The organism is Vibrio rotiferianus CAIM 577 = LMG 21460 (genome assembly GCF_002741985.1).
In the GTDB taxonomy this organism is placed as follows: domain Bacteria; phylum Pseudomonadota; class Gammaproteobacteria; order Enterobacterales; family Vibrionaceae; genus Vibrio; species Vibrio rotiferianus.
In genome coordinates this window covers 173,015-230,685 of the sequence record NZ_APHW01000108.1, presented here as the reverse complement: position 1 = coordinate 230,685, position 57,671 = coordinate 173,015, and the positions used below count along the sequence as shown (strand labels likewise).

The following is a 57,671-nucleotide window of genomic DNA, read 5'->3' as shown; positions in this document are numbered from 1 at the left end:
GTGTTATGATCAAACTAGCCAGCCAACTAAGTTCCCGCATGCGTATCTGAAAGGATTGCTCTTTCTAATTTTTGGTGTGGTCTTATTGGAGTTTGAACTGCTACCTAACGGTTATGTCGGTTGGTTCTTTATCGTATTGAGTGTGATTGAAGCGTGCAGCGTTTACTTCAAAAGAACTTGGTGGCTGTGGCGTCAAACCATCAGCTCAAGCCGTGGCAGCAAAGTGGTGTTTGAAGTGAATGCAGACGGAGTGCGCTACAAAAGCGGTAAAATCGATCGCAGCCTTGCTTGGAACAAAATCGACCAACTAGAACAAACCGATTTGGGCTTTATTCTTCATCTTGGTAAACAACGCCAATACATCAGCAAATCTTGCTTAAATGAAGAAGTCATCGCGTTTATGGTAGAGCAGCACGCTACATCAAAAGCGAGCTAACAAGTTTTATCAAACAAAAGGCGAATCACAAGGTTTGCCTTTTTCGATTTTCGGGATAGGTGTTTAAGTGTGAGCGCTAAATCGGACTCAAAATCTGAACCACTACACTCGGTGTTTCCGTTGGGTCATTCCTGCGAGAATAAGCGAGACTAGGAACCTCAGGTAGTGCGCGACCAAATAATGGCTGCAATGATCTCTTAAAAACAGTGATTACCCGGCACTGGTAAAACCTTATGCCGGGAATACGACTTTTATTTTTGAATCTCTTCAGAAATTAACAGCCTGAGGTAACTTCCGTTTTCTGTTTGTTTCTTTTGTTGAGTTTTACTATCTGGTGAATGTTTATGGCGATGCATAAGCTGTTCATCAGAACAACAGGGTAGGCACCAATGATCGCAGCGTATGTCGCCATTATTGCGCAGCCCAGAGAGTTCAAATATCGTAAATGGGAAACGCTGTTCATTAGCAATGACACGGTTATCACAATGGAACCCAAATAGCCGATAATTTCATTATTCATGAATATGGCCTCAATATTATTGGTTAGTCCGTAAACACAGAAGATTAGATATAAACTGAGTATCCGTGTTGCCTAGAAACGCATATTCCCTTGATGGAAACGATATATAGCCTCTAAAGCTACCTCGGTTTCTTTCTCAATTGCTTTTTCAAGCGGAATGTTTCGTTTCCCCCAGAAGTTTTCTCCACGTTTATGGTTTGCAGCTACCCCACAGATGGTCGCTCCTTTCAGTCCTCGGCGGTGACAAACCGTGAAGAGTGCAGACGCTTCCATCTCAATATTTTTCAGATTCAAGTCGATAAGTTTCTGGATCCATTCTGGTGTCTCACCATAGAACGAATCGTCCGTAGAGCTGATTCCCCAATGCACTTTAAAGTCTTCACCGTGAGAAAACTCTTTGGCTACGCGAATTAGCTCCGATGTTACTTCCAGATCGGCGACGGCTGGCAAGTTATCCGGTACATAGAACTTAGATGTCCCTTCATTTTTCATCGCTGCGGTTGTGATGACCAAATCACCAATATCTATGTCATCCTGCAACGCTGCACAGCTCCCAAGACGGATAAAAACTTTAGCGCCGATATTAGCCAGTTCTTCAACGGCAATGGCTGTCGACGGGCAACCCATACCTGTTGAGGTTACCGACACTCTCACACCTTTGTAATAACCCGTGTATGTCTTATGCTCCCGTTTATGGGCAACCAGTTTTGCGTCGTCCATATACTGGGCAATAATATCGGTTCTGAACGGGTCGCCGGGTAATAAAACGTATTCAGCTACGTCTCCTTCTACCATGCCGATATGATATTGTTTAATACCTTTTGTTCTTTCATCTTTATTAACTACAGACATATTTTACCTTTATTTTTAATTGTTTAATCGCGAAAAATTCATGTCAGATAAATAGGGGGTGCTTGTGGTTAACAACCATTTATTCCTATTTGTCGATGTCTAAAAATTATAAGTCTCAATGATGGAAGGGAACCACAGGGTATTACTTGAAATACTTTTTCTGTATGAGAAAAGCATCTTTTGGATATGAGAATAACGTCACGCTTTATGCTTTTGGAAATCAACTTGGTAAGCCGCCCAAGGTAGTACGGCTATTTAATCGATTCTTTAATGAAGTTGATAATGGTCTTCAGGCGTTTGGGAAGGTTCTGAAACTTCGGGTATACCGCGTAAACTGGCATTTGCAAGGTAGGAGTCCAGTCGGTAAGTAAAGGAACCAGTTTTCCACTCTCTATCTCATCGGTTAACAAATAACTGGCAATGTAACCGATACCTCTGCCCGCTAAAACGGCATCACGGACGGCTTCGGCTTTATCTACACGGAAGTTACCGGATACTTCAACCTCAATTTGTTCTGATTCCTTGCTGAAACCCCATTGGTTATAGCGGCGGTTTTTACTGTGGTAAGTAACACAGTTATGCGATTGCAAATCTGCTGGGTGGCTAGGTTTCCCTGCCTCCGCAATATAGTTCGGTGCGGCAAGTAAGATGAACTCGCTATCTTGAATTCGTTGCGCCACATAGCTAGGGTTAATCTCTTTGCAGGTGGTAAACCAGAGATCAATATTCTCTTCCAGCATGTCGATTTTATAGTCTAACAGGCTTACTTCTATGGTGAGTGAAGGGTAGAGTTTTTGAAGTTTATCCAGCGCAGGCAGTATATGAATAGTGCCAAACGAACATGATAGCGCTAAGCGGACGTTGCCTGATAGCTCGTCTCTTGAATCTATCATCATGCTGTTGGCTGTCTGGATAAGGTTTACTATTTTCCCGCAATACTCAGCATACTCTTTCCCTTCTGCTGTTAATGCCATGTTTCTCGTGCTGCGGTTTACCAACTGTACATTTAGATCTTCTTCGAGGGTCGTTATTTGCTTGCTCACATGAGAAACCGACACCCCTAGTTTTTCTGCTGCTTTGGTAAGGCTGCCGGAGGTGGCCAGAGCGTTGAAGAAAACCATCTGGTAAGCTTTGTGTTGTAAGTCGTTGTTCATTTATTAGCCTTGTTAGTGTCACTCTTAGCAGGAGTAGGCCTTAGTTTCGGTTTTTATTGTGTCTCGAAGTATAAATGACAACCTTGTCAGGAAAGCTGATATAACCCATATTTCTGAGTATTACGATTACCTGCTTAACTCATCAGCTTAATAACGAAACCTGCCTGATGCAGAGGTTACTTTATGGGGCTGAGGGAGGGGTTATGTGTGAGCTCTAATTCGAACGCAATGATTGAACCATTACACTCGGTGTCCCAGTTGGGGCATTCCAGCGAGGCTAAGCGAGACTAGGAATCTCAGAAAGCGTGCTGCGGAGTTAGTGTTTAAACTGAAACGAACCGATAATGATGAGTCGATTCTGTTTATGTTCCTAAAGCAATGAAGTAACGATGTACGCTCTAAAGCTAATTTTGGTTCAAAACGTGCGGACCTCAATAGAATCAAGCTTCCTCTGACCCAATAATTGCATCATGAAAGCTAATGACCTGGCAAAAGTTGAGCTCTGCTCCTATCAACCCTGCTGACGGAGTACTAGGACTGGTAAATACATCAAGACTAAATTTACCAAACTCCAACCTAGATAGAATATTTCGATTTTATAAGGGTTTATATTGAACGAATAATGTTCAATAGGAGATGCGCAAATGCAAATAGATGGACACCATTCACTAACTTATGTTGTTGCTAGATACGCTGGAATGGCACATAACGATGCAGAAAAGTTAGCTTACTGTGCTCAATACGTTGATGAAGCAACCAATTCGGATCCAGTTCGGTTTGACAACGGGGCGATGTTTAATCGTATTTCTTCCGCTCATAAAATGCTCGATTATCGAAATGGTAATGAGCTTGCCAACCATCTAGCATGGATACCTTTTCACTTCCTTCCTGGAAATCAAGGTGAGCACTATGACACTATTCCAGAGGGTGGTTTTATTCAGCGTTTGGTTTGTACTCCTGACAGCCCAGTAGCACGGGATATGCTAAAAGCAGTTGCTGCACATAGGAATTCTTCTTTTGGGTTACACATGATGGGTATTGCAATGCATGTTTACGCTGATACGTTTGCTCATCAGGGCTTCGCAGGCGTAAGTCATAAGATTAACGAGGTAGAAGATATAGAATCAAATTCAGATAGTGGTTTATTGGCTAGAGTAAAAGACAATATTTTTAACTGGAGCATCTCTACAATTTCACCATTGGGTCACGGCCCCGCACTTTCTTTCCCTGATCGTCCTTATGCCGAGTGGAGCTATATTAACGGTAATGGCGATAAGATAATAAGAAACAATACCGAGGATTTCATGAGTGCTGCGAATCAAATGTACAAGGCAATTAAATGCTTTATCAATGAAGATCAAAGCATGGATATTGACGCTCAAGATGATTTACCCGATGACAAAAAACTCATTTTGAAGTCCGCATTTCAAAGCATTCAGCATGAAGATGGTGAAGACCGTCATAAGGAATGGCTGAGACTCATTTCTCTTGGAGAGTTTGGTTTTCCTGCTGTAGAGCTAACTTTTGAGGTTATTGGGAAAGATAGCTGGAAAGAAATTGCTAGGGGTAAAGCTATAGCATCACCTCAATCTGCTGATTTAGTTACGTATAAATATAAAGACTCGTTCTTAAATTCAGACTGGAAGCTTTTTCATGATGCACTGAAAACCTACAGGCTAACGATTATCAGGGATGTACTTCCGAAGTACGGCATTTGTGTTGCTTAGCTCTGTCTGGGATGGGGTAGCTGATCTGGCTAGCTCAGATCTGCCCCATTATCATTCAGAATAATGGTTGTTCATATTCTGTTAAAGCGAGTGTGCCTTATCAAAAGTTATCCGAAATATATTAGAGAGTGGGCTATTGAGCAGAATGGATTCTTTGTCACACGCTTAACTCAGAGATTCAAAATCTAATGCTTAGCTATCATAAACTCTGTTAATATAAAGACTTACAGAGACTAACATTAGAGTGATTCATGCTTAAAGAAGTTGTGATTTGGCCTTCAGAAGAGAACAAAGGGCATCAACGTGGAAGCTTTTTTGAAAAGCTCACGAATTCTATTTTTTCAACTCAAAGGTATAAGGTTTCGGGGAACATTCAATTTACAGGGCGTGAGTTTGACCTCCATTGTGAGCATATGGATCGTTCAAACGAGCGTTGTTTGGTGGAATGCAAGGCTAAGCAGAACCTGAGCAGTGATGAAATTAAGAAGTTTGTCTTTGGCGTAACTTTTGACAACTTTGACTACGGTTATTTCTTATACACCAGAGATTTCGAAAGACAGGTTGGCGGTCTGATTAAAGAACTAAAAGAAGATGATAGATATAAGAATATCTACTTTTGGAATGCTGAAAAAGTTATTGAATTACTCGTTGCATCAGGTTCTGTGAAGGAGTTCTCGCTGGGGGATACCCCGCTAGATGTGTCTAAGCTTGTTTTATTGTATAGCTACAAAGGAGTTTATTGGATTCCCATACTGTCTTCAGGGACAGTTCCAACACACTTTTCTATACTTCACGGTAAAGATCTAAACCCTATTACAGAAACCAAGGTTATTGAAGAGATACAGGGTTACATCGAAGATATTGAGTCTCTCGATTTTTATGCGTTTGACTCTAAAGATAAAGCAAATGATGTAAATGCATCAGTTAATTTTGATATTGAGTCTGTCACTGAAATTCAAAGCTCAGATAGCTGGGATGACTATAAACCAGCAGCATTAAAGTTCTTCGTAGGGAGAAAAAGACAAAAAGATAAAATTTTTGGCTTTCTTAACGATGTTAGAACTCGCACGACAGACAAGCGAGTATTCTATATCGATGGGAAATCAGGTTGGGGTAAAAGCTCTCTCATGAGTGATTTGAGAGATAGAAGTAGGAATAAGCATTATAAAAACAAGCTTCTGACAGCGGTGATTGACTCTCGAAGTGCAAACTCAAGTAACTTCTTACCGTTGGCTTATGAATTACTTATTAAGAAAGCGATAGACAGTAAGTTTATCCCTAGTAAGTTTTCAGACGTTAAAGTACCTTCTACATATAACATCATGGGAGATCAACTCTCTCAGCAACTAGTGACTTATCTTGAACAAGAATCTAAAACACTGATTATCGTATTTGATCAGTTTGAAGACGTGTTTAGAAAGGATGGAGTATTCAAGAGCTTTTATAAGTTTTTGCTGGATGTTAATAACGCAAAGTCTAGCATCGTCCTTGGATTTTCTTGGAAGTCAGAAGTTAACATTCCTATCGAAAATGAAGCTTATCATCTTTGGCAGCAGTCAAAAGACCATGCATTCCAAATAACTTTAGATGAATTTGATAGTTCTGAGAGTAAGTCAATTATTAAGCAACTCGAAAAAGATTTGTCAGAAAAATTTGATATAGACTTTGTAAGAAAGATTGTTGACAACTCACAGGGTTACCCGTGGTTAGTAAAAAAACTGTGTATTCATATTAAAAAGAAGGCATTGCAAGGCCTAAGTATTGAAGATCTCTATGATCAGGATTTTCAAGTAGAGAGTCTGTTTACCGCTGACTTAGAAGAGCTAACTAACCCAGATGACGTTTCATCATTGCGTTATATTGCTAAGCGAGCATTTGATGACAATGCTCTAGATATTACAGAGTTAGATGAGGTTGTTAAAAGTGAAACTGTTCAGCGTTTAATTCACAAGCGTTTTGTTATTAAGAGTGGCACTAAGTATAACATTTACTGGGATATATTTAGAGACTATCTCGTTCTAGATGAAATCCCTCCAATCGGTGAAACCTACCTGATAAGACAGCCTGTTAATTCGGTTTGTGAGTCATTTTTGGTATTTAATAACGGTAATCACTTAACTCTCAATGAGTTCATGAATCATAGTGGTAGTGCTGAAGGAGAAGGTAGTGTACTCAATAAGTTGAGAGAACTAAGAAGCCTTGGTCTAGTAAATTACAAAGATAGTGTCTATTCGGTCAAAGTCGATGAGTCTGATATCAACAAAGAATTTTTTAAAGATTATGTACATGACAAGTTACAGAAGCATTCATTCACTCTTGAGTTGAAAAAAATCCAAGGCCGTGAAATCGTCCTGTCAGATCTTTCAAAAATAATAGATAGTAAAATCCAATCTACCAACTTTGCTCCTAAAACGTTAGAAACGTATGGTCAAACCTTTTTAGGATGGCTTGATTTTGCAGATTTATCGCTGCCAAATATTAGCGCATCTATGTTAAGGCGTGCTAAAAACGCAATATCGTATACACCTCAGATGTATCCAAATGATGTAGAAAAGTTCATTGTCACAATTAATAATGACTATCAGTTGGATAAATCCAAGAAAGAGCAGAAGCTTCTTTATGATTGTAAGTCTCTTGGGCTACTTACATACAATACGACGGCAATTAGATTGACTGAAGTTGGCGAAAGCGCTCAATTAGCGGATGCAGCAGGACGTAAGAAGATTATCGCTTCATGTGCTAAAAAGATGGAGAAAATTAATGTAGGGTATGATGTTCTTAAAGGGGACGGAAATATCCAATCACGCAATTTTAAAGACCACATAAATTCAGTGCTGGATGGATTGAACAGTCAGGTATACAGAAGTAAGACTTCGAGGGCGCTTTACCTCTGGGCTAGTTATATTCTCGATGCGGAATCGATAGATACGCATTCTTAGTCTGAACCTCTTGGGTGCACATGGGTTAAGGGGGAGGCCTCCCTTAACCGATAGAAAGGAAAAAACTTTGCTATGCTGTTTGTGCAAACCATTGGGTTGTAGTAGCCAGAGCGGCCTAAATTGTACTAATCTTCACCATCAAATCTGAACACCAAATCAAGCAGAGTTCCATACTTTTAGTTATTCGTGAATTACTAATTTAGCAAAAGCTCTGACAAGGTTTTGTCTAAAGGTGTGCTGACGGGGTATGTAGCACGAAATCTCCCCTTTCCTTCTTTCGACTAACTCAAAAAATACTCCACCAAAGCTTCATCTGACCTACTTTTTCTAATCTAATTATGTGACTAAATTTACTAATCCACTATAAACAAAGATGTGTGGCTTGAATCACACGTTCGGAATATGATAAGGAAACACTAAACGTAAATAAGGCCGCAACATGGCAACCGGCAACTTAAATGTTGATTCAAACTCAATCTAAGATTTTTATGCTTGGTATGTAATAAATTTTTAGTAGTTAACCGTCGATACCAACGCAAATTGGTTTGGCTTATTGATGAGAAGAAAGCTTTGATCTTATCGATTGTCGAAGAATACCCAATCCCTTTACTTGTGTCTGTCAAAACAAGTGCAGGGCACTGCGAAAGTTGTTTACATTGATGAACGGAAACGTTTTCAAACTCATACCTTTGAATTGCAGAGGTGGTCGATACGCCTAATAACCGTACAATTTGGTTTGGATGGTTGCTCTCTAACGATTGGCGAAGTGACGGATAACCGAATTTCAGTGCATCTGATTCCTGAAACCTTAAATTAAAGTTAAACAAGATTATTAAAAATGATTCCAATTGACAAATCAACAGCGAAACGCCTTAAATTAAAAGAGTACTTTACTGGTATTCCATGCAGCAAAGGTCACGTTTCAAAACGATTAACTAGAAATGATGAATGTGTTGAATGTAAGAAATTGTATGCAAAAGAATACAGAAATAAAAACATATCATATACATTTTCTCGTCAAGTTCTAGCTAGACTAGAGGGCAATAATATCATCGAGAGCAAGAAAGAAGAATTAACAATGTCTAATTGCGAGATGATGCTAGGCTATACTAGTCAAGAGTTATCAGATCATATAGAGCGATTATTTGTTGATAATATGTCTTGGGGTAATAGAAAATCATTTCATATCGATCACATAATTCCAGTTGCACAATTCAAAGAAAACAATGTAACTGACATATCAATAATCAATCATCTTAGTAATCTAAAGCCATTATCACCTAAAGATAACTTAGAGAAGAGTGGTGCATTTGTATCTGAATCTGATTTCAAAACATACATGAAGCGATTCAGTGATAACAAAACTCCTTGGGAGAGATATCTAGTCGCACGTGAAAATGGCGAAGTCGAATTAGTAAAAGCTAAAGCAATAACAAAATCAGAAATCATAAAAATTAAAAATAAAGAATATAATGATTCGATGTTTGAATTTTCAGTTGAAAAATACAAACAGAACTTCTTAGAACTACTAGAATGCGGTGTTTCTGATATAGATGGAATTCATAGAACATTCAAAATTTATGGTTCGAGCGAGGGAAAAGCTCGTATTAGTCATTACCTATCTGCGAGATTGATTCGTCGTGATGAAATTCCATATGTTTTAGAATCATTTTTTAGCATTCAACAAAACATGGTTGAAGCAAGAAACAATGATAAAGAGAACACCAAAATACTAGAAGAGAAATATAATTGTACTGGTTTGTATAATTTCATAATGAAATTTGATTGGCGAATAGTCGATAACGCATTAAGACATTATCAGCATGAATACGAATTAGATATGGATACGTTTTGTGATGATGATTTCAGAGTTTTTTCGGATTGGATTGATGTTGATTCAGTAGAAATTGTTGTACCAGAAGATATTGAAATATTTAGCTTATCGCAATATGGTAGAATTGTTTCTCATGACAAATACAAGGAAGTCGAAGAAATCGCTAATATGTTGATTGATGAACATGATGTTGACGAAGATTGCTTTGATTTGGTTTACAATTTAGTAGCTACACGCGGTAAAACTCTTGCAGAGAAACAGATTCTTATCGATTTAGAAATCATAGAAGATGAAAAAGAACTAACAGCATCAGAACAAAGAGTATTAGATATCGCTTCTACGTTAGGGATAGAGAATAAAGAAGAGATTGAAAAGTTGATCAATTCTCAGGGTATAGATAATGCTATGGACATTCTAGAAAGAGCACATGACAACAATCAAATTGTTGATGGAATATACAAGCCAGTTAAATGGTTTTGATGATAGTTGAATTGCATTGGATTAAAGGCTGTAATTTGACAGTCTTTTTCTTTACAAAGAAGCTTGTTTGGTACTCTTATGGTGGGGGAAAAAGTTAAATATTGAAGTTGATCTGAAAATACAAACCATTGTTGATACGCTTGAGCGAGTCCCTGCTGCAAAACATTTAACTTAGTGATCCCTTTGGCTTGGATACAAAGAGCGTTAGTTGTGAAACACAAAAGGAGCATATGATTGCTCCTTTGTTTGAATAGCAACCAACTTGATAGACGTCAGTAAACTAGTTTTGACCAAACAGAACTTATCCAAACTGCTTTATTTAGAGTACCAATTCTAAGCTAAGCAATATCTGTCCATTTTCTATTTAGTGAGCCTCTAATTTGATTAACGCTAGATAGGCTTAGCCCACAAAGGAAAAAGCGAACCTTGTAAGGGTTCGCTTTTGAATTATTAGGAATTAACCAACTTTATTAAGATAACCATCTTCATTAAATCGTTAACCAACTTAATTAGTTATCCTCAACTACAAAAATTATTCTTCGTAGTTATCGATGCTTGGGCACGAGCAGATTAGGTTACGGTCGCCGTATACGTTATCTACGCGGTTTACTGTTGGCCAATACTTCCAAGATTTGGTTGCTTTAGAAGGGAAGCAGCCAAGCTCACGAGAGTATGGGCGCTCCCATTCTTCTTTCGCTAGGTCAACTTGAGTGTGTGGCGCGTTAACAAGTGGGTTGTTATCTAGCGGCCATTCACCATTCTTAACCTTCGCCATCTCTTCACGGATTGCGATCATCGCATCACAGAAGCGGTCTAGCTCTTCTAGGTCTTCCGATTCCGTTGGCTCAACCATTAGCGTGCCCGCTACAGGGAACGACATAGTTGGTGCGTGGAAACCGTAGTCCATTAGACGCTTCGCGATGTCTTCTTCGCTGATGCCTGTTTCTTCTTTTAGTGGACGAATGTCGATAATACATTCGTGCGCTACACGGCCATTAGTACCACGGTAAAGAACAGGGTAGTGAGGACGTAGTGTTTCCATCACGTAGTTCGCGTTCAGAATCGCTACTTTCGTTGCGTCTGTTAGGCCAGCTTCGCCCATCATCGCAATGTAAGCCCAAGAGATAGGCAGGATAGACGCGCTACCCATATCCGCTGCGGATACTGCGAAGTTTTCGCCGTCTGCACCGTTTTCAATGTGACCTGGTAGGAAAGGCGCTAGGTGCGATTTCACACCGATAGGACCCATGCCCGGACCGCCACCACCGTGTGGGATACAGAAGGTTTTGTGTAGGTTTAGGTGAGAAACGTCTGAGCCAATAAAGCCCGGCGTTGTTAGACCAACCTGTGCGTTCATGTTTGCGCCGTCTAGGTAAACCTGACCGCCTGCTGCATGTACCATTTCACACACTTCTTTCACTTGCTCTTCGTATACGCCGTGCGTAGAAGGGTAAGTGATCATGATGCTTGATAGGTTGTCTTTGTGCTTCTCGATTTTCGCTGCTAGGTCAGTGACGTCGATGTTGCCTTCTTCATCACACTTAACCACAACTACTTTCATTGACACCATAGACGCTGTTGCAGGGTTAGTACCGTGCGCAGAGCTTGGGATCAAACATACGTTGCGGTGACCTTCGCCACGGCTCTCGTGGTAGCGTTGAATCGCGATAAGACCTGCGTACTCACCCGATGCACCAGAGTTTGGTTGCAGTGAGAATGCGTCGTAGCCAGTGATTTCACATAGCTTCTCTTTTAGATCTTTTGCTAGTGCTGCGTAACCGGCTGCTTGTTCTGCTGGTGCGAACGGGTGGATTGAACCAAACTCAGGCCAAGTTACTGGAATCATCTCTGCTGCTGCGTTCAGCTTCATCGTACAGCTGCCCAGTGGGATCATGCCGTGCGTTAGCGAGAAGTCTTTGTTCTCTAGCTGTTTTAGGTAACGCATCATCTGTGTTTCGCTGTGGTGCGTGTTAAACACAGGGTGCGTTAGGTATTCCGTTGTACGGCGCAGTGCTTCTGGAATCGCTGCAAACTCGTTGCCTGCGATTTCAGTGGATAGTGCTGCGACTTCTTCTTTCACACCGAATACTGCGAATAGGGTTTCTACGTCTGCCACTGTTGTGGTTTCGTCGAAGCTTACACCTAGCTGAGTACCCAACTTACGTAGGTTGATGTCTGCGGCTAGTGCTTTCGCGTATAGGTCTTCAGTTTGTGCACCAGTATTGATGGTGATGGTGTCGAAGAAACTGTTGTGAGCAAGCTCGAAGCCGCCTTTCGTTAGGCCAGCAGCTAGGATGGCTGTCATGTGGTGCGTACGACGAGCAATCGTGCGTAGACCTTCTGCGCCGTGGTAAACCGCGTAGAAAGACGCCATGTTCGCTAGTAGTGCTTGAGCGGTACAGATGTTTGATGTCGCTTTTTCACGACGGATGTGCTGCTCGCGCGTTTGCATTGCCATGCGCAGTGCTTGGTTGCCATTGGTATCGATAGATACACCGATAACACGACCTGGCATAGTACGCTTGTGCTTGTCACGTGTTGCCATGAAGGCTGCGTGTGGACCGCCGTAACCCATAGGAACACCGAAACGTTGTGCCGAGCCGATTGCAACGTCTGCACCCATTTCACCCGCAGGTTTGAGTAGGCAGAAGCCAATAGGTCAGTTGCTACGGTTACTAGCGTTTTGTTTGCTTGCGCTTTTGCGATGATGTCCGTTAGGTCACGAACTTCACCCGTTGTGCCTGGGTATTGAACTAGTGCGCCGAATACGTCTTGCTCTGGCAGTGATTCTAGAGAACCAACTAGTACTTCAAAGCCGATGAATTTCGCACGAGTTTTTACCACTTCGATGGTTTGTGGGTGAACGTCGTCAGCAACGAAGAATACGTTACTCTTGCTCTTACCCGCACGCTTACAAAGTGTCATCGCTTCTGCCGCTGCCGTTGCTTCATCAAGCAATGACGCGTTCGCGATTTCCATACCAGTAAGATCCATCACCATTTGTTGGTAGTTTAGAAGTGCTTCTAGACGACCTTGTGAGATCTCTGGTTGGTAAGGAGTGTAAGCGGTGTACCAGCCTGGGTTTTCCATCACGTTACGTAGAATTACGTTCGGCGTGAAGGTGTTGTAGTAACCCTGACCGATGAATGTACGTTTAACTTGGTTCTGATCCGCGAATTCACGCATTGCTGCCAGCATGTCTGCTTCGCTTTTTGCTTCTGCCAAGCTCATTGGCTGCTCTAGGCGAATTTGTGCTGGTACGGTTTCGTCGATAAGCGAATCTAGGCTTACAGCGTTGATCGCTTCCAACATTTTCTGTTGATCAGATTTGTTTGGTCCATTGTGGCGAGCAACGAACTCGTTTTGTGTGCTGAGGCTTTGAAGTAATTCAGTCATTGTCCTTTACCTACTCCTTGGTCCGGGTAACGGAAATGGTCATCTGACACATTTAATTATACGTCCGAACCTAGAAAAAAAGCTGTCCACTAATCGTTATGCTAGGGGACAGCTTTCGTCTCATCCTAATTACTCTTCTTCGATAGAGCTTAGGTATTCTTCCGCATCTTTTAAGTCATCCAACTCAGATGGGTTTGAAAGCTTCACTTTCACAATCCAACCACCTTCGTATGGTTCTTCGTTGATTAGCTCTGGGCTGTCTTCTAGTTCTTCATTGATTTCAACTACTTCACCAGTGACTGGTGAGTAGATGTCTGAAGCCGCTTTTACTGACTCAACCAAAGAAAAGCTTTCGCCTGCTTCAACTTCGTCATCTACGTCTGGTAGGTCAACGAATACTACGTCACCTAGCATCTCTTGAGCGTGCTCTGAAATACCGATAGTTACTGTGCCGTCACCGTTGTCACGTACCCACTCGTGGCTATCTGTAAACTTCAGTGTTTTGTCCATTGCTTAATCTCCAAATAACTTGTCAGGATAGTTTCTGATTTAATAAATCTTTCTTACTGGTAAAGAGGGAAGCGACTGCAAAGCTCTTTCACTTGCTTGCGTACGCGTTGTTCTACTTCTGCGTCACCTTCTGGGTTGTTGACCAATCCGTCCAGTACGTCACCAATCCAATTACCGATGAGTTTGAATTCTTCAGCGCCAAAGCCGCGGCTTGTACCCGCAGGCGTTCCTAAACGGATGCCCGATGTAATCATAGGCTTCTCTGTGTCGAATGGGATGCCATTTTTGTTACATGTGATGCCTGCACGCTCTAGAGCTTCTTCTGCTTTGTTACCTTTCAAGCCTTTAGGGCGAAGGTCAACCAGCATTAGGTGCGTGTCAGTACCACCAGTTACGATGTCGCAACCGCGAGTTTGCAATACTTCTGCCATGACTTTTGCGTTGTTGATCACTGAATCAATATAAGTTCTGAATTCAGGACCTAGGGCTTCACCGAATGCCACTGCTTTAGAAGCAATCACGTGCATCAGTGGGCCGCCTTGTAAACCTGGGAATACCGCTGAGTTGATTTTCTTAATGATGTCTTCGTGGTTGGTCAGGATCATACCGCCACGTGGGCCACGCAATGTTTTGTGTGTTGTCGTCGTTACAACGTGCGCGTGTGGAAGCGGGCTAGGGTGCGCGCCTGTTGCGATAAGGCCAGCAATGTGTGCCATGTCGACCATAAGAATCGCGTTTACTTCGTCTGCGATTTCACGGAATTTTGCGAAGTCGATAGTACGTGGAATTGCACTACCACCTGCGATGATCATTTTAGGTTGGTGCTCAATAGCTAGCTCACGAACGTCGTCGTAGTTGATTTCTAGTGTTTCGCGGTCAACGCCGTATTGCACTGCGTTAAACCATTTACCAGAAAGTGCAGGGCGTGCACCGTGTGTTAGGTGGCCACCTGCGTCCAGAGACATACCAAGAATGGTGTCGCCAGGTTGAAGCAGTGCCAGTTTTACTGCGCCGTTTGCCTGAGCGCCTGAGTGTGGTTGAACGTTTGCGTATTCACAATTGAAAAGTTTTTTCGCGCGTTCGATAGCAATAGCTTCCACTGTATCTACGTGCTCACAACCACCATAGTAACGGCGACCTGGGTAACCTTCAGCGTATTTGTTTGTTAGGCATGTGCCTTGAGCTTGCATTACCGCTTTAGAAACGATGTTCTCAGAAGCGATAAGTTCGATTTGTTCGTTTTGGCGAGCGAATTCTGCCTGAATTCCAGCAAAGACAGCGTCATCTGTCGCGGAGAGGTTGGTAGAGAAAAAGTTTTCCAAGCTGTGGTTAGGGTAACTCTTGTTCATGGTAGTTGACCTTCCAAATCTGAAAATGAACCCGCAGTAGAAATAGTTGTTTGATTGCGATGGTGGCTCATTTGTCCTCAAAACAGCTGAACTGCATAGCAGAACAGAGTGACTTTCGACCCGAATAAGTGGGTTAAAACTCCGCTGGATTGTGCTTTCTCCAGTCCAATCTCTAACGGAAATGTGCATCTCTACATCTAACAAGTTGGTAACATACCCCCTGAGGAACGAACAATCAACCAAAAATTTCCTATAGGAAACGAGATTTCTGGTTTTGTTAACAAGAGCACGCTTTAATTAACTCGGTGGACTTTTATCCACTATAGGGTTCATGCACAATGCTAATAGGAAGGAATAAAGAAGTTTTACAGAGGGATTTATGGCAGAAAGTATTTACGATGAATACCCGTCAATGACGTTGGCGAAAGAGCAGCAAGACCAGAATATAGAACCGCTTAAGCTCGGTCAGCGCATTAAAGATATCCGCTCTAAACTTGGTATCACGCTAGAAGAGGCGAGCCAACGTACTGGCCTTGCTCGTTCTACGCTAAGTAAGATCGAGAATGAACAGATCTCTCCAACGTTTCAAGCAATGCAGAAACTGGCACTTGGTCTGCAAATTGATATGCCGCAACTCTTTGAACCACCAAGGAAAAAGGTGGCGACAGGTCGTCGTGATATCACTAAGAAGAAAGAGGGTAAACCACACCCGACTCAAACCTACGAACACGAGCTGCTGGCGACTCAACTTTCCAATAAGAAAATGATGCCTTTTAAGAGCCAAATTCGTGCTCGCAGTTTTGATGAATACAAAGACTGGGTCCGCCATGATGGCGAAGAGTTTCTGCTTATATTATCAGGCGAGGTTATGTTCTATTCGGAGTTCTATGAGCCTGTTGTATTAAGTGAAGGCGACAGTGTTTACTACGATGCGAACATGGGCCATATGTTGACCAGTGTGAGCGAAGAAGATGCGAACATTTTGTGGGTCACTGCCAAATAGTGATAAATAGTTGTAAATTTCCTATAGTGAAAGCAAACGATTGCTATTGGTTTTAAATGCGTTATCATGGCGCTCTATTGATGACATCTCACTCAATAGAGCGCCTTTTTTGTGCGTTTTATTGTGATTAAAATGTTAAAAGTCACACTTTTGAAAGTCGAGCGATGTCTTGTTCGTGCAAAATTGAATCAAGCGTGTTTATTATTGGAAACATTATTCGATGCGAATGCCGACAGCATTCTCGGGTCTATCTAAATGGAGACGAAAATGACTCAAGAACTTCTGAAAACACCACTGCATGCACTTCATGTTGAAGTAGGCGCAAAGATGGTCCCGTTCGCGGGTTACGACATGCCAGTTCAATACCCACTAGGCGTAAAGAAAGAACACTTACACACACGTGATGCAGCAGGTCTGTTCGATGTTTCTCACATGGGTCAACTTCGTTTGATTGGTGACGGTGCAGCTGCATTCCTAGAAACTCTGGTTCCAGTGGATATTGTTGACCTAGGCGCAGGCAAGCAACGTTACGCTTTCTTTACTAACGAGCAGGGCGGCATCATGGATGACTTGATGGTGGCTAACCTTGGCGATCATTTGTTTGTGGTTGTAAACGCTGCATGTAAAGAACAAGACATTGCCCACCTTCAAGCGCACCTTCCATCTGGCATTGAGCTAGAAATCATTGATGATCGTGCACTGCTTGCGATTCAAGGCCCTAAAGCGGCAGAAGTGCTTGCGCGTTTTGCTCCTGAAGTAGCTGAGATGCTGTTTATGGACGTTCGTAAAGTAGAGCTACTTGGCGTTGAGTGCATTGTTTCTCGTAGTGGTTACACGGGCGAAGATGGTTACGAAATCTCTGTACCTGCAGATAAAGCAGAAGAGCTTGCTCGTAACCTAACAGGTGAAGAAGAAGTAGAGTGGATCGGCCTTGGTGCTCGTGACTCACTTCGTCTTGAGTGTGGTTTGTGCCTATACGGTCACGACCTAGATACAACGACGACTCCTGTTGAAGCAAGCCTACTATGGGGCATTCAAAAAGTGCGCCGTGCAGACGGTGAGCGTGCGGGTGGCTTCCCTGGTGCAGGCATCATTCTTAAGCAGATCGAAACGAAAGATGTTGTCCGTAAGCGTATCGGCCTAGTTGGTCAAACGAAAGCGCCAGTACGTGAAGGTGCAGAGCTGTTTGATGCAGAAGGTAACAAGATTGGTGTGGTAACCAGTGGTACAGCAGGCCCTAACGCAGGTAAGCCAGTATCAATGGGTTATGTACGCGCAGATCTTGCGGCGATTGGTACTGAGCTGTTTGCAGAAGTACGTGGCAAAAAACTACCAATGACGGTAGAGAAAATGCCATTCGTACCGCAACGCTACTACCGTGGTTAATTTAGCTAATTTATTGATTTAGAGAGTTAAATAAGGCTCGTTATTCCAACGAGACTAGGTAAAACTAGGCGAGATTAGGAATCTACCTCCCACGCGCTGTATAACTACAGTGTTGCGTTTAGGAATAAGTAACTATGAAGTAGGTTCCATTTAGTTTTCTCTCTGAAACGACCAGTACAAACAAAAATGCCGAGCTTAGTGCTCGGCATTTTTTATGTTCTATTGAGTAACTTGCTTATGCAGTGAGTTCTTCAATCGGGCAGCACATTTGCGTTACGATTTCGCTCAATTCACTTGGGTGGATCATGTCTTCTTTATTCACGCTGAACTGGTTCGCCATGATGGTGTTGAATAACTCCCAATGATTAAGCAGCATTTTTTCGCGATTGTTTGCATCTTCTGGCCATGTTTCTTGCATCATCGGGGTTAAACTGATTGCCCCGTGTGCGAATACCAGCATTTGCCATTTTGATTCCCACTGGTCGATTTGATGCTCAGGGTACTCAACGTTGTACTCGGCAAATAGCTCGGTAAAGATGGCCGCGAACTCATCTTTTGATTTAAGGAAGTATTGCAGTAATGCATCGTCGCCATGGCGGATTGCATCGGCAATCATCTGGATTGGATGCGGGTGTTTGAGCGCAAAGGCCAACATCCTTACCATAAATAGGTAGATTTTCTGATTAGACGGGGTGTTTGCTGGCATTTCGTCAACCAACTGCGCCATGTAGCCTTGCATGAATTCATCCATGGCATCACTCACTGCTTGCCAGATCTTTTCTTTGCTGCCGAAGTGGTGGCGAATCAAACTATGGGAGACACCAGCCTTTTCACTGATGTTGCGAAGCGAGACGCGTTCGTACCCCAACTCACAGAACATATCCGCCGCAACTCTAAGAATAAGACACTTAGTTTGCTCAGCGGCTTCAGCACTTCTACGGCCTTGCTTTCTTTCTGTCATAGTTCGAATTTTCCCGAATATTAATCAACGCGCCTATTTTTACCAGAAACCACACCATTTGCCTAATTATTTTATTATCCACGTGGAAAATATGTTGATCATTTTTTTATTGCTCCTATACTGCACATCTGTGTAGTAAATATTAAGTCGATGGAGAAAGCCAGTGCGAAAACAATATCTAAAGCGCACATTTGTCGGAGCCGCGGTGGCATTAAGCCTCGCTACGATGCTGACAGGGTGTAACAAAGCCGTATCAGAACCGTCCGAGCCATTAATCAAACCTGTGAAATTGCTTGCTGTTAATGATCTGACAGTTGCCGATTCTGATGCATTCCTTGCACGAATAGATGCAACCTACAGAGCTCAACTTTCATTTCAGGTAGGTGGCGAGATTGAGAAGTTGATCGTGCGAATGGGTGAAGAAGTGAAGCAGGGCGATGTGCTTGCAACGCTAGACCCTAAAGATTTGCAGTTGGCGCTTGATGCGTCACAGGCACAGTACTCTTTGGCTAAGACTCAGTGGGAACGCTCGAAGAGTCTGTACAACAAGAAGTTGATCAGTGCTGATAGCTATGACCAGCAAGAAACGCAATACAAAGCGGCATTAGCAAACCTAGAACAAGCGAAGACCGACTTAAGCTACACAGAAATTCATGCGCCGTTCGATGGTGTGGTGTCTTATACGTATGTGAAGCCATACCAAGTGGTTGCGGCGAAACAAGAAATCCTGAATTTGATCGACAATACCACCTTGGACGTGTCGTTTACTTTGCCAGTGACTTACGCTGAAGCTGTGTCATTGAACTCTCTGAAAGACGCAGAAATGTGGGTCACCATGGACAGCGAGCCTAACAATCGCATCCAAGGTAAGTTCAAAGAAATCTCGACTCAACCAAATGCCGATACCAACAGCTATGAAGCGATTGTGACGATTACTCGTCCTTCTGATCGTAACTTACTGACGGGTATGACGGGTCAAGTACACATCGCTAAGCAAAACGTTTCTAACGCAATGACGCTGCCAAATGCAGCTTGGGTGTCGAAAGATGCGAATCAAGGCGAGGTTTGGGTAATGGACAGTGAAACACAACAGGTGAATAAAGTGACCTTGTCACTAAATGCAAATGGTGGTGTGGAGTCTGGTCTTGATAACAATGACTACGTTGTCATCGCAGGTGTTGAGCGCCTAGTAGAAGGCCAAGTAGTGAAAGCTTGGGTTCGTGAGGAAGGTATCTAATGAAACGTTCACTATTCACAGTATCTGCTATTGCGCTTGCAGTACTGACGGGTTGTAACAGTACGGATGAAGTCGTGGCAGAGCAGCCACTGTATGTCTCGACGGTGTCTGTTGATGTACCTGTGAAAAGCCAATTTCGTACATTTAAAGGTCAGGTCGTTCCTGCCGAGCAAACGCCAATTGCATTCCGCCGTGCGGGTGAAGTGCAGCACGTGTTAGTCAAAGCAGGCGACACGGTGAAACAAGGCCAGATGATCGCTAAGCTGGACGACAGCAAAGAGAAGCAAGCGGTAAACGATGCAGAAGCGCAATATACGTTAGCGATTCGTCAGCTTAAACGCGGTGAAGAACTGCATAACCGCCAAATGATTTCGAAAGCGGAGTTGGATGAGCTAACGGCGAACAAAGAGCTGGCGGAAGCAAACTTCTACAACGCAACCAACCAACTGAACTACACGCGTCTGTTTGCACCGTTTGCAGGCAAAGTTTCTGACGTATTTAAAGAGCGTTTTGAGCGTGTGGCGATTGGTGAGCCAGTTCTAAACCTATATCAAAGCGACAAAGTCTATGTTCGTATCGAGCTATCAGACAATGTGTTGGCAATGGTGAATCCAAATACTCAGAGCATGAGCTACCAGCCTCAAGCGACATTTTCGGGTGATACAAAATCTTACCCGTTAGATTATTTAGAGCACACCAGTGAGCCGAACGCACAAACACAAACTTACCAAATGTACCTAACCATGCCGCAACCGGAACAAGAGATTCTGCCGGGCACCAGCGTGAGCGTTGCTGTGGATATGGTCGAAGCGGGCATTACGTCAATTGACGGTTACAACATTCCAATGACGGCGCTTCAAGCAGGCAGTCATACTGGTGAGTTTTTTGTTTGGAAATTAAATGGTGACGCCGTCACTAAAGTGGAAGTAACCATCGACCAAGTGAATGGCGAAGGTGCGATTGTGTCATCAGGTGTTGCTCAAGGCGATGTATTAGTGAATTCCAGCTTACGCAAACTGCGCGAAGGTAAGCATGTGGATGTGGTGGAGAAACAACAATAATGAGCATTGCTGAATACTCAATTAAGAACAAAGTCATCAGCTGGCTGTTCATCGTTATTCTAGCGGTCGGCGGTGTGACGTCGTTCCTAGAACTAGGTCGATTGGAAGACCCAGCATTTACCATTAAAGATGCGATGGTGATTGCAACCTACCCAGGTGCAACGTCTAAAGAGGTAGAAGAAGAGCTAACGTATCCGCTTGAAAAAGAGATTCGTAAGCTGCCGTACATTGATAAGATCACGTCAACGTCTTCAAGTGGTATGTCGCAGATTATGGTGAGCATGAAGATGGACTACGGTCCGGATGAACTGCCGCAAATCTGGGATGAAATGCGTCGTAAAATCAACGATCTGCAACCAACTTTGCCGCAAGGCGTTCAATCTCTGCAAATCATTGATGACTTTGGTGATGTGTACGGCGTGATGCTGATGCTAACGGGTGATGACTACGATTATGTAGAACTGAAACGTTACGCAGACCAACTGACGCGTGAGCTTGAGCTGATCGATGGCGTGGGTAAAGTGGACATCGCGGGTGACCAACAAGAGATGTTGTTTGTTGAGATTTCATTGGATCGTTTGGCGGCTCTGAACCTCGACATGAATGTGATTTCGGGTTTGCTCAACCAACAGAACAACGTGGTTTCTGCTGGTGAGGTGATGGTAAACGGCGAGAGCCTTATTATTCGCCCAAGCGGTACATTAAACACCGTAGAAGCACTAGAAAACCTGATCATTCATGGTCGCGATACGGGTAACCTGATTCGCTTGAAAGACGTGGCGACCATTAGCCGTGGCATTCAAGAAAAACCAGGCAATGTGCTGCTGTACAACGGCAAGAAAGCGATTAACATCGGTATTTCGTTTGCTTCTGGCGTAAACGTGGTAGAAGTCGGTCAACGTATTGAAGCGGAACTAGCAAGCCTTGAGAGTATTAAACCTGCAGGGCTTGATATGAACTACTTCTACAACCAATCGCAAGAAGTAGATGACTCTGTAAAAGCGTTCGTTATTAGTTTGGCAGAAGCGGTTGCGATCGTAATTATCGTGTTGCTGTTTACCATGGGTCTACGCAGTGGCGTGATCATTGGCTTGGTTCTTCTATTGACGGTATTCGGTACCTTCATCTTGATGAACTACAACAACATTGAGCTGCACCGTATTTCCCTTGGTGCGTTGATCATTGCGCTCGGTATGTTGGTGGACAACGCCATCGTGGTTGTGGAGGGGATATTGGTTGGCCTTAAGAAGGGACGAACCAAAGTTCAAGCCGCAACAGATATCGTGAAGCAAACTCAGTGGCCGCTACTTGGTGCGACAGTCATTGCTATTACCGCGTTTGCGCCTATCGGTCTGTCACAAGATGCAACTGGTGAGTTCATGGGTTCTCTGTTCTGGGTACTGTGTTTCTCGCTATTCTTGAGCTGGATTACGGCGATTACGCTAACGCCATTCTTAGCGGATCTTCTATTGAAAGAGGAAGACAAAGGCGCAGATGCTGAAGACGAAGACCCGTACAAAGGTTGGTTGTTCGTGGCGTTCGGTGCGTCTCTTAAACTGGCGCTGCGTTTCCGTTGGTTGACGGTAGCAGGTATGGTGGCATTACTTGTTGGCGCAGTGGTTTCGTTTGGCAGTGTGAAGCAACAGTTCTTCCCACCTTCAAACACGCCGATGTTCTACGTTGATATGTGGATGCCAGAAGGCACGGATATTCGCGAGACAATAAAGAAAGCGGAAGAAGTTGAAAGCTACATTCGCACTCAAGATGATATCGACTTTGTATCCGTATCGATTGGTCAAGGTCTGCAACGTTTTGCTCTGACTTATCAACCAGAGAAGAGCTATGAAGCCTACGCGCAGTTCCAAGTTCGTACCACCGACCGTGAGAACATGTTCAAGCTTCTACATAAGTTGGATGACAGCCTAGCGAAGACGTTTGATAAGCCAACGTTTCAGTTCAAACTGATGGAATTCGGCCCGTCGCCAGCATCTAAGATTGAAGCGCGTATTACTGGCCCGGATCCACAAGTGCTGCGTGACTTAGCGGTGCAAGTAGAAGACATTTTGCATACCGACCCAGGTGCTCGTAACATTCGCCATGACTGGCGTGAGCGCACCAAAGAGTTAGTGCCGGTATTTAACGAATCAAAAGCACGTCGCTTGGGTATCTCAAAAGAAGATCTTTCAAGCACGCTACAGATGGCGTTTGGCGGTAGTGCACTTGGCTTCCTACGTGATGGTACCCACACGCTGCCTATCGTTACTCGTTTGCCAGAAGCAGAACGTGTGGACTTTGAGTCACTGCAGAACGTGAATATCTGGAGTCCGTCTCTACAAACGTACATCCCGGTAGATCAAGTAATTGATGGTGTGAAGCTAGATTGGGAAGAGCCGTTGATCCAACGTCGTGACCGTAAGCGTACTCTAACGGTACTGGCTGACCACGATGTGCTGAGTGACGATACCGCGGCAAGCTTGTTTGCACGTGTACAACCGAAAGTAATGGCGCTGCACATTCCTGAAGGCTACGAAATTACGTGGGGCGGTGAATACGAATCATCGAAAGATGCACAAGAAGGTCTGTTTGGTTCGTTGCCGATGGGTTACTTGTTGATGTTCATCATTACGATGCTGCTGTTTAACTCACTTAAGAAGCCACTGGTTATTTGGTTTACGGTTCCGCTATCAATTATCGGTGTTTCGTTTGGTTTGTTAACCACTAACATGCCATTCAGCTTTACCGCGTTCCTTGGTTTATTGAGTTTGAGCGGTATGATTCTGAAAAACGGTATCGTACTTCTAGACCAAATCAACCTTGAGCTAGAGTCGGGCAAGGATCCTTACTTAGCGATTGTTGACAGTGCAATTAGCCGCGTACGTCCAGTAAGCATGGCAGCACTAACAACGATCCTGGGTATGATTCCATTGGTGTTCGATGCGTTCTTTGGCTCAATGGCAATTACGATTATGGCAGGCCTTGGTTTTGCTACAGTGCTAACGTTGATTGTTGTCCCAGTCATGTTTGCAATTCTGTTTAAGATCAAACCAACCACTGCATAAGGGACTTCCTGGCTTTTATTATTGTCAGATTCCTGCCTAGCCCTGGGGACTTTCCTCAGGGCTTTTTTGATCTTGGCGTATAGGGACGAGAATCGAGATACGAGAGGAAGAAGAAAGACACGAGAAAAAGGTAAAGTCGAAAAGGAGGGCTGGTGATTTGATGCACACCTTGCTGATTTTTATGATTTTCTTACAAGCGATTGAGCAATCATGGGTATACTTATGTTAATTCTTCAATATAAGAGCGAACGCAAATGAACAATCGCGGATTACAAGGACTCTTCCTTTTAGGTTCACTAACGCTTATTGGCTGTTCTTCTACAGACGGCATTTCTACCGATAATGCTGACTCTCAAGCGTCTGTAGAGGTAAAAAGCGCCGATGCAGCGACCATTGCAACTTGGATTGACCAAAGCGTTTTGATGCCGCAGGGGCTTTCTTTGGAGACTGACAAGATCCGATACATGACTGGGTCTGCTGATTTGAACAGCGATGGTTCAGCAGAGCACTTTGTCCTTCTTCAAGATCGTTACTTCTGCGGAAGTGGTGGTTGCGCTGCCTACATGTTCGATAACAGTGGCAAGGTGATCAATCGTATGTCGGTGACCAGAACACCTGTGGTATTAGCAGACAGCTTCAGCAATGGTTGGCAAGACTTTATTGTGTGGAGTAACGGTGCATACCGCCAAATGAGCTTTAATGGTGAGTCTTACCCAAGTAATCCGTCGTTAGAGCCTAAGGTTGATCGTGATACCAATGTACAGGCTGCTATTGCTTATGTAATGGCGACAGAGCTGTACCAACAAGATGGTTATGATATTTTGCCTGCGGATGATAAAGAGATCTGGACGCCAGCAAATATATACCACTTCACGTTTAAGCATTATGGAGACCCACACAGTGTGTATCAGGCCACGGTCAATATCGACAGTGGGGATGTGGATATCGAATCGGTACCGATGCAATAAATCGACTTGTTAAACAAGAAAAGGGCGAACACTTATTATAAGCGTTCGCCCTTTGTTTTAGGTGCTCATGTACGCGATATGGTGTTTGTTTTCGCAAGGCTTTCGAGGTTACTAGGGCACAATAAAAAACACCTCCCAAAGCCGAGGCTAGAGGGAGGTGTCGAATGCCAAATCGAGGGAGGCATTGTTAACTGTTATTTAATCGCTGTTTGCGATTAAGCTGCAGCTTGTTGTTTCGCTTCTGATTTGTTCTTTAGGAACGCGTAAGTGAAGCCTGTTACCGCTGTACCTGCTGCAATTGCTACCAAGTACATCAGTACTGGAGAGATTGCGTTAGGGATTAGCAGTACGAATAGACCACCGTGTGGTGCCATTAGTTTTGCGCCAAACAGCATAGATAGAGCACCTGTTAGTGCGCCACCAGCCATACATGATGGGATTACACGCATTGGATCTTTCGCTGCGAATGGGATTGCACCTTCAGAGATAAAGCACAGACCAAGAACGAATGATGCTTTACCCGCTTCACGCTCGCTTTGCTCAAACTTGTTCTTAGCAAGGAATGTCGCAAGGCCCATACCAAGTGCCGGAACCATACCTGCTGCCATGATTGCCGCCATTGGTGCGTAAGTTTGCGAAGCCAATAGACCCACACCGAATGCGTAAGCGGCTTTGTTTACTGGACCACCAAGGTCGAAACACATCATTGCGCCAAGGATAATACCCAGTAGAACTGCGCTGTCAGAACCCATGTTGTTTAGGAAGTCAGTTAGGCCGTTCATGATGCCCGAAACCGGACCACCTACGATGTAAATCATCACCAGACCCGTGAACAAGGTTGCCACAAATGGGATGATCAGAATCGGTTTAAGCGCTTCCATCGATTGTGGCAGTTTCACTTTGTCAGCAAGGAACTTCGCTGCGTAACCGGCAATGAAACCTGCTGCGATACCACCAAGGAAACCTGCGCCAGTTGAGCTAGCAAGCATACCGCCAACTAGACCCGGAGCCAGACCCGGGCGGTCAGCGATAGAGAAGGCGATGTAACCAGCAAGTACTGGAATCATCAATGCGAATGCAGACCCACCACCGATGTTCATCAGTGCTGCTGCCAGCGTGCCTTCTTCTTTAAACGCTTCGATACCAAATACGAAGGATAGGGCGATGATCAAACCACCTGCAACCACAACAGGAAGCATGTGCGATACACCTGTCATTAGGTGTTTGTATGCGCCTTTCTTCTCTTCTGCTGCTGATGATGCGCTAGAAGAGCCAGAGTGTTGGTATACACTTGCTTGTTCAAACGCTTTGTCCATCTCTTCAGCCGTTTTCTTTAGAGCTGGACCAGTCTTAGTGCGGTACATCTTCTTGCCGTTGAAGCGGTCTAGAGGCACTTCGATATCGGCTGCGATGATCACTAAATCTGCGTCTGCGATTTCTTGGTCAGTCAGTTGGTTTTTTGCCCCTACTGAGCCACGCGTTTCCACTTTGATTTGGTGACCACGACGTTTGCCTTCTTCTTCTAGTGCTTCTGCTGCCATGAAGGTGTGTGCAACGCCTGTAGGACATGCTGTGATCGCAACAATCTTCTTCGTTGCTGACGCGCTTTCTGCTGGTGCTGCTACTTGTGCCGTAACTGTGGTTGCTTGCTCTAGTGTTGCTGAGTTTTCAACCGCAGTCTGTAGGAAAGCCATTGCGTCTTTTGCAACGGTGCTGATATCTGCTTGGTAGACTTTTTTACCTACGAAACGAGAAGTATCAACTGGAGTGTTAGCCGCAATTACGATCGCTTCTGCTTGTTCAATGTCAGCATCTGTCAGTAGCGTTGGTTCAACGATGTTTGATTGGCATTCAATCTTAGCGTTCCAACCCAGCTTCGCCGCTGCTTGTTCTAGTAGGCCTGCCGCTATGATGCTGTTCGCAACACCGCTTGGACAAGCTGTAATAATGGCAATATTCATACTGATAACCTTCTGTTCCTTAGTTTTTGTCTAAGTTCGTATTAGGGTAAAGCTCGCTTACTTGCGTTTGGAGCTTGATGTTCTCCAGTTCTTCCTGACTGGTTAGGCCAACGCCAACTTGGCTCACTGCTAGGGCAGAAAGCGCTGTAGCGAAGCGCAGTAAATCGTTTTTCGGCATCACTTGCATGTGACCCCAGCACAAGCCCGCGACAAGCGTATCGCCGGCGCCAACGGTGCTAACTACATTCATTCGTGGTGGTTGGGCACGCAGCCATTCACCTTGGTTAAGCCACATCACGCCGTCTGCACCCATAGAAACCACGATGTTCTCAATGCCTTTATCGCTTAGCGTTTGCGCTGCTGCTTGGCATTGCTCTGGTGTGGTTAGGTGCTCACCAACGAAATCGCTTAGCTCTTCGTCGTTTGGTTTGATCAACCAAGGGTGCGCGTCGATACCTGCACGCAACGCTGCTTTGCTGCTATCGAACAGTACTTTTTTGCCTTGCTGATGTAGCTTTTCAATCCACGCCGCACATTGCTCTGCGGTTACGCCGCCTGGTAGGCTGCCAGCAAGTACGAAGTAATCGTGTGTTTCTGCAAGGCGGAATAGGGTTTGCTCAAAGCGCTCAATTTCTTCTGCCGTTACTTGAACACCAGGGAAGTTGATGTCGCTGACTTGGCCATCGGCTTCAACCAATTTCACGTTAATACGCGTTGCGCCTTCGACTTCAACAAATTCGTTTTTCACTTTGATGTCGTCGAAAAGCTGGTGGAATAGTTCTGGGTTGTCTTTGCCAAGAAAGCCTGTCACGGTCACGTCTGCGCCTAGGTCACTCAGTACCTTCGCCACGTTTACGCCTTTGCCTGCTGCATGCAGGTTGCTCTTTTCTACAAGGCTAACTGAACCTACTTTTAGCGAGTCCAATGAGCCAGTTAGATCAAGGGCTGGGTTAAGCGTGATGGTAACGACTTTGTTTGTTTTCAATTCGGTCATTCTCGCGCTCCTTAACCTTCACCAAGACCAGAAGCGATCGCTTTACCGATAGACTCAATTGCCAGCTCTGCATCTGGGCCTTCAGCAGAGAATTGAAGCTGGTGGCCGTGTTTCACGCCAAGTGCGATAACTTTCATTAGGCTCTTCGCATTTACCGCTTTGCCATCACCGTCAAGGTTTGCTACTCGAATGTTCGATTCGAATTTCTTCGCTTCAGCAACCAGCATTGCACCTGGACGAGCGTGTAGGCCGTGAGCATTCTTGATCTTGAAGACCGCTGTATTGCCATCTTCAGCCGCTTCTGTAGCCATTTCTTCGCCTTTGAATAGCGCAAGAATCTGTTCAGCAGACGCATCAAGTAGTTTGTTGTGTTCATTGTTAAACACAAGCTTAGAAATTGTGCTTAAGATAGATTGATGTGCGTTGTTGCAAGCAGCAAAAGCGACTAGAGCACGAACTTTCTCGCCTTCAAACTCGCAGAAGTTGGCGGTTGACACAAAAGCAACACCAGTGCGAGTGACTCGCTTATCGCTACCAACTAGCCATAGCCCTTGGCCAAGGTGCGTCGGTGTTTTCGTTACTAGGTCAGCTACAAACTCTGTACCAGCACAACCTGTGTTTTTAAGTAGGCCGCCCGCAACCGCGCTCATTTGAACCATGTCGCTTGCAGGAAACTGAAGCTGAATCAAAGATGCATCGAAATCCGCTTCGAGTTGAACATCACCATGAAGTAGGGCGATGATATCGTCTTCACTTTTCGCATCACGTAGACGCGCTTCAACACCGTCCGCACCCAGTACTTTGGTTAGCTGCTTAAGAATGCCTAAGTGTTCATCGGATTTTGCTGCGATACCGATAGCAACGAATACTCTATTGCCGTCACCCCATTCAACGCCTTCTGGGAAGTGGTGAACCGCAACGCCAGTGGTTTTCACCATTGAACGTGTATCGGTTGTTCCATGTGGGATCGCAATACCGTTACCCAAGAATGTTGAGTTTTGGTTTTCACGGTTTAGCATGCCTTCTACATAGCCTTGTTCAACCAGACCTTTGTCTGCCAGGCTTTGAGCGATGTTTTTGATCGCTTCAAACTTATCTGTAGCGGATTGAGATAGGGTAATGTCGTTCTTACTTAGCTTAAGCATGGTGCTTCTCCAGCCTTAAGGTATCTATTTCTAATTCATCTTGGTTACGCAGTGCGCTTATCTATGCGTAACGCCGTTTATCTGTTGTTTGCTGACCCGGTGTATCTCTTGCTACGCAGTATGCTTATCAATATAAGCTGCTTAACAATGAACTGAATCGATTCAGCAATTGGGCAAATTTTTAAAGCATTCAGCGAAACCGTTTTTAAAATCATAGGGTAATCAATCATTGCTTTATTGTGTCTATAGCTTCGAAAAGCGAGTCTGCAATGGGTGATTTTGGTGATTCTCGTCAATTTTTGAGTTTTGCTGAATCCTTTCAGCTTTTATACTGAATCGGTTCAGCATATAATTCAACTTATCGAAGGATCATTGATGTATTAATATGATCCTGCGCACAGAATAAGGCTTACGATATGACACTGGATGAGATAGCAAAATTGGCTGGGGTTTCTAAGACCACAGCAAGCTATGTGATTAACGGAAAGGCGCAGAAGTACCGCATTAGCGAGAAGACCCAAAAGAAAGTGATGGCGGTAGTCGAGCAATACAACTACAAGCCGGATCACGCCGCGTCTTCACTGCGGGCAGGCAATTCACGCTCGTTCGGATTAATCATTCCTGATTTAGAGAACACCAGTTACGCACGTTTAGCAAAGCTGATTGAGCAGAACTCGCGCAAAGCGGGTTATCAGATTCTAATTGGTTGCTCAGATGACAATCCACAAACTGAAGAGAAGGTTGCGGAAGCGCTGGTTAGCCGCCGCATTGATGCGTTGTTTGTGGCGAGCAGTATGCCAGCAGCCAGTGAGTATTACTTAAAGCTGCAAAACTCGGGCACGCCAGTTATCGCACTCGACCGCCCTATGGATGATGAACACTTTTGCTGTGTGATCAGTGAAGATTTCGATGCGGCATTTGAACTTACCGAATCGGTGCTGTCTTCGGAAATTGAATCCATCGGTTTGATTGGCGCATTGGAAGAGCTTCAAGTTTCTAAAGAGCGTGAACTGGGTTTCCGTTCTGCTTGCCAGCAAGAGGGGAAAAAGGTGCTTGTGGGTTATGGCCAGCACTTCTCTCGTGAGGAAGGCAAGAAAGTGCTGGAAGAGTGGATTGCAAAAGACCAACTACCTGATGCGGTAGTGACCATGTCTTACACTTTATTGGAAGGCGTGTTGGACGTGATGTTAGAAAAGCCAGAACTGATGGGCAAAGTACGTTTGGCCACCTTTGGTGATAACCGCTTACTGGACTTCCTGCCAATCAAAATCAACTCGCTACCACAGCAATTTGAGCTGATTGCCGACAGCGCAATGGAGCTTGCACTTAACGCTTCAGCGAAACGATATAAAGCGGGTGTAGAGTTAATTCCGCGTAAGATTGTAAAGCGTCACACCGACGCTAAAGCTTAATTTCTACCGTCAGCGCCACAAACGCGTGGTCGCTGGCGTTCTTATCTCTCTACAACGATGGATTGATTAAGTGCGAATCCAGCACTTGGTAGTCTGTTACTTCCGCTATTGATACATCGGCGTGCGCATCAAACTCCTGCGACAGTAAGATGTAATCCAACACGTTTCCTTTGGCAAAATGGTAGTGTGTCGCCGGTCGTGACTCTAGCGACGGTGACATTTGTAACTCCCAACCATCGCTGAGTTGCAAATCAGTGACGCCGTCACCGTAATGCTCGGTCAAAACATTGTTAACGCTCGTTGGTGTGATGGCTTGGTTCATGTCCCCCATTAATACTGTCGGCGTTGGAATCAATGCGTACTGCCTTTGCATGGCGTCGCGCAGCATTGCTGCTTCCCAACCGCGTTGTTGCGTTGACAGCCAGCGGGCAATCGGTCGGCTTGCTTGTTCCGGTGTACCTGAGTCTGCAGGGCGTTGTGACTTCAAATGTGTGACGTACACAGAGATATGACCAATGATAGGGTGAACAATGCAGGCGCGAACGGGTTTGCGGCTGAAAGTTGGCGCGTCAATTTCACCAAAGGCATTTAGCGTCTCTTCATCGAATGTAACCGCTTCAAAGCTTTCAATCGGAAAGCGCGAGGCGACAGCGACAACAGGGCGAGAGTAGATGTAATCGCCTTCGATATGTGGCGTGTCGACCGTGGCAAAGTACTCGTAACCTATTTCGGCAAAGAAGGCTTTGGTCTCTTCTATGCTAAATACCTCTTGTAAGCCAATGACATCAGGATCGAGCTGTTCGAATTGCGATTTGGTCCAAGCGAGTTTGTCGTGCCAATCATCGAGTGAGTAGATGTTCTCGAAATCATAATAAGCACCAGGTGGAGCAATAAAGTTAAACAGGTTGGCGCTGGCAAAGGTAATGTGGTTCTTATTAGACAAAATATCGCTCGTTCAAGGAGTTATTGGGTGAGTATATACCCAATTGGACAAGTTGAGTGAAGATCACGTTTCTATTTGTACGCATTCCGTTTAAACTCCGTTCATCAAGAAAAATGAGTAATGAACATGACCCAAGATTACGAACACGAAGAGTATTTAGAAGGCGAAGAGATTGAGATCGAAGCGATCGGTATCGACGTTGACGCGCACCCAATTGAGCTGTACAAGCTTTTCAAAATCGCAAACTTGGTGAGTGGCGGTGGTGAAGCAAAACACATCATCGAAGAAGGTTACGTAGCGGTAAATGGTGAGCTAGAAACGCGTAAACGTCGTAAAATGTACGACGGTGATTTCTTTGAGTTCAACCAAGAATATTATGTCGTTGTGTGTGATGCGCCAGTGACTGAGCCAGAAACTGCAGAGCAAAAGGCAGAGAAGAAGGCGAAGAAAGAAGCGCAAGCGGCACGTAAAGAAAAGTCTCGCTCGAAAAAGAACGAGAAAGCGAACGTTAAGGGCCCTAAATCGACGGGTCGTAAAGCGGCACACAAAGAGCGTAAAGCTCAGCAAGAAGCGCTGTCGCAGTCAGCTAAGAAAGGTAAGAAAGCGGACAAGCCTCAAGCGGTTCGCGATCCTAAGAGTGGTCGTAACTCCATCGACTTCTTCTAAGCGTTTCCTTTCGATATTAAAATCGACGTAAACAGAAAAGCGCCGCCTTGGTGAGTAACCTAGGCGGCGCTTTTGTATCTAAAACGATTCAATCTGTATCTTCGATAATACGTTTAATGCAGAACTTTGGCATTGGCTTTTTGCACTGTCCAATGGTGGATTGATTTTGGCTTTCCTAGATAGAACCCTTGATAAAAGTCTACGCAGAGCGCTTGCATTGCAGCCAGTTGGTTCTCTTGCTCGACGCCTTCAATCACAACCTTCGCGCCTAAATTCTGTGCGAGCTCCATAGCGCTGAAGACGGCATCTTCGTTACCATTGCAGAACTCTAATAAATAAGAACGGTCAATCTTGATAATATCAGGACAGAGCTGAAGAACTCTTTTTTGGTCGGAATACTGGGCGCCGTAGTCATCAATTGCGAATAGGAAACCACTGGCTTTAAGTTTTTCGACGGCCTTTATAAGGCTCTCTGTTTCTTCACAATGCTGTTCAATTACTTCAAAAACAACGTCGCTCGTATCCATATTAAGGGCTTTTAAACGTTGATAAAGCAACCCTGTATCTTTGAACCCCATATCGGTGGTTAACGTGAGTAGGGCGGCAGGCATGACGTTTAAGAACAACTTAACCCCAGAACCAGCAAAGTGCTTGGCAAAATTTCGTATATGGATAGCGCGACTTAGGAACTCTACGGCAAGACGGAAACTCTTATCCCAACTGTTGTCGGAGAAGAAGATGTCTGGTCGGATTGAAACACCATCTACGGTTTCGATACGAAGGAGAGCCTCCATACCAATCAGTGTTCTTGAGTGGTCAAAAATGGGCTGATATACGCTTCTAAAGACAAATTGATGAAGATGCACGCAATGCTCTCCATTCTCGTCAATCCGAATATAGCGTTCATAATCAGATTGTTTTGTTAGCTCCATGCTATGTACCGAATGCTATTCATATTTTCAATGTAACAATATGAGGGTTCTATTGAAACCCCATTCGGTATCGAATTGCGAGGCTTATTGAGTTAATTTGAAATAGATTCCGATTTTTTCTCGATGTACCTAAAAAACATTGATAGACCGAAACAAATCAGGAAGTAAACAAAGCCTACAATGAGCCAAATTTCGAAAATGTAGCCTGAAGAGTTCGCCATTTCTGTACCGACGAAGGTCATTTCTTGAATTGAGATCAGTGAGACAATTGAGGTGTCTTTGACTAAAGAAATAGTTTGCCCTGCAAGCGCTGGTGTAATTGCTTTTAGTACCTGCGGCGCAATGACGAAGCGATATTTGACCCAAGATGAAAGACCAAGAGAGTCTGCCGCTTCCCATTGCCCTTTATCAACGCTCTGTAATCCAGCACGCACCACTTCTGCAATGTAGGCAGAAGAAAGCAGACCAACACAAAGTACGCCGGATGCCAAGTTTTCCCAAAGATTCGCTGGGCCGAATAGGAAGTGTTGAATCGAGTTAGGTTCGCCACGGTAGTTGCGAAGAAGATCTTCTAACCCAAGTAACGGAATCAGCTGGTTAGAGATAAAGAAATAGAAGATAAATACGAACACCAATGGTGGGATATTTCGTACCAACTGAATAAACGCGTTGGCGGGTGTGCGCAACCAGACAGAATTTGAGAAGCGTGCCAGACCGAGTAGGGTACCCAATACCAGCGCAAAGGTTATGCCCCAAAGGCTAAGGCGTAAGGTTGAAATTAAGCCTTGAAAAAAATACGGCAAACCACCGTCTGATCTGGGTGTGAATAACAGATCAATCGCATCTTTCCAATGCCAGATGTAATTAACACCAACAGTTGAACGATGGTAGAGCCAAACCCCAACAAACGCACAGATGGCCAGTAGCACCCAATCGAGTAGGTTAAAACGGCTGAAGAAAAAGCCTGAATTAGATTTGGTTGGTGCAACGCGAGAGGTGGTTTGTCCGCTCAAGGTTCGACTCCGTTAGTAAAGAAGAAACCGACCCGCTAAACGAGTCGGTGTATTTAGTTATTGCAAACGTTAGGGGCGTTATTGACCTTGTGCAATTTGGTCTTGCCAATCTAGCGTTGAGAACCAGTATTCGTAACGCTCATCTAGCCAACCATCTTGAGTGCGTGCTTCAATCCATTTGTTGAAGAAGGCTTTTTTGTCTTCCTCACCTAAACGAACAGCAAAGGCTTCGTTACCTTTCGATAGACGCTCTGTAAATGGAATGAATAGTTTGTCTGCGTGTTTGACTGCTTCGTGCTCTGGTTTTGGGCTTGATGCGATTACAGCGTGCGCATTTCCGTTAAGGACTTCTTGAAATGCTTGAGCATCGTCATCGAATTGAAGGATCTTTGCTTTAGGGAAGGTTTCGCGCGCAACTTGAACGGTGAATGCACCGCGACGAGCGGCAATTTTCACGCGGCGAGAGTTGAAATCAGAAAACTCACTAAAGCCTTCGGCTAACTCTTTGTTTGCCGCGACTTGAACGCCAGAGTGGGAATAAGGTTCCGTGAACAGCACGCTCTTAGAACGTTTAGGGGTAATCGACATTCCGCCAATGATAACGTCAAACTTTTTTGCCAACAGAGCAGGGATAATTCCGTCCCATGCTGTCGGTACGAATTCGACTTTCAAGCCAGAATCAGCAGCAAGTCGTTTTGCTACGTCGATTTCAAAACCAATTAGCTCACCTTGCTTATTACGCATCGCCCATGGTACGAATGTCGACATACCAACGCGAAGCGTGCCGCGCTCTTTAATTTGATCTACGTTTGGTGTTGCTGCTTCTTCATTGGCTAATGAAGGTAAAGCAATCGCAAGCCCCAGTAATGCAGTAATGGTCGCTTTGAATAACTTCATGTTATCTCCTTATAATTTGCGCCAACTGGCTCCTAGTTTGTGTTCCAGCCAAGCGGATAAGCCAGAAAGTGATAATGTGAGAGCAAGGTAGATTGCTGCCACAGTAAACCAGATTTCAAATGGCATCGCCGTTTCAGAGACGATGTTTCTTGCCTCGGTTGTGAGGTCGAATATTGCCATCACACTGACGATTGAAGAGTTCTTAATCAGAGAAACCACTTCATTGGTCAATGGTGGCAGAGTACGTTGAAGTACCTGCGGAAGAATCACGTCTTTGTAGGCAAAGAAAGGGGATAGCCCTAGGGTCTTCGCCGCTTCAAACTGACCTTTTGGAATGCTATTTAAGCCCGCACGGAATATTTCTGCAGTGTAAGCACCTTGGAAAAGCGATAACGCTAAGACCGCAGTACTGAACCTGTCTAAGCCAATAACAGGGCCAAACACGAAGTAGAGCAGGTAAATCTGCACCAGTAGCGGCGTGTTGCGAATCAACTCTACATAAGCCGTACCAATCGCGTTACCCACTTTGGAGTTGCTCAGGCGCAGTAACGCAGTGACGAAACCAATAACCAAAGTGAAGAATAGACTAAGTGCAGAGATTTTTAGGGTAACGAGTAGCCCATCTACTAATTCTGCAGGCCACCACTCACCATCTTCATAAAAGGCGATGTAGTCTGGCACACGCTCCCATTGCCATTGATAACCCATCGCTTGTGCTCCGGAATCGAGCACCCAAACGATCGCAACCAATAGAATCGCGATTTGTAATATGGCTTGTAAAACGGGTTTTAGGATTCGAGATACCATCGGCTAGTAGCTCAGAATCTGATTTAAAAACGCTTGAGTGCGAGGGTGCTGTGGTGTCTCAAAGAGTGCGATTGGTGAATTCATCTCGATGATTTCCCCTTCGTCCATAAACACCACTCGATTCGCGACCTTCTTCGCAAAACCCATTTCGTGAGTCACACAAATCATGGTCATGCCGCTTTGTGCAAGTTCAACCATGACGTCTAATACTTCGTTGATCATTTCGGGATCGAGCGCAGACGTTGGTTCATCAAACAATAATAGGTCAGGTTCCATGCAAAGCGAACGGGCAATTGCAACACGCTGTTGCTGACCACCGGAAAGCTGAATGGGGTACTTGCTGGCTTGCTCTTCGATGTTAACGCGTTTGAGATACTGCATCGCGCGCTTTTCCGCTTCTTGTTTAGAAAGCTTAAGCGTGCGAATAGGGGCAAGGGTGAGGTTTTCTAAAACCGTAAGGTGTGGAAACAGATGAAAGTGTTGAAACACCATACCTACTTTGCCAGGTTTTTGCATTTTAGAATCGGCTGGTTGTTCGAAAACGTTGAGCTCGCCTTCTTGAATAGATTCTAAGTGGTTGATACAACGGATAAGTGTGGATTTACCTGAACCAGAAGGGCCACATACAACAACGATTTCACCGGTGTGTACTGAAAAATTAATATCTTTAAGGGCGTGGTATTCACCGTACCACTTGTTTACGTTGTTAAATTCAACAACAGGAGTGTTCTCGTTCAAAGGGGCACGCTTTTAGTGATAACAATGGAGCTACAATAGCAAGTTATGACCTTAATTTCATTAACTTAAGTCTCTTATCTAACGAGGATGTAAAGGTTTGGTTATATCGTGCGCTATAAAAAAGACCTGCCATGTGGCAGGTCAAGTCCCTATGGATCAAGTTATGGGAGAAAAATTCAAGTTTGAGCTTGAATAAGGGGGAGGTAAGACTACGCCGCGATATCTTCGGCAGGCTTGACGTGAGAAGTCATATTCAAGCTCAGTAAGCGACAGGCATTAATTTCCCCCATGCCTTCTATGGAATCCAGCTGAGTCATTAAGATTGATGAGATATGAGCTTCGCGAGCCTTCTGGCGTAAACAATCTACAATCTGCGGTGCTAGTTCGATTTTGGCTCCTGCAGATTTGAAATACAAAGGTTCAACTCCTCGCAGGATTGTCATTTGTGCAAGTAAAGCAGGATTATCACTAAGAGCCCAAATCTTAGTCTTACTCTGGCATCGAGACATTAATAGCGGCGTTTCTCCATGTTGGGTTAAAATCGCAACGCCAAGATCTTGATGTGCGCGAGAAGCCGAAATCATCGATGAGAGCGCAAAGCTTTTACCGGGGGTAGAACATAGATGTTGAAGGCTATCCCAGCAGTCGTGGTTACATTCCAGTTCGTGCTCTGCACCTTGTGCGATACGAACCATAGCTTCGACTGCTTCGATTGGGTATTTACCCGCTGCGGATTCTGCTGAGAGCATAACAGCGTCTGTCCCATCAATAATCGCGTTTGCCACGTCTAGCACTTCAGCCCGAGTAGGGAGTGGGTTTTCGATCATTGATTCCAACATTTGTGTCGCAGTGATCACAGGTTTACCCCAATGCTTAGAGCGATTAATTAGTGATTTTTGAACCATCGGTAATCGCGCGTCACCTATCTCTACACCTAAATCGCCGCGAGCAACCATGATGATGTCTGATGCGATAATTACGTCATCCATAGCTTCTTTGGTTTCAACTACTTCGGCACGTTCTACCTTAGCGACAATCTTGGCATCGCAACCTGCTTTATGCGCTAAGCTGCGAGCGTATTCGATATCTTGTGCATTGCGTGGGAAAGAGATAGCAAGGAAGTCGGCACGAAGTTTTGCTGCGGTTTCGATGTCTTGAATGTCCTTCGCGGTAAGAGCAGGTGCAGAAAGACCGCCACCTAATAAGTTGATGCCTTTACGGTTAGATAATTTACCGCTATTTAATACTGTTGTTTTTATCCATTGCTCGTCAGTATCGACTTGATTTACTTTAAGCTGAATGCGGCCATCATCCAGCAGCAGAATATCGCCTACGTTCACATCTTGAATTAGCTCTGGATAATCAAGGCCAACAATTTCTTGGTTGCCAGCTTTTGCGTCGAGTGTTCCGCTCAGAGTAAACACTTCTCCTTGATTGAGTTGAATAGCACCATTCTCAAAGCAAGAAATACGAATTTTGGGGCCTTGTAAATCCACTAGTACCCCAACATAAGTGTTAAGTTCGGTTGCAATTTCACGAACTAAATGCGCACGTGCGATGTGCTCTTGCGCGGTTCCATGCGAAAAGTTGAGCCTGACGATGTTAGCGCCAGCTTTGATTAAGTTAGTCAGTGTTTCACGGCTTTCACTCGCTGGACCTAGCGTGGCCACAATTTTGGTTTTACACATTTGTCACCTCAATCGACACATTAAAAGGAAAATAGAAATAGGGGGCTATTAATTTCGTAAGCACTCTTAGTAAAAGAACTTAAGGAATTAGAGAAGTAAGCGGGAGTAGCCTCCCGCTTTCGTCATGAATTAGTGACTAGGGCGAACTTCTAGCTCTGTTTCTTCAACAGGGTCGATATCAACCACTTTCTTCGCATTCCAAACAGTCAAAGCAAGAAGCAGAGAAATTACACCAGCGGTTAACCAGAAATATTGCGCTTGCGAGAAGTCGTATTTGGTTACGCCATCAATTTCGGTGATTTTGATAAGAGAAGCAGATACTAGCTCTTGACCAGAAGCAGCGATGTAAGAGAACAGGCCGATAAAACCTTTAACTGCACCAACAGCATTCTTAGGCATTAGGTCACATGCAGTTAGACCAGCAAGGAAGACAACTAGGCCACCAATAGCGAAACCAATCAAACCTAATGCAACTGCGTCAACAATGCGGTTGTCTGGACCAAAGAACATCAAGCACATACCACCAATGTTTGCCAATCCGTAAAGTAGAGTTGGGATGTGGCGATTAGAGTTGAACAGCTTGTCAGAGATAATGCCCGATAGTATTGCACCTGCGAGACCAGCAATTGGGTAGGTAGACATTGCAAAACCAGCGTCGATCAATGAGTAACCTTTTGCCTCTTGGAGGTAAAGAACAGCCCAAGAAGACATTGCGTAACGTGAGATGTACATCGCCGCACATGCCGCAGCAATTAGCCAAACTGTTGGTTGCTTCATGATGAACATTTGAGCGCGACGAGTTTCTTTCGGGTCGTTCTTTTTCTTAATCTCAGGCTCTTCGTCAAACGCAGTTGCTGAATCCGGCAAGCCGTAAGTTTGTGGGCGATCTTTTAGGATGAAGAACATACATAGTGCTGCTGCAATCGCTGCGATACCGGCACCGATGAAACCGGCGCGCCAGCCAAAGTAGCTCACTAGAGAAGCAGTTAAGATCCAGGTGATACCTTCACCGATGTTGCGTGATCCACCCCAAATAGAGTATCGGCTACCACGTTGCTTTGGTGAGAACCATTGGAATAGAGACACACAAGAAGGTGCTGAACCAACAGATTGGAACCAACCGTTTAGCCCCCAGAGTAGAACGAAGAAGAAAGCCGTTGTGTTCAAACCCATGGATACTGCTGTGATACCTGACAGTAGCAGTGAGAACGACATAAATCGGCCAATGTTGGCATAGTCAGAAAGGAAGCCGTTCGAGAACTTACCAAAAGCGTAAGTGAAGAAGAAAGCTGAACCCATGATGCCGAGTTCTTCGATAGTTACGATGCCTGCATCCAGCATTGGTTTTTTTACAACGCCTAAACTCATACGTACTACGTAGAAGACGGCGTAACCAAATACCAAACCTAAAAATACATGCCATTGGTAGCGTTTGAAACGCGCCTGCATTTCCTCTTTCGAGCCATCTGAAAGAGGGAGGTCAGGGCGTGTTTTAAAGAAGTTAAACATGTTGCACTCCAAGTTTTAATTACAAATTTTTTGTCGCAGGGCCATCTTGGAGTGACAGATTGCACAGTACAAAGGCATGAATTTGAGACAGAATTGACTCATATTGATATTTAGGCTGAGTCAAAAACGGGAATTTAGAACGGTAGCCTGAGACTTGTTACTGATAGAATATGCGTAGTTTTGGTTGAAGTGCGTCAATAATGACTCAAACACACTCTGTAAGATTTTTTGACAATCTGTAATAGATTTGAGTTACCGCACATTATTTAAGGTTTTTGGTTAGTTTGATGGCTGATTTCAAGCAATTGGGGCGTTGTTTACTTCTTGGTGCTGCGCTTTATACACCGCTCACAACCGCAGCAGATAAAGAGCTGGTGATACTCACTACTTTTTCTCAAGCTCCTATCACCGCTTTGGTGGATGACTTTACGCAGCACTATCCCGATGCGGAAGTCAGAGTGGTTCACCGACGTACGCAATCGAGTCTGCAATTGCTAAGCAAAAGCTATATGAAGGATATCGACTTGGTATTGAGCTCATCTCCATTTTTGATGCAAGAGCTGTCTGACGAACATCGTTTAGCTGATATGTCGTCTAGCGTGCAAGTTCCGAAATGGTTATCTGCTTATCTATTGCCGAATAACGAACAAGTTGTTGCTTTTGGATATTCTGGGGCGGGAATTGTTTGGAACAAAGATTATTTAGCCGCAAATCATTTGCCAGAACCGAAGCGTTTTCAAGATTTGACCAACCCTCTGTATTTTGGTCACGTCACAATGAGTACGCCAAGCCGCTCAGGAACAACTCAGCTGATGGTTGAGAGTGTGCTTAGTCGATATGGTTGGAAACAGGGCTGGCGTATTTTGCTCAATGTAGGAGCAAATTTGGCAACGATTTCATCACGCAGCTTTGGGGTTGCGGACTATATTGCCAAAGGTAAGTTTGGTATTGGGCCAACTATTGACAGTTATGCATTGATTGCCAAGCGTAAGTTTGATTACGTCGGTTTTGCTTATGATCAAGACTTTACGCTTATGCCAACCTACATTGCCCAAATAAATCGAGGAGAGAGAGACAAGTTGGCTGAAGCTTTTGTTGCGCATTTGCTTTCAAAAGAAGTTCAAGAGCAAATGGAAAGCAGCGCATTTTCAAAAACGGCCCTCTATGATACGGCTCGATACAGTGGTGAAAACCCAATACTCGATCTAAAACAGGTGATGCCGAGAGAAGCACTCATCAACTTGATTTTTGATACTGCGATTACTAAGCGTCTTCCAGAGTTACAAGATGCTTGGCTCACTCTCATTAAATTTGAACAGAGCCCTGAACAACAGTGCTCACTAAAGGCTATCGAGAAGCAGTTGTTTGAATTGCCACTGAGCAAAGAACAAATAGCTCCAATTGCTCAAAAACTGGCGACGTTGGATAAAGATTCCGAAGTAGGTATGACGCACTACCAAGCATTGTTGGCGGAGTTTTCTCATGAATTAGGCCGTGCTATGTCGGAACAGTTGGACAATGTAAATCAACAATTGGCTCAGTGTCGGGGGTAAGGGAAGTAGTGTTGTACCCGAAATATAAAACCATTGGAGCTCGTTTAGTTGCTGCTTTCGCTTGCAGTACGATGTTGCTCACTGTGGTGTGTGTGGTTGCTTGGGCAACGTGGAATAGTCTAGACAATCAGGTGCGGATTTTACTGGAAGATAGCGTACCAAAATACAACGCCAGCTACTTTCTCGAAAGTAAAACCAGTGAAATAAACCGACGCGTTGAAGCGCTTCAAGTTGTTAACAACAAAGTACAGCTCAATGAACAAGCGATGCAGGTGAATGAAGAGCTAGCTTCTATTTCAACCGTTCTAAAGAGCAATAGAATGAATTCGGAGTTCTATCAGTTACTTGAATCGGAAGCCGGACTTGCTTCGCTACTGGCAAAGTATGTCGATCTGATTTCCTTACGAATCGACCAAAACCGCCGAGTCGATCAACTGATGGAGCAAATTAACTGGCTTCACCAAGATATCCGCTCGGAGCTCAAACCTCTTCGCCAAGAAGTGCATTGGCAGATTGAGCGGGTAAACGATTCAAAAGATATTCAAAGCTTGCTGGTTCAGCTGAGTACATTACAAAAGGTTATCGATGTTGAATCGGCGGTGTATGACATGGCTATTGACGTTGCCGGTGCCTCAATGCCGGAGCAGGTCGATAATGGGATGAAAGTAATTCACTTTCGCCTGATGGATCTTCAAGAAAGCAGTACAACGTTGATGAATCAACCAACATCAATCGCTTATAAGCAATTGCTGCAAGAACTTGTCGTGGTGTTGAGTCAAGATGGTGCGTTCGAAAAACAACTTATGTCACTAGTGAAACTCAACGGTGGCATCAAAAAGATGCAAGAGCAGATTTCACTTAGTATGGATGCCATTCATCAACAAATCGGTGAGTTGGTTGTTACCGCTGATCAAACGTTCAAACAGGTGAAAACTGAAACTGCGGAGCGTGTGTCATATGGCAATCACGTTTTGCTCGTTTGCTTCAGTATTTCGATCATGACGAGTATGTTCTTGACGTATTATTTTATCAATCGCCGCATTGTGGCGCGTTTGATAGGGCTGGGGGACAGTATTGATGCCATCATAAAAAACGATCTCAGTCACCCAGTTGTGGTGGACGGAAATGATGAAATCGGGCGCTTGAGTGAAAAACTCATCGAATATGGTGAAAAGGTACAAGAAATTCAACGTACTAATGCCTTGAGTCTAATCAACAATACCACGGCAAGTTTGATTACGAGTGACCTCAACGGAGTAGTAGAGTCTGCAAACTTGAGTGCTCGTAAGTTATTGAAGCTTGGTGAAGTCAACGAAAGTTATCCGATTTGGGAGTACTTCCCTGAAAGCTGCCGAGATCAGCTAAAAAAGGTATTTGATGGCTCGCACTTGTGGATTGAACTTGGAAAAATTCATGTGACCTTGTCACTTGGAGGGGAGGCCCCTACATACGTACGTTTCGATATTCGCCCTTTTGCTCATGGTGCTGAATACAAACTTATCATGACTATCACTGATGTAACGCATCAAGAAATCACTACGCGTACATTGGAAAGTCGAGTGTTAGAAAAAACGCAAGACTTGTTGCTGAAAAACCAACAGTTAGAAAACGAAATTGAAGAGCGCATTCGAACCGAAGACAATCTTAAAAAAACACAAGATGAGCTTATTCAAGCAGCAAAAATGGCGGTTGTAGGGCAAACCATGACGAGTTTAGCGCATGAGCTTAATCAGCCACTAAATGCGATGTCGACGTATTTGTACAGTGCGAGAATGTTTCTTCAACAAGAGACGCCAGATAAGGTCAGCGAGTCGATCACGCATATCGAGGGCTTGACGACTCGGATGAGCAAGATTATCAACAGTTTACGCCAGTTCGCACGTAAACCAGAAGGGGAGAGAGAGGTGAAACCAGTATGCATTCATGAGGTGGCGGAGCAAGCGTCTACCATCGTGAATACGCGCGCAAAACGTCAACAGATCACGATAGAAAATAAGTTACCTGACGATGTGAAAGTTCAAGGTGATATGTTGGCGTTGGAACAGGTTTTCATCAATGTCTTAGTAAATAGTTGCGATGCGCTAATGGAAAGTACAAGAGAAGAGAAAAAACGAATTAAAACGGAACTGGTGGACCGGAGTAAGCAAACCACACTGGTTGCGATCAGTGACAATGCTATTGGTTTTGGAGAAGAGATTGTGCCACGGATTTTTCAGCCTTTTGTTTCGACAAAAGAGGTTGGCCTAGGGCTGGGGATGAATATTTGTAAATCATTAATAGAAAAGCATAAAGGAAATATCTACCTCGCTTCCTCACTAGAAAAAGGTGCGATGGTTGTGTTGGAGCTACCTAATGAGCAATAACCTATATTCAGTATTATTGGTCGATGATGATCAAGACGTTTTGGATTCTTATTCTTACTTAATGAACATCTCATCGATAAAGTCAAAGGCCATTAACGACCCAACGCAAGCGTTGCAATACGTCTCTCCAGAGTGGGCGGGCGTTGTAATTCTAGACATGTACATGCCACAGATGCATGGCCTAGAGTTGCTGAGGCTGATTAAAAATATCGATGAGCGAATTCCGGTTATTGTGATTACTGGGCATGGCGATATTCCTATGGCTGTGGATGCCGTGAAGCTAGGTGCGTGTGAGTTTTTGGAAAAGCCGATTAACCCGACGGAGCTTTTAACGCTTGTTAAGCAGCAGCTTGAAACTCGTACTAGTCAGGTGGAGTTGCAGCGTCAGGCGGAGAAATCGATTTCGCGTTCACTAATTGGTAAGTCTGCGCACATGGAGCAGATCCGAAAATACGTAGCGCAATATGCTTTGTTGGACACGCACTTAGTGGTTTATGGTGAGTCGGGCACAGGACGCCACAGCGTAGCTGGGATCGTCAAAGATATGATGGCGAAGAGCGAAGACATGGAGTATCTCACTCTTGCTCTCAGTAGCACCACAACAATGAAGTGTATTGATGATGCGGTTAACAAGCTGGAACCGTGTGTGCTTGTTTTAGATAATTTGCCTGAATTGCCCGAAGAGGGGCAGCGGCATTTGGCGCAGTTGCTGCTGGCCCGTGAGCGTTGTGGTAAAAAGAACCTGCGTGTGGTGACGATTTTTGAGTTAGAACCTGAAGACTACATTACTAAGAACCAATTGTTGCCAGAGTTATACTACCTGCTTAACCAAGGGATGGTGCACGTGCCACCTTTGCGCCAGCGACCTGATGATATCGTGGCGATATTTCACTACTTCTTAAAGTTGAGTTGTAAGAAACTCGGCAAAGCACTGCCAAATGTAGACACCAACTACCTTGCTCTTCTGAGGAGTTATCCGTGGCCGGGTAATATTCGCGAACTTAGAAACATTGCTGAGTTGTACGCAATCGGGATTGTTAAGCTGACAGGTAAAGAGCGTATCTACTCACAAAATGATATTCAGATCCCATTGGATGAATTGGTGGACGATTTCGAAAAGCAACTCATAGAAGATGCACTGTTCTTGCATTCTGGGCGAGTTTCCGATGCCGCCAACCATCTGCAAATACCCCGCAAAAAGCTGTATTTGAGAATGAAAAAGCATTGCGTTGAAAAAGGAAATTACAAGTCTCGATAGTATCTATTTAACCGTTTGTATTAGTTAGCGAATTACTATGGCAGAGACGGACATGGTAATAAGGAGTTGTGCAGAGTAATAGGTCGCCATTGCGACTTGGCGGGAAAATGTGGAAGTGCTGCCAAAGCGTTCAAACGCAATCACGATGCCGGACATGGTGAAAATGACACTCCCTAACACCGCGAAAGCCGAAGATTGAGTCTTACCGGCAGCGTAGTACTCCATCGACATCCATAACATCGTCATCAAAACGATGATATAGCTGGCGACTGACCATTTCTCTTTCCCTAAATCAGGTTTAAAGAACAAGTACGCACAGATGCCGAAGCCCAAAACCGCAAAGGGCAGCCAAGGCGTAAAGTGCCAAGCTGCAATTTGGATGAAGCCTAACGCATAGCATGTTAAAGCGGCACAAAAAAACTTTATTCCTTGAGTGAAGCTATCCTTTGGATACACCATCACTAAATCCCCTATGAGTGATAATGAGAGTCCTGAAATAATCCATTTTGCATAAGGAAGCTGGATTGCTGGAGACAGTAACAACATACCGATCATAGCAATAATCGGTATTGGTTTCGTTGCAAAGAACAGCCATTTAGGACCTGTCCTGATGCTGATGATGTGTATGAAGGCACTGGCAATAATAATTAGCCACATACGATGAACCTTTGAATAGACATTTTCCCCTTCGGACCGTAGCGAGACGGCAAACTACTGTTTCTTTTATTTTAGTTTTGGAATGAGTATTTGCTGCGTTTAATGGATAAGTTAGATTAAATTATCGCAAATAGCGCATTTACTTATTATTTCTGTCCAAATTAACATAAAAAAACGGCATTGAGCTCAAAAGAACTCAATGCCGTGAAAAAGGCAGTAAATTGATAGGTTGGGTTGTTATGCTACCGCTAGGTCTAGGATCTTGCGGCTGTTTTCTAAATCAATTGCCTGGTTTTCACCCAACACCGTCATGCCGTGTTTGTTTAGCTGAGCGATCACAGAATCAATAGCGGCTTCACGGTCATCTCCGTACCCTTCAAGTTGAGTTGCTACGCCTAGCTGGTGGTAGAAAGCTTCGATGGCTTGAATAGTGCGCTCTGCCAAATCTTCGCCTTCTGCTAAGCCAAATACGTTGCGACCCATTTGCTCAAGCTTAGGGCGTTTGAATTGCATTTGGTTGCGAAGTAGCGATGGTTGGATGATAGCCAGTGAACGCGCGTGGTCTACGTGCCAAAGCGCTGTCAGTTCATGGCCAATCATGTGTGTCGCCCAGTCTTGAGGGACACCGCTACCGATGAGACCGTTTAATGCTTGGTTTGCTGTCCACATTAGGTTTGCACGCCATTGGTCGTTATCGCGCTCTTCGAACTGATCACCCAGCACTTTTAGGTTATTCAGTAGTGCCTCTGCGTAACCGTCTTGAACCATTGCGCCCGTTGGTAGTGTTAGATATTGCTCACAAACGTGAACCCATGCATCCACAAGACCGTTGATAAGCTGACGCTCAGGTAGGGTCTTCATTACGTCTGGGTCAAGAACCGCAAACTTCGGTTGAACTGCAGGTGCTAAGAACGCCAATTTATCTTGCGTTTCTTTCTTAGTGATTACAGCACCCATGTTTGACTCAGAGCCTGTTGCCGGAAGAGTAAGGATGGCTGCCAGCGGTGTTGCTTCTGTTACTTGATGTTTGCCCACCATGATATCCCAGCCATCACCGTCGTATTTCGCTGATGCTGCAACGTACTTAGAACCATCAATAACTGAACCACCACCAACAGCAAGAATAAAATCAACGTTTTGTTCTTTTGCGATAGCAACTGCTTTATCTAGCGTTTCCTTCGTTGGGTTTGGCTCCACGCCTGAAAATTCAAGCCATTCACGGCCTTCTAAGGCTTGTGCTACTTGGTCGTAAACACCGTTGTTCTTGATAGAGCCGCCACCGTAGATAACAAGTACTTTTTGATCGGCAGGAATCGCCTCTTTAATTGCCGCGATTTGGCCTTGGCCAAAGAAGATTTTAGTAGGGTTGACGTATGAAAAGTTCATTATTAGACCTCTTGCTTCCAATGTGAGGAGAGTGAATACATGCATATTAGTACGCGGTTTTGTCTGTGAGTAGACCGATTTCTGCAAATTTATTGCCTATTTCTACAAATTTGCCTCTCTTGTGCTGGAACTGTAATCAGAACTCCAAGTATAGTGCGTGGGTAATGATTGGAGTGAAGCAATGAAGACACTAGCTGAGACAATGCAGCAATATGCCACTAAGTTTGGCCTAGATGATTTAGAGGGTATTAAAGAAACCGCGATTGATGGCGTGTGGTTTTATCGCAGCAGTAAAGGTAACAATCGTCAACCTTTCGTATATCAATCCGGTGTCATTGTTTTGGGACAAGGGTATAAGAACATCCACATCGGGCAGACTCCAGTTCGCTATGGACCAGACGACTACTTGGTGGTTGGTGTTCCTATGCCGTTAGAGTGCGAAGCGATTGCAGTGGACAATGAACCGCTGCTTGGGATTTCCATTGATATCTCTCCAGCTATGTTGCAAAAACTCGTTAAAAAACTGGAATCACAACGTTTTAGTAATGTCTGTGAAGACTCGACTCGTTGTGGTCTAAAGTCAGTTCGTATGAACGAGCAGATGTTGGATGCGTGCAAGCGTTTGATGACTGCGTTGTGCGACGATCTGGAAGTGGCGATGCTTGGTGACATGTTATTGGAAGAAATTGTTTATCGAACGCTAGTAAGTGAGTCGGGGCACGTCTTATTTGATCTGGCATACCAAGAAGGTTCATATGCCAGAGTAGCCAAAGCGCTTAATCGAGTTCATCAAGAGTATCATGAACAGCTCAATGTTCAGACGCTTGCCGAAGAAGCAAATATGAGCATATCAGCATTTCACCAAGCATTCAGAGCCGTTACTTTAGAATCCCCCTTGCAGTACATTAAAAAAGTTCGGCTGAATAAAGCACGAGAACTCATTCAGTTAGAAGGAAAAAGGGTAAATGATGCAGCTCGACTTGTTGGTTACAGTAGCCCGTCTCAGTTTAGCCGTGAGTACAAACGTCATTTTAATGAAACACCTAGAATGACCAAGTTACCAACAGAAAGCGCGGGTTGACTCTAACAAGTGTGGTGAAGCAGCGGTGAGTGAAAGCACGACTTAGTAGAATAGGGGATTGAACCTGTATTTTGACACTTGCCTGAACAGCTCGTTGTTTTTCGAGAAAGCAATCAACTCTATACCGCAAGGCATTGAAAAACGTTAAAAAGTGGCAGGGTAATCTGGAACGGGTACACCAAATTTAGAATTTTGTTCTACTTATTCAGCAGTTTGCGAGGGATATATTTATTTGCACTTTAAAATTAGTTATTGGTGCAAAATAAGTTGCGTTTTGTTGCAGTGTTTTAGTGGTTTGTTGCGATGTGCTGTTGAAAATTTATAAATATTTAGTGTGAAAATCTGTCGTTGTACTTAAGTTATTTTACGTCGAAATAAAAGTAAAAGTGCGTTTATGTGACGTGTTTACTATCGTATTAACAATAACTTAAGGAAGAGCACTATGCACCTTAGAAACGGGAAAGCGGCAAAGAGTGTATTCACACTCAGTACTTTGACTGCATCTTGTCTAATGGCATTCAACAGCTATGCAGCGGTTGATTGTACACCTCTAGAAACTTGGGATTCATCAAAAGTTTATAATGGTGGTGATCAAGTTCAGCACGAAAATAGCGCATATAAAGCGCGCTACTGGACGCAAAACAACAACCCAGCTCAATCAGGTGAATGGGGTGAGTGGGAGAACCTTGGCGCTTGTGATGGCGGCCCTGTTGATCCACCACTTAACGAAGTACCTACTGTTTCACTAACTTCTCCTTCTGCGTCGGCCTCTATCACAGCTGGTGACGTTGTTAACCTTGCCGCAGACGCTGCAGACACTGACGGAACAGTCAGCAAAGTTGAGTTCTTTGTTGACGGCGCACTGGTTGGCGCATCAACTGCAGCACCTTTCACTGCTTCATGGACGGCGACAGAGGGTGTTCACGAGTTCTCAACTAAAGCTTATGACGACAAAAATGCAGCGAGCACAGTAAGTGCTGTTACGTTGACAGTCGCTGCTGGTCAACCTGGTAACGAAGCGCCAACGGTAGACGTAGCGCTATCAGCCACTTCTGTTGAGCTTGGCGGTACGGTAACGGTTTCTGCTACTGCGGCAGACGCGGATGGTACCGTTGCTAAAGTTGAGTTCTTTGCCGCAGGTGCACTGATTGGTACAGCGACCGCTGCGCCTTACGCTGTTGATTTCATTCCAGCAGCGGCAGGCTCGGTATCGATTTACGCTAAAGCGACTGACGATGCTGGCGCAACAACAGATTCTTCCCTTGTATCGCTATCAGTAAATGGCGGTGCAGTCACTTCAAACTGTCGTCCTGATGGCCTGTACCAAACAGCTGGTGTGGATGTTCCTTACTGTACGATTTACGACAAAGACGGCCGTGAATTGATGGGCGCCGATCACCCACGTCGTGTGATTGGTTACTTCACAAGCTGGCGTAGTGGTGATGATCCACAAGCGGCTTACCTTGTGAAAGACATTCCTTGGGATCAGCTAACTCACATTAACTACGCGTTTGTGAGCATCGGTTCAGACGGTAAAGTGAACGTTGGTGATGTGACTGATCCGACTAACCCTGCAACCGGTAAAACGTGGCCGGGCGTAGAAGTAGACCCTGCACTTGGCTTTAAAGGTCACTTCGGTGCACTTGCTACTTACAAGCAAAAGCATGACGTTAAAACGCTGATCTCGATCGGTGGTTGGGCTGAAACAGGTGGTCACTTCGGCGCAGACGGTAATCGTGTTGCGGATGGTGGCTTCTACACGATGACAACCAACGCAGACGGTTCAATCAACCACGCAGGTATCGAGAAGTTCGCAACTTCTGCAGTTGAAATGATGCGTACCTACAAATTCGATGGCCTAGATATCGACTACGAGTACCCAACGTCGATGGCGGGTGCAGGTAACCCTTACGATAAAGACTTCATGGAACCACGCCGTCCATACCTATGGGCTTCTTACCAAGTGCTAATGAAGGTTCTACGTGAAAAACTGGATGCAGCATCTGCACAAGATGGGCATCACTACATGTTGACCATCGCAGCGCCTTCTTCGGGCTATCTACTGCGTGGTATGGAAACCTTCGATGTGACTAAGTACCTCGATTATGTCAACATCATGTCTTACGACTTACACGGTGCTTGGAATGATCACGTTGGTCACAATGCGGCACTGTTCGATACAGGTAAAGACTCTGAGCTTGCACAGTGGAATGTATATGGCACTGCTGCTTACGGCGGCATCGGCTACTTGAACACTGACTGGGCTTACCATTACTTCCGCGGTTCTATGCCTGCTGGTCGTATAAATATTGGTGTGCCTTACTACACCCGTGGTTGGCAAGGGGTAACAGGTGGTGAGAATGGTCTTTGGGGACGTGCGGCGCTACCGAACCAATCAGAGTGTGCACCAGGTACTGGTGAAGGTGAGAAGAACAACTGTGGTCACGGTGCTCTAGGTATCGATAACATGTGGCACGATACCGATCCTAAGGGCAACGAAATGGGAGCAGGTTCTAACCCAATGTGGCACGCGAAGAACCTAGAGAAAGGTATTTGGGGTTCTTATGCTCAAGCTTACGGTTTAGATCCAGTCAACGATCCTACAGACCAATTGGTGGGCACGTACACGCGTTACTACGATGATATTGCAGTCGCACCATGGCTATGGAACGCAGAGAAGAGTGTATTCCTGTCAACAGAAGACAAAGCGTCTGTTGAAGTGAAAGCAAACTACGTTATCGATAAAGAGATCGGCGGTATCATGTTCTGGGAACTAGCAGGTGACTACAACTGTTACGTACTAGACGCGAACGGTAACCGTACGATGATTGATGCAACTGAACAGGCTTGTGCTGCGGGTAATGGTGAGTACCACATGGGTAACACTATGACTAAAGCGATTTACGACAAGTTTAAGTCTGCAACACCTTACGGTAACAAGATCGCGACAGGTGCTATCCCAACAGAAGCTGTTGATATCGCAGTGAGCGTTGGTGGCTTTAAAGTGGGTGACCAAAACTACCCAATCAACCCTAAGATCACGTTCACAAACAACACAGGTCAAGCGATTCCTGGTGGTACTGAATTCCAGTTCGATATTCCTGTATCGGCACCGGATAACGCGAAAGATCAGTCTGGTGGTGGCCTAAGCGTGATTGCTTCTGGACATACTCGTGCGAACAACATTGGTGGTTTGGATGGTGTAATGCACCGCGTATCTTTCTCGCTACCAGCATGGAAAGACCTACCAGCGGGCGGCACTTACGAGCTTGATATGGTTTACTACCTACCAATCTCTGGCCCTGCTAACTACACGGTGATTTCTGGTGGTAAAGAGTTCGCGTTCAAGTTTGAGCAACCAGACCTACCAATTGGTGACTTAAACTCTGGTACTGGTGGTGGTACTGAGCCTGGTACTTGTGACACAACAGGCCTTGTGACTTACCCAGACTTCCCACAAACGGACTGGCAAGGTAACCCAAGCCACGCTAACCAAGGTGATAAAGTGATTCACAATGGTGTGGTATACCAAGCGAACTGGTGGACAGCGTCAGAGCCGGGTAGTGACGGTAGTTGGTCGACAGTATGTAATGTTTAATCCAGATTGAATGGATAACAAAAGCGCGCGATTTACATCGCGCGCTTTTTATTGTGGGGGAATATGATTTTGTTGCTTTGGATTATTGCAAATAGACGCTTGAGTAAACGATCAGAACTCATAGCCCTCAGGAATAACCACGATCCCTTTTTCTGATACATGGAATCGTTTTGCGTCTTCGATTTTATTTATACCAATTTGTGTGTGCGGTGGAATACGAACGTGCTTGTCAATAATGCAACTGACGAGCTGACAGCCTTCACCCACCTCTACATCATCGAAAATAATACTGTCGACAACAGTTGCGCTATCTTGAATGCGCACGTTAGATGCGATGACAGAGTGCTGAACAGAGCCGCCCGAGTTGATGACGCCGTTGGCAATGATTGAGTTAATAAAAATCCCTTCATTACCTGTTGCTGATGATACGGTTCTTGCTGGTGGGAATTGAGCTTCGTAAGTGCGAATTGCCCAGTTCGGTTGATATAAATTCATTGGTGGCACTGGCTCTAATAAATCCATATTGGCCTCGTAGAAGGAATCGATCGTACCTACATCTCGCCAATAGCAGTCTTTGTCTACACGGCCTTTGCTTCCGCAGAACTTATAAGCGTAAACGGATTGGGTATCGATGAGTTTAGGAATTATGTCTTTTCCGAAGTCGTGGCTTGAGTCTTCAAGTTTTGCGTCTTCTTCTAGTGCTTCTTGTAGGACATCCATATCGAAGATGTAAATCCCCATGGATGCGAGACTCTGAGTTGGGTCATCAGGTAGAGTGGGTGGGTCTTCTGGTTTCTCGATAAACGATTCGACTAAGCCGTTTCCTTTAATAGCCATGACGCCAAATGCGGTGGCATCTTCTACGGGCACATCCATGCAAGCAACGGTTAGCTTTGCGCCGTTCTCTTTGTGTTCTTCAAGCATGGCTGCGTAGTCCATACGATAGATATGATCACCAGACAGAACAACGACGTATTTCGCATCATTACGAGAGAGCAGCCACATGTTGTGGTAGATAGCATCTGCGGTACCCTCGTACCATGCACCACCTTTGCGCATTTGGGGTGGAACAGCGGTGATGTACTCACCAAGTTCGGGATTGAACACAGACCAACCATCACGTAAGTGCTTTTGTAGTGAGTGTGACTTGTATTGAGTTAACACTAAAATCTTCCGTAAACCTGAATGAAGACAGTTGGTTAGCGTAAAATCAATGATGCGGTATTTCCCACCAAATGGAACGGCTGGTTTGGCTCTATCGTCGGTAAGTGGGCTCAGCCTTGATCCCATACCGCCTGCTAAAATTACAGCGAGTGCGTCTTGCATAATGTTCCCTTTCCCTTATTTTACGTGGCTCGAAAGCAATATTCAGCCTGAGGAGTTAGCCAACTACAGTTGCTTTGCGAGTGATGTTGTAAAGTGTCCTTTGTGCTTATATAACGTAGTACAAGATTCGAGCCATCGAATTTTATCAATGAAATCAATGCACTTTGAAGGTAGGTGTGTGAACGCTGCACTATATTAGGGAGTATGGAAATATGGCGTGCACTGTATTGGTGAGGGTAGCAGGGAAGCTATGGACTTCAAAATTGAGTTTACAATGTAAAGTATTTTTAAAACAAAGAGATAGCGTAAATCGATAGCAAAACAGGAGCTCAAAAGCTCCTGTTTGTTGAACTAAATGCAATCAAGGCTATGAAAGGCCAATAATATTGCCTTGCTCATCAAGATCCAAGTTCATAAATGCAGGTTTGTCTGGCAACCCAGGCATCGTCATTACGTTACCAGAGAGAGCGTAAACAAAGCCCGCACCGGCACATAAACGCAATTCACGAATTGGTACGGTAAAGCCACTTGGTGCGCCTTTTATTGCCGAATCCGTCGTGATTGATAGAGGTGTTTTCGCGACGCACACGGCTAAATCGCCAAAGCCTAATTTTTCGAAGTGGGCTAATTGCTGTTTCGCTAGGTCACTCATTTCAATATTTGAGGCACCATAACCGACTTCACACACCGCCATCAATTTTTCCGTTAAGGATTGCTCTTTGGTGTAAAGAGGTTTGAATTCAGAGGCTTGATCGCAAGTTGCCACTACGTGTTGTGCAAGCTCAATGGCGCCGTCACCACCTTGACCAAATGCAGTACTGACCGCCACTTTCACTTCAGGATTAAAACGCTCGATTAACGCTGTTAGTTCTGCCAATTCTTGTTCTGAATCTTGTGGGAACTGGTTGATGGCAACAACCGCAGGGATTCCGTATTGATGCACGTTATTGATGTGCCATTTCAGATTTTCGAAGCCAGCTTCAAGTGCAGCTTGGTCTGGGTTGAAAATAGAATCTGGAATAGCCATACCAGGGCGCAAATCGTAGTGACCTGAGTTTGCTTTCAAACCACGAAGGGTCGCGACAATTACAACGCAATCTGGTGCTCGGTTAGCAGCAGAAGCTTTGATGTTACAGGCTTTCTCAAACCCCATGTCAGAGCCGAAACCTGCCTCGGTGACAACGTAACTAGAAAGTTTCAATGCAATCTGGTCTGCAATGATGGAAGAGTTACCATGGGCGATGTTTGCAAACGGGCCAGCGTGAATAAGCGTAGGGACACCTTCAAGTGTTTGCATCAACGTTGGTGCAATCGTCTCTTTTAGTGTAACTGCCATTGCACCAGCAACTTGCAAGTCTTCGGTTGTCACTGGGTTGCCATCTAGATCATACGCAACGACAATGTGACCAATACGCTGACGTAAGTCTTTAAGATTTTTTGCAAGGGCAAGGATAGCCATGAGCTCGGACGCGGCAGAAATATCAAAACCTTCTTCACGTTCGAAGCCGTTGATGGTTTTACCTTCTTCGTTTAAACCGATCTTCACCATGCGCAGCGCACGGTCATTGTGGTCCATAACGCGCTTCCATGTGATTCGCTCAACATCGATTTTCAATGCTTTTAAACCAGTGCGTGCTTCAAATGCGCTGTAGCCTTCACGTTGCTCATGGTAAAGGCGAGCATCAAGTGCCGCTGAAGCTAAGTTATGTGCTGCTGTGACTGCATGAATATCACCAGTAAGGTGAAGGTTCAGCTCGTCCATGGGAGCGACTTGAGAGTAGCCGCCGCCAGCAGCACCCCCTTTGACGCCAAAAACTGGCCCCATCGAAGGTTGACGAATACACGCGATTACCGATTGATTGATTTTAGATAGGCCTTGGGATAGGCCGATTGTGGTTACGGTTTTGCCTTCGCCTAATGGGGTAGGCGTAATTGCAGTGACCAACACCAATTTACCATCTCGGTTAGCGTTTAAGCGTTCAAGACATTGGGGATGAACTTTAGCTTTGTGTTTTCCGTGTGTATCGAATTCGTGCGGCAAAAGACCAGCATTTGCTGCGACAGTAGCGATAGAAGACAACGGTGTGTTTCGGCAAATTTCAATATCAGACTGCATGGATACTCCAAAAAAATGGCTAACACGTGGCGTTCAACATCAAGCAATCGAAAGACTGTATTGCTGTTGCGCAAACGTTTGCGCGAGAATAATACTGGTTAAATAAGAGGTGTAAAGCAGTTCATGCGCCTTAGCGTGCTACATAATAACAAAAAACACTAAATACTGCGCTAGATCAAAACAAAAAGGTCACCAAACGGTGACCTTCGCATATTTTTCGCTCTAAGTGCCTGGTTCTTAGCGATCCCAGTAGGTCTCTTCTAGGCTGTCTTCGCGCTCAGGAAGTGCACGAGAGAGGCGAGGAGAGTGCTGAGTTAGCACTTCGTAGCTTACGCGGTTTGCGTACTTACAAATCTGAGATAGAGAAGAGTAAGTTAGGCAGCGGACTTCATGTTTTTCTGAGTTAGGCACTTCTTTCTGGTGGAAAGAGTTTGCTGCCATGTCGTGTAGAAGTGCAGACAATGCCGCATCACCTGCACCGTTAGTGTTCTTAATCTCAAGAGGGCCACCTAGATAAGGGCCAATATGAGAGTAAACTTTCATCGGTTGTTTACAGTCTTCTTTACGCATCGCACGGCTGAATTCAAACTTGTTGAACTCTTCGATAGAGCCTTCAAGGATGTCATGCGTGGTTTCACGTTTAACTTTCTCTTCCGTGTAACCTGCCATGTATAGACCATCTGGGCCAGCGGTACATAGAACAAGGTCAACCCACTCAAGTGCTTTATCAGCAGCGGTTAGTGGATCTGTTTCACCAGTTAGCGCTGCGCCTTCTTCTTCGTTCATCGCCACAACAGACACGTTTTCACGAATGTACTCTTGCCACCACTCAGCATTGCCTTCGATTACGTATTTTGTGCCTAGCGTCAATACAACAGGAACATCGTGCTTCTTAGCAAAATCAATTGCTCGTTGAACCGCTTGAGGCATTTGGTCTTCTTTCTTACCACGCATTAGGTAAGAAGATACGACTAGAGCCGATGCTTTCTTAAATACTTCTTCAGGGATGCTCTCTGGAGAGAGTTTGTTCATGTGACCTTCGTTGATAGCGAAAGTACGCTCACCATCTTGAGAAATAAGTGTGTAGCAACGACCGATAGGACCATCCACGGTTTGTAGGTGGTTCAGGTTCATACGTGAAGAGGTGCGGCATAAATAACGGTATGCGAATGAACCTACTTGGATGTTCTTTGACATCACACCAAGAAGTACTGACTTGCTGTCCGCAAGGACAGAGTAGTTATGTAGTGTATTACCGATCGTGTCACCAGGGTATTGGTGAGTGATCAGGCCTTGCTCTACTAGCTCCTCATATAGTGCGTCTGCTTTGCTCTCTTCAAGAACGAGAGAGTGTCCTTTACTAAGGTTGTACTTTTCTAAAAACGCATCGTCTACACGCGCTTCGATATCAACGATGGTTTGACCAACACCGACAATGGTAGGGCGATACAGCTTTGGCGCCTGTCGAGTTTGGTGGACTAATGGATCTCGAGCGTGAGTTGGGAAGTAGTGTTTAGATTTACGCTGACCGGGAAACTTCATGCTTGTTCTTGATTGAGAAAAAAAGAGGCGGGATTGTATCACAAAATTCTGAAAAATCGTTGCGTTTTATTGCAAAGAAGTTCGCCCGCTGAAAAAAACAGCGGGCTGATGTTTTTAGCAACGATCAGGGATTAATTTGTCGGAGTTACAACTGGTTCCACGTAAGCTTTGGTTCCCCACAATGGTACCGTTGATAAGCTGTGTTTAAAGCTACCCTCAGTCTCTTTGGTCGTGTAAGACAAGTAAAGTAGAGTTTGATTTTCCGGGTCGTAGATGCGTCTTACTTTCATTGTTTTAAAGAAGATGCTTTTCGATTTCTTAAATACTACTTCCCCTGATTTGCTCTTGTCTATTTTCGCGATCATTTCTGGGGTGATGTCGCCAGTTTGACGACAAGAAATGGAGCTATCACTTGGATCAGACAGGCTGAGGTTTGCTTCTATCGACGCAATATGACAAGTCACTCCCGTTACGACTTCATCTTGTAAATGACCTATCTTAATGTCTTTCATTGTGAACATACCTAGCGAGACGTCGCCGACTTCATTGTCACCACATCCAGCTAAGACCGTTACCAAACCTAAAGCGAGCAAGCGTTTTTTCATTTTTCATCCCTTAAATAGGCTAATTTATTGATTCAATTTATCAGACGCACACGATTAAAACAAAATTTGGCCTTACCTCAGGTGTTTAGCTATGTTTGTTACAGTCTTCATGCTAATGTACGACAAACCAAAGCCTATGGGGTTGTTTTAAATGAACGAACAGCAGTTAACAGCCGTTAACAAAAAGAACGATTGGCTGTATAACTTGGTGGAAGTGGAGTTCCCTACACCAGAAAGCATTAAAGGGCGTGAGCTCTATCTTGATTCAAGCACACAATGCGAGTTTTCGCTCCTTGATTCATCTTCTCTTCTCTCTAAAGCAACACAGACTTCTGCTGAGAATATCTATCTAGTTGATTTTCATCGACTGACAATTATGTTTGCCTTGCTTCAATCAAGTCGATGGGAACATAAAGAACAACAAGACCTCATTATTGAGTTCCTAACTCAGATTATTTTGTCCTCTGAGTATGAACTGTACGTTGGATTTCATGATGGTGAGCCTACCGCAGCAGCGATTGTTAGCCAGTACGAGAAGCAAACGTTAATATCTGATGTCGTTGTATCTCAAAACTTAGACAAACAGACCTTTATTGGTGATTTAGCCAA

The 57,671-nt window shown here is 44.6% G+C and carries 41 protein-coding genes and 2 pseudogenes (2 of these 43 running past the window's edge); 19 read left to right on the top strand and 24 right to left on the bottom strand.

Going from position 1 to position 57,671, the window contains the following annotated elements:
* Nucleotides 1–436, top strand: partial view of a YcxB family protein gene (locus B853_RS23360; protein WP_038883988.1) — the 3' portion only. Its footprint begins 59 nt before the window's first position; only the last 436 of its 495 coding nucleotides appear in the window; its start codon lies beyond the left edge, outside the window; the stop codon is at nt 434–436.
* A gap of 274 nt (nt 437–710) precedes the next feature.
* Here B853_RS23360 and B853_RS26945 read toward each other — a convergent pair whose 3' ends face one another.
* From B853_RS26945 to B853_RS23345, 3 genes are all read right to left on the bottom strand, one after another.
* A complete protein-coding gene (locus tag B853_RS26945) occupies nt 711–956 on the bottom strand; it encodes a YgjV family protein (RefSeq protein ID WP_081641161.1) in 246 nt (81 codons plus the stop codon).
* A gap of 72 nt (nt 957–1,028) precedes the next feature.
* Nucleotides 1,029–1,808 carry a nucleoside phosphorylase gene (locus B853_RS23350; RefSeq protein WP_050568938.1) on the bottom strand — a complete coding sequence of 260 codons (780 nt, stop codon included), beginning with the start codon at nt 1,806–1,808 and terminating at the stop codon, nt 1,029–1,031.
* A 251-nt stretch (nt 1,809–2,059) separates the two neighbouring features.
* Nucleotides 2,060–2,962, bottom strand: a complete 903-nt coding sequence (locus B853_RS23345) for a LysR family transcriptional regulator (protein WP_050568939.1) — start codon at nt 2,960–2,962, stop codon at nt 2,060–2,062.
* Between the two features lie 644 nt (nt 2,963–3,606).
* Here B853_RS23345 and B853_RS23340 point away from each other — a divergent pair.
* The 4 genes and pseudogenes from B853_RS23340 (at nt 3,607) to B853_RS23325 (ending at nt 9,942) form a co-directional block, all read left to right on the top strand.
* On the top strand, nt 3,607–4,689 hold the full coding sequence (locus B853_RS23340; protein ID WP_038883990.1) for a DUF6765 family protein: 1,083 nt from the start codon (nt 3,607–3,609) through the stop codon (nt 4,687–4,689).
* 251 nt (nt 4,690–4,940) lie between these two features.
* Nucleotides 4,941–7,628, top strand: a complete 2,688-nt coding sequence (locus B853_RS23335) for an nSTAND1 domain-containing NTPase (RefSeq protein WP_038883991.1) — start codon at nt 4,941–4,943, stop codon at nt 7,626–7,628.
* Between the two features lie 628 nt (nt 7,629–8,256).
* Nucleotides 8,257–8,442 (top strand): annotated as a pseudogene (locus B853_RS23330) (riboflavin synthase); the annotation flags it as partial.
* A gap of 24 nt (nt 8,443–8,466) precedes the next feature.
* On the top strand, nt 8,467–9,942 hold the full coding sequence (locus tag B853_RS23325; RefSeq protein WP_038883993.1) for a hypothetical protein: 1,476 nt from the start codon (nt 8,467–8,469) through the stop codon (nt 9,940–9,942).
* A 532-nt stretch (nt 9,943–10,474) separates the two neighbouring features.
* Here the strand turns inward: B853_RS23325 and gcvP are convergent.
* From gcvP to B853_RS23310, 3 genes and pseudogenes are all read right to left on the bottom strand, one after another.
* A pseudogene (gene gcvP, locus B853_RS23320) lies at nt 10,475–13,338 on the bottom strand (aminomethyl-transferring glycine dehydrogenase).
* Nucleotides 13,339–13,467: 129 nt separating this feature from the next.
* The gene (gene gcvH / locus B853_RS23315; protein ID WP_038883995.1) at nt 13,468–13,848 is read right to left on the bottom strand and encodes a glycine cleavage system protein GcvH; all 381 of its coding nucleotides are present in this window, start codon (nt 13,846–13,848) and stop codon (nt 13,468–13,470) included.
* Nucleotides 13,849–13,901: 53 nt separating this feature from the next.
* Nucleotides 13,902–15,197, bottom strand: a complete 1,296-nt coding sequence (locus B853_RS23310; protein WP_038883996.1) for a serine hydroxymethyltransferase — start codon at nt 15,195–15,197, stop codon at nt 13,902–13,904.
* A gap of 379 nt (nt 15,198–15,576) precedes the next feature.
* Here B853_RS23310 and B853_RS23305 point away from each other — a divergent pair, with 379 nt between their 5' ends.
* Both B853_RS23305 and gcvT read left to right on the top strand, forming a co-directional pair.
* Complete coding sequence (locus tag B853_RS23305; protein WP_010451970.1) at nt 15,577–16,200, top strand: helix-turn-helix domain-containing protein; 624 nt, start codon at nt 15,577–15,579, stop codon at nt 16,198–16,200.
* A 267-nt stretch (nt 16,201–16,467) separates the two neighbouring features.
* Complete coding sequence (gene gcvT, locus B853_RS23300; protein WP_038883997.1) at nt 16,468–17,586, top strand: glycine cleavage system aminomethyltransferase GcvT; 1,119 nt, start codon at nt 16,468–16,470, stop codon at nt 17,584–17,586.
* 235 nt (nt 17,587–17,821) lie between these two features.
* On the opposite strand, the gene B853_RS23295 is transcribed toward gcvT, so the two are convergent.
* The gene (locus B853_RS23295) at nt 17,822–18,547 is read right to left on the bottom strand and encodes a TetR/AcrR family transcriptional regulator (RefSeq protein ID WP_038883999.1); all 726 of its coding nucleotides are present in this window, start codon (nt 18,545–18,547) and stop codon (nt 17,822–17,824) included.
* Between the two features lie 163 nt (nt 18,548–18,710).
* On the opposite strand from B853_RS23295, the gene B853_RS23290 reads away from it, so the two are divergent.
* From B853_RS23290 to B853_RS23275, 4 genes are all read left to right on the top strand, one after another.
* Nucleotides 18,711–19,784 (top strand): efflux RND transporter periplasmic adaptor subunit, encoded by a 1,074-nt coding sequence (locus tag B853_RS23290; protein WP_038884000.1) that lies wholly within the window; start codon nt 18,711–18,713, stop codon nt 19,782–19,784.
* Complete coding sequence (locus tag B853_RS23285; RefSeq protein ID WP_038884002.1) at nt 19,784–20,845, top strand: efflux RND transporter periplasmic adaptor subunit; 1,062 nt, start codon at nt 19,784–19,786, stop codon at nt 20,843–20,845. Before B853_RS23290 ends, B853_RS23285 begins: the two co-directional genes overlap by 1 nt.
* Nucleotides 20,845–23,904, top strand: a complete 3,060-nt coding sequence (locus B853_RS23280; protein WP_010451965.1) for an efflux RND transporter permease subunit — start codon at nt 20,845–20,847, stop codon at nt 23,902–23,904. The genes B853_RS23285 and B853_RS23280 overlap by 1 nt, the downstream gene beginning before the upstream one ends.
* Before the next feature lie 254 nt (nt 23,905–24,158).
* Nucleotides 24,159–24,872 carry a hypothetical protein gene (locus B853_RS23275; protein ID WP_010451963.1) on the top strand — a complete coding sequence of 238 codons (714 nt, stop codon included), beginning with the start codon at nt 24,159–24,161 and terminating at the stop codon, nt 24,870–24,872.
* 215 nt (nt 24,873–25,087) lie between these two features.
* Here B853_RS23275 and fruA read toward each other — a convergent pair whose 3' ends face one another.
* The 3 genes from fruA to fruB are packed head-to-tail and all read right to left on the bottom strand — an operon-like array spanning nt 25,088 to nt 28,972.
* Complete coding sequence (gene fruA, locus B853_RS23270; protein ID WP_038884003.1) at nt 25,088–26,833, bottom strand: PTS fructose transporter subunit IIBC; 1,746 nt, start codon at nt 26,831–26,833, stop codon at nt 25,088–25,090.
* A gap of 19 nt (nt 26,834–26,852) precedes the next feature.
* Nucleotides 26,853–27,827, bottom strand: a complete 975-nt coding sequence (pfkB, locus tag B853_RS23265) for a 1-phosphofructokinase (protein ID WP_038884005.1) — start codon at nt 27,825–27,827, stop codon at nt 26,853–26,855.
* Between the two features lie 11 nt (nt 27,828–27,838).
* Nucleotides 27,839–28,972 (bottom strand): fused PTS fructose transporter subunit IIA/HPr protein, encoded by a 1,134-nt coding sequence (gene fruB / locus B853_RS23260; RefSeq protein ID WP_038884006.1) that lies wholly within the window; start codon nt 28,970–28,972, stop codon nt 27,839–27,841.
* Nucleotides 28,973–29,388: 416 nt separating this feature from the next.
* Here fruB and cra point away from each other — a divergent pair, with 416 nt between their 5' ends.
* Nucleotides 29,389–30,384 carry a catabolite repressor/activator gene (cra, locus tag B853_RS23255; RefSeq protein WP_038884008.1) on the top strand — a complete coding sequence of 332 codons (996 nt, stop codon included), beginning with the start codon at nt 29,389–29,391 and terminating at the stop codon, nt 30,382–30,384.
* A gap of 49 nt (nt 30,385–30,433) precedes the next feature.
* On the opposite strand, the gene B853_RS23250 is transcribed toward cra, so the two are convergent.
* Nucleotides 30,434–31,327 (bottom strand): endonuclease/exonuclease/phosphatase family protein, encoded by an 894-nt coding sequence (locus B853_RS23250; RefSeq protein WP_128827026.1) that lies wholly within the window; start codon nt 31,325–31,327, stop codon nt 30,434–30,436.
* Between the two features lie 126 nt (nt 31,328–31,453).
* On the opposite strand from B853_RS23250, the gene B853_RS23245 reads away from it, so the two are divergent.
* The gene (locus tag B853_RS23245) at nt 31,454–31,993 is read left to right on the top strand and encodes an RNA-binding S4 domain-containing protein (protein WP_050568940.1); all 540 of its coding nucleotides are present in this window, start codon (nt 31,454–31,456) and stop codon (nt 31,991–31,993) included.
* A 113-nt stretch (nt 31,994–32,106) separates the two neighbouring features.
* On the opposite strand, the gene B853_RS23240 is transcribed toward B853_RS23245, so the two are convergent.
* The 7 genes from B853_RS23240 to B853_RS23210 form a co-directional block, all read right to left on the bottom strand.
* Nucleotides 32,107–32,925, bottom strand: a complete 819-nt coding sequence (locus tag B853_RS23240; RefSeq protein WP_038884011.1) for an EAL domain-containing protein — start codon at nt 32,923–32,925, stop codon at nt 32,107–32,109.
* A gap of 92 nt (nt 32,926–33,017) precedes the next feature.
* On the bottom strand, nt 33,018–33,938 hold the full coding sequence (locus B853_RS23235; RefSeq protein WP_038884012.1) for an amino acid ABC transporter permease: 921 nt from the start codon (nt 33,936–33,938) through the stop codon (nt 33,018–33,020).
* Between the two features lie 78 nt (nt 33,939–34,016).
* Entirely contained in the window at nt 34,017–34,835 is an 819-nt protein-coding gene (locus B853_RS23230) for a transporter substrate-binding domain-containing protein (protein ID WP_038884014.1), read from the bottom strand.
* A 9-nt stretch (nt 34,836–34,844) separates the two neighbouring features.
* Nucleotides 34,845–35,642, bottom strand: coding sequence for an amino acid ABC transporter permease (locus B853_RS23225; RefSeq protein ID WP_038884015.1), 798 nt, complete (start codon nt 35,640–35,642; stop codon nt 34,845–34,847).
* Between the two features lie 3 nt (nt 35,643–35,645).
* The gene (locus B853_RS23220; protein ID WP_038884017.1) at nt 35,646–36,380 is read right to left on the bottom strand and encodes an amino acid ABC transporter ATP-binding protein; all 735 of its coding nucleotides are present in this window, start codon (nt 36,378–36,380) and stop codon (nt 35,646–35,648) included.
* 209 nt (nt 36,381–36,589) lie between these two features.
* On the bottom strand, nt 36,590–38,068 hold the full coding sequence (gene pyk, locus B853_RS23215) for a pyruvate kinase (RefSeq protein ID WP_038884018.1): 1,479 nt from the start codon (nt 38,066–38,068) through the stop codon (nt 36,590–36,592).
* A 129-nt stretch (nt 38,069–38,197) separates the two neighbouring features.
* Nucleotides 38,198–39,577 (bottom strand): MFS transporter, encoded by a 1,380-nt coding sequence (locus B853_RS23210; RefSeq protein WP_038884020.1) that lies wholly within the window; start codon nt 39,575–39,577, stop codon nt 38,198–38,200.
* Between the two features lie 287 nt (nt 39,578–39,864).
* Here B853_RS23210 and B853_RS23205 point away from each other — a divergent pair, with 287 nt between their 5' ends.
* The 3 genes from B853_RS23205 to B853_RS23195 are packed head-to-tail and all read left to right on the top strand — an operon-like array spanning nt 39,865 to nt 44,751.
* Entirely contained in the window at nt 39,865–41,130 is a 1,266-nt protein-coding gene (locus tag B853_RS23205; protein ID WP_038884021.1) for an ABC transporter substrate-binding protein, read from the top strand.
* 8 nt (nt 41,131–41,138) lie between these two features.
* The gene (locus B853_RS23200; RefSeq protein ID WP_038884022.1) at nt 41,139–43,493 is read left to right on the top strand and encodes an ATP-binding protein; all 2,355 of its coding nucleotides are present in this window, start codon (nt 41,139–41,141) and stop codon (nt 43,491–43,493) included.
* Nucleotides 43,483–44,751 carry a sigma-54-dependent transcriptional regulator gene (locus B853_RS23195; RefSeq protein WP_038884024.1) on the top strand — a complete coding sequence of 423 codons (1,269 nt, stop codon included), beginning with the start codon at nt 43,483–43,485 and terminating at the stop codon, nt 44,749–44,751. Before B853_RS23200 ends, B853_RS23195 begins: the two co-directional genes overlap by 11 nt.
* Nucleotides 44,752–44,775: 24 nt before the next feature.
* On the opposite strand, the gene B853_RS23190 is transcribed toward B853_RS23195, so the two are convergent.
* Together B853_RS23190 and B853_RS23185 are read right to left on the bottom strand one after the other, a co-directional pair.
* A complete protein-coding gene (locus B853_RS23190; protein ID WP_038884025.1) occupies nt 44,776–45,408 on the bottom strand; it encodes a lysoplasmalogenase in 633 nt (210 codons plus the stop codon).
* A 237-nt stretch (nt 45,409–45,645) separates the two neighbouring features.
* Nucleotides 45,646–46,794 (bottom strand): iron-containing alcohol dehydrogenase, encoded by a 1,149-nt coding sequence (locus B853_RS23185; protein WP_038884027.1) that lies wholly within the window; start codon nt 46,792–46,794, stop codon nt 45,646–45,648.
* A 181-nt stretch (nt 46,795–46,975) separates the two neighbouring features.
* Between B853_RS23185 and B853_RS23180 the strand changes: the two genes are divergently transcribed.
* Both B853_RS23180 and B853_RS23175 read left to right on the top strand, forming a co-directional pair.
* Nucleotides 46,976–47,875, top strand: a complete 900-nt coding sequence (locus B853_RS23180; RefSeq protein WP_038884028.1) for an AraC family transcriptional regulator — start codon at nt 46,976–46,978, stop codon at nt 47,873–47,875.
* A 442-nt stretch (nt 47,876–48,317) separates the two neighbouring features.
* Nucleotides 48,318–51,473 (top strand): chitinase C-terminal domain-containing protein, encoded by a 3,156-nt coding sequence (locus B853_RS23175; protein WP_038884030.1) that lies wholly within the window; start codon nt 48,318–48,320, stop codon nt 51,471–51,473.
* A gap of 111 nt (nt 51,474–51,584) precedes the next feature.
* Here B853_RS23175 and glgC read toward each other — a convergent pair whose 3' ends face one another.
* The 4 genes from glgC to B853_RS23155 form a co-directional block, all read right to left on the bottom strand.
* Nucleotides 51,585–52,799: a glucose-1-phosphate adenylyltransferase gene (gene glgC / locus B853_RS23170; RefSeq protein WP_010451925.1), complete on the bottom strand. Its 1,215-nt coding sequence runs from the start codon at nt 52,797–52,799 to the stop codon at nt 51,585–51,587.
* Between the two features lie 367 nt (nt 52,800–53,166).
* Nucleotides 53,167–54,915: a formate--tetrahydrofolate ligase gene (locus B853_RS23165; RefSeq protein WP_038884032.1), complete on the bottom strand. Its 1,749-nt coding sequence runs from the start codon at nt 54,913–54,915 to the stop codon at nt 53,167–53,169.
* Nucleotides 54,916–55,152: 237 nt separating this feature from the next.
* The gene (locus B853_RS23160) at nt 55,153–56,457 is read right to left on the bottom strand and encodes an inosine/guanosine kinase (RefSeq protein ID WP_010451921.1); all 1,305 of its coding nucleotides are present in this window, start codon (nt 56,455–56,457) and stop codon (nt 55,153–55,155) included.
* 131 nt (nt 56,458–56,588) lie between these two features.
* Nucleotides 56,589–57,062, bottom strand: coding sequence for a CreA family protein (locus B853_RS23155; protein WP_038884033.1), 474 nt, complete (start codon nt 57,060–57,062; stop codon nt 56,589–56,591).
* Nucleotides 57,063–57,213: 151 nt separating this feature from the next.
* Here B853_RS23155 and B853_RS23150 point away from each other — a divergent pair, with 151 nt between their 5' ends.
* Nucleotides 57,214–57,671 carry the 5' portion of a hypothetical protein gene (locus B853_RS23150; RefSeq protein ID WP_010451916.1) on the top strand. The gene runs 52 nt beyond the window's last position, so only the first 458 of its 510 coding nucleotides appear in the window; its start codon is at nt 57,214–57,216; its stop codon lies off the right edge, out of view.

Bases quoted from the DNA above. Each gene is read 5' to 3' on its own strand.
- pfkB (WP_038884005.1), bottom strand. From the start codon at position 27,827: ATGACCGAATTGAAAACAAACAAAGTCGTTACCATCACGCTTAACCCA.
- B853_RS23305 (WP_010451970.1), top strand. From the start codon at position 15,577: ATGGCAGAAAGTATTTACGATGAATACCCGTCAATGACGTTGGCGAAA.
- B853_RS23230 (WP_038884014.1), bottom strand. From the start codon at position 34,835: ATGAAGTTATTCAAAGCGACCATTACTGCATTACTGGGGCTTGCGATT.
- gcvT (WP_038883997.1), top strand. From the start codon at position 16,468: ATGACTCAAGAACTTCTGAAAACACCACTGCATGCACTTCATGTTGAA.
- B853_RS23310 (WP_038883996.1), bottom strand. From the start codon at position 15,197: ATGAACAAGAGTTACCCTAACCACAGCTTGGAAAACTTTTTCTCTACC.
- B853_RS23240 (WP_038884011.1), bottom strand. From the start codon at position 32,925: ATGGAGCTAACAAAACAATCTGATTATGAACGCTATATTCGGATTGAC.
- B853_RS23285 (WP_038884002.1), top strand. From the start codon at position 19,784: ATGAAACGTTCACTATTCACAGTATCTGCTATTGCGCTTGCAGTACTG.
- B853_RS23160 (WP_010451921.1), bottom strand. From the start codon at position 56,457: ATGAAGTTTCCCGGTCAGCGTAAATCTAAACACTACTTCCCAACTCAC.
- fruA (WP_038884003.1), bottom strand. From the start codon at position 26,833: ATGAATATTGCCATTATTACAGCTTGTCCAAGCGGTGTTGCGAACAGC.
- B853_RS23345 (WP_050568939.1), bottom strand. From the start codon at position 2,962: ATGAACAACGACTTACAACACAAAGCTTACCAGATGGTTTTCTTCAAC.
- B853_RS23155 (WP_038884033.1), bottom strand. From the start codon at position 57,062: ATGAAAAAACGCTTGCTCGCTTTAGGTTTGGTAACGGTCTTAGCTGGA.
- B853_RS23180 (WP_038884028.1), top strand. From the start codon at position 46,976: ATGAAGACACTAGCTGAGACAATGCAGCAATATGCCACTAAGTTTGGC.
- B853_RS23175 (WP_038884030.1), top strand. From the start codon at position 48,318: ATGCACCTTAGAAACGGGAAAGCGGCAAAGAGTGTATTCACACTCAGT.
- B853_RS23295 (WP_038883999.1), bottom strand. From the start codon at position 18,547: ATGACAGAAAGAAAGCAAGGCCGTAGAAGTGCTGAAGCCGCTGAGCAA.
- B853_RS23205 (WP_038884021.1), top strand. From the start codon at position 39,865: ATGGCTGATTTCAAGCAATTGGGGCGTTGTTTACTTCTTGGTGCTGCG.
- B853_RS26945 (WP_081641161.1), bottom strand. From the start codon at position 956: ATGAATAATGAAATTATCGGCTATTTGGGTTCCATTGTGATAACCGTG.
- B853_RS23245 (WP_050568940.1), top strand. From the start codon at position 31,454: ATGACCCAAGATTACGAACACGAAGAGTATTTAGAAGGCGAAGAGATT.
- glgC (WP_010451925.1), bottom strand. From the start codon at position 52,799: ATGCAAGACGCACTCGCTGTAATTTTAGCAGGCGGTATGGGATCAAGG.
- B853_RS23210 (WP_038884020.1), bottom strand. From the start codon at position 39,577: ATGTTTAACTTCTTTAAAACACGCCCTGACCTCCCTCTTTCAGATGGC.
- B853_RS23185 (WP_038884027.1), bottom strand. From the start codon at position 46,794: ATGAACTTTTCATACGTCAACCCTACTAAAATCTTCTTTGGCCAAGGC.
- B853_RS23335 (WP_038883991.1), top strand. From the start codon at position 4,941: ATGCTTAAAGAAGTTGTGATTTGGCCTTCAGAAGAGAACAAAGGGCAT.
- B853_RS23350 (WP_050568938.1), bottom strand. From the start codon at position 1,808: ATGTCTGTAGTTAATAAAGATGAAAGAACAAAAGGTATTAAACAATAT.
- cra (WP_038884008.1), top strand. From the start codon at position 29,389: ATGACACTGGATGAGATAGCAAAATTGGCTGGGGTTTCTAAGACCACA.
- B853_RS23275 (WP_010451963.1), top strand. From the start codon at position 24,159: ATGAACAATCGCGGATTACAAGGACTCTTCCTTTTAGGTTCACTAACG.
- B853_RS23340 (WP_038883990.1), top strand. From the start codon at position 3,607: ATGCAAATAGATGGACACCATTCACTAACTTATGTTGTTGCTAGATAC.
- fruB (WP_038884006.1), bottom strand. From the start codon at position 28,972: ATGCTTAAGCTAAGTAAGAACGACATTACCCTATCTCAATCCGCTACA.
- gcvH (WP_038883995.1), bottom strand. From the start codon at position 13,848: ATGGACAAAACACTGAAGTTTACAGATAGCCACGAGTGGGTACGTGAC.
- B853_RS23280 (WP_010451965.1), top strand. From the start codon at position 20,845: ATGAGCATTGCTGAATACTCAATTAAGAACAAAGTCATCAGCTGGCTG.
- B853_RS23165 (WP_038884032.1), bottom strand. From the start codon at position 54,915: ATGCAGTCTGATATTGAAATTTGCCGAAACACACCGTTGTCTTCTATC.
- B853_RS23190 (WP_038884025.1), bottom strand. From the start codon at position 45,408: ATGTGGCTAATTATTATTGCCAGTGCCTTCATACACATCATCAGCATC.
- B853_RS23195 (WP_038884024.1), top strand. From the start codon at position 43,483: ATGAGCAATAACCTATATTCAGTATTATTGGTCGATGATGATCAAGAC.
- B853_RS23225 (WP_038884015.1), bottom strand. From the start codon at position 35,642: ATGGTATCTCGAATCCTAAAACCCGTTTTACAAGCCATATTACAAATC.
- B853_RS23325 (WP_038883993.1), top strand. From the start codon at position 8,467: ATGATTCCAATTGACAAATCAACAGCGAAACGCCTTAAATTAAAAGAG.
- pyk (WP_038884018.1), bottom strand. From the start codon at position 38,068: ATGTGTAAAACCAAAATTGTGGCCACGCTAGGTCCAGCGAGTGAAAGC.